The organism is Shewanella sp. MM_2022_3 (assembly GCF_022557375.1).
Lineage (GTDB): Bacteria > Pseudomonadota > Gammaproteobacteria > Enterobacterales > Shewanellaceae > Shewanella > Shewanella xiamenensis.
In genome coordinates this window covers 1-49,978 of record NZ_JAKZGV010000030.1, presented here as the reverse complement: position 1 = coordinate 49,978, position 49,978 = coordinate 1, and the positions used below count along the sequence as shown (strand labels likewise).

Sequence of the window (49,978 nt, the reverse complement as noted above, 5' to 3'; positions counted from 1 at the left end):
TGCAAACTTCTTGAGGCTTTCGAATCAACTGCACAATTTGCATTCGATTCGCACTGTAACCGCGCTCGCTTTCGCTGTCTGCCGTGTCAGTGGATGCGCATTATAGGCAGCGAAACTTTTTGTGCAACCCCTAATTTTAAGATAATTGGCATTTTTGCACTGTTCGTTGGATATTTGACCTGACCTGTCAGTTTTTAACCTTTATAATGCTAAAAACCACTCAATTAGGGACTTTTTTATGTCTGGGCCACTCAGAACTTACCAAGGAATTCATCCACAACTCGGCGATAATGTGTATGTGGACCAAGCTTCAGTACTCGTTGGTGACATTGCTTTAGATACCGACGCGAGTATTTGGCCTATGGTGGCTGCTCGTGGGGATGTCAATCATATTCGAATTGGTAAACGCTCCAATGTACAGGATGGCAGTATATTGCATGTGACTCGTAAGTCAGACTCTCGCCCTGAAGGTCACCCTCTGATTATTGGTGATGATGTGACGATTGGACATAAGGCGATGCTGCATGGCTGCAAGGTGGGCAATCGTGTTTTAGTAGGAATGGGGGCCATTATCCTCGACGGTGCCATATTAGAAGATGATGTGATTTTAGGTGCGGGGTCGTTAGTACCACCAGGTAAAGTGCTGCAGAGCGGCTACTTATATGTCGGCAGCCCTGCGAAACAGGCGCGACCGTTAACCGAAGCGGAATTGAAGTTTTTACCCGAATCCGCAGATAACTATGTGCGCTTGAAAAACGAATACTTGGCAGAACCTAAGCCAGAGTAATGTATCTATTAAATCGAGATGGCAGAATTTAAGCTGCCATCTTGTTTATTTTGGCTTAGCCTAAGTGCACTGCGCCAAATTCATCAAACTCTTCTGCTTCAATTAAGGCTTCTGCCATTTCCTCGGCATCGAATCTAACTGCATCAAATAGCGCTAACATGGCGGCCGCTTCATCGATATTAGGCTGGGGCGAAAAGTCATTTAACTGCGCCAACTTCTGTGCGCTGATATAACACTTAATATTCATTCCCTGCTGCTGGGCAATAAAGCAAATGTGCTTTTGGGTTTCATCCCAATGTTGCAGATCGGGGAATAAAATACTCTGATTCATTTTATCTTCCTCTTGAGCCTCTATTGCGCGTCGGCCTGTAGTTTGTCCCTGAGCAATTTAAGCACTCCTGAGGTATCTGGCTCGACGCCACGCCAGAGCGCAAAACTCTTTGCCGCTTGACCCACAAGCATACCCAGTCCATCAATCACTTGCGCAGCGCCCTGTTGCACAGCCCATTGATTAAATGCCGTTGGTTTTGCGCCATACATCATATCGTAGCAAGCCGTTTTGTTGCCGATGATGGACTGTGGTAGTGGCGGTAGCTCTCCCGCTAGACTCGCCGAGGTCGAGTTAATCACTAAATCGAACTCCCCCGACAACTCTGGCATCGGCATCGACTGGAGTGTATCGCGGTAACGCCCTTGTTGTACTTGGCTAAAAATCTCTACTAAGGCCTGCGCCTTACTTTGAGTGCGGTTAGCGATGACTAGTTGACCTACTTCAGCCTTAAGTAATGGCAAAATACAGCCGCGCGCTGCACCGCCGGCCCCCACCAAGAGCACCCGTTTATGCTGCAAACTACCAAGGTGACTGATAAGGTCAGCCACCAATCCTAAACCGTCGGTGTTATCACCATAAATTGTGCCATCGGCCAACAAACTTAAGGTATTGACCGCCCCCGCCAGTGTCGCTTCGGCACTTAAGCGGTCGCAGAGAGCAAAGGCTTGCTCTTTAAAAGGCACTGTCACATTCGCGCCCTTTCCTCCCGCCTGAAAAAATGCTCGTAAACTCGCCTCAAAACCATCAATGGGCGCCAGAATCGCTTCATAACTCAGGGACTGCTGCGTAAGGGCCGCAAACTGTCCATGGATAAAGGGTGATTTACTGTGACCTATCGGATTGCCAAACACGGCATATCGATCAAGTACTGGCGTAGTTACTGAGGGCATATCTGTCATCTGCGGGATTCTATTGGCTGTGAATGGCATGCAGTCTAGCGCGCTTTTAGGCGGTAGCACAGCCTAGTGGCGAGCCTAAGTTGTTGTACCTAACTTTAGCCTTCGGTTTCACAGTGACATTCAGGCTATAATGCGCGCATCGAAATTGTAGACAGCAATGCAGTTAGACCTATGAACTGGCTTAAAAAGATTTTTAGTAAACACACAAGCGTGTCGGATGACAGGGATCCGAATCAGTCTAATGCCTATGATTTAATTGGTGGCGACAAAGTGATCCGCGCGATTGCCAATAGTTTCTATCAGAAAATGGCAAGCTCAGCAGAAACACAAGCCTTATTCGCGATTCACCGTGCGCCGATTGCAGAGTCGGAACAAAAGCTCTATGAATTCTTAAGTGGCTGGCTCGGAGGCCCGCAGTTGTATCAGCAAAAGTATGGTCATCCCGCATTACGCGCTCGGCATATGCCCTTCGCAGTAGATGAGACAATGCGGGACCAATGGCTATTTTGCATGAAGTTTGCCATTGAAAAACATATAAAAAAGCCAGAGCATCGCGCCGCTATCTATGAGGCGATTTCAACTCTGGCTGATCATATGCGTAATCAATAAAGTGCAATGACGCTACTCATACTGATACCCGTTGCTTATACCCAATCCCGTGGCTTGAGGTAGTTATCGTAAAGATCTGCCTCTGGAGTGCCCGCCTCTGGCGTATAAGCATATTGCCAACGTACCAATGGCGGCATTGACATCAAAATAGACTCTGTGCGACCACCGGTTTGCAGGCCGAACAAGGTGCCTCTGTCGTATACCAGATTGAACTCAACATAACGGCCGCGACGATATAACTGGAACTCACGCTCACGCTCACCATAGGGAGTCTCTTTACGACGCTCAACAATCGGCGCATAAGCAGTTAGGAAGCCGTTGCCCACCGCCTGCATAAAATCGAAACTCTTATCGAAGCCTGCTTGGTTCAAGTCATCAAAGAACAGACCGCCCACGCCGCGGGTTTCATTACGATGTGGCAGGAAGAAATACTCATCACACCACTTCTTATACTTTGGATAAACATCATCACCAAAAGGCTGGCACAGATTTTTAGCACTTTGATGCCACTCACGCACATCTTCCTCAAAAGGATAGTAAGGCGTTAAATCGAAACCACCACCAAACCACCAGACAGGATCCGCGCCGTCTTTATGGGCAATAAAGAAACGCACATTAGCATGGGTGGTTGGAATGTAAGGATTTTTTGGATGAATCACTAAGGAGACACCCATGGCCTCAAAGCTGCGACCCGCCAGTTCAGGGCGATGAGCCGTTGCCGATGCGGGCATCGCAGCCCCTGTCACATGGGAAAAGTTAACTCCGGCTTGCTCAAATACCGCACCTTGGGTTAAGACCCGACTGGTGCCGCCACCGCCTTCAGCGCGCGTCCATGAATCGGCTGCAAAGCTCGCTTGCCCATCCAACTGCTCAAGACCCGCACAAATTCGATGTTGTAGATCGAGTAAAAATGCTTTTACCACTGTCGCATCTGGCACACTCATAGCTTTTATCCTTATTTTTATTAATTAGTTACTGTCCGTTGCGCAAAATCTTGCCACTTCGAGCATCAACAATGGTGGACGGCTGACGCTGTTGGCCTAATTGGCCTAGCACTAAGGCATCTATTTTGCCTTCAAAAGCGTTGAGAATGTCATCATCACTAAGTGCGGGATCTTCGCCGGCTAAGTTGGCACTGGTTGAGACGAGTGGTTTACCCAAGGCTTGGCACAAAGCCCGCACACCTTCATGGGCGGAGACGCGCACAGCGATAGAATCAAATTCACCGGATAAATAACGCGAGACATGCGGTTTAATCGGCATCACAAAGGTAAAAGGCCCTGGCCATTTAGAAAAGGCAAACTCAAGCTGCTCGGCGCTCAACTGTGATTCATCAACATAGTCTAATAACTGGGAAAACTCGCTCGCCACTAAGATAAGGCCCTTCTGCCAAGGACGTTGTTTTACGGCGAGTAATTTTTGAATGGCAGTATCATTATCTGGGTCACAGCCTAAACCATAGACGGCTTCAGTGGGATAAGCGATAACGCCACCGTTTAACACTACGTCTTTAATGTCAGAGGGGTGCAGCTGTAACATCTTAGGATTACCTTATGGATTTAATCGTTTTTCCAAACAAATTTTGGCATCTTGGCTACCCCATCCATGGTTGGACAGGGATTATACCTAAGGCGGTTTAAGCGGCCAAACTTTTAGAGAGATCGATCACACTAAAGCGCTCGTTTGTATTTACAGCTTTTTTGCGGGCATTCTAAACGCATTCCCGCCGCACCTTTACGCTCGACTAAAATCCCAAAGCCACAACTCGGGCAGCTTTCGCAAACGGGTGGATAATTGACGATAAACTTACATTTGGGATACGCGCTACAGGCATAAAAACTCTTACCAAAACGGCTGGTTCGATGCTCAAGTTTACCCGTTTTACATTCAGGACAGGCCACCTCAGGTTTATCGCTCTCCTGATCAGGTCTTTCAATATGAGTACAATTGGGATATTGGGTACAGCCGATAAAAATGCCAAAACGCCCCGATTTAACAGCCAACTCATGGCCGCATGCGGGACATTTAGAACCTTCAATCACTTGGGTTTCAATCGATTCGTGCTGCACTAAAGGACGAGTATATTCACAGGTTGGGTAATTATTACAGCCGATAAAACTCCCATGCTTACTGTGTTTTACCGACAACTCGCTGCCACATTCGGGGCATAACTCGTATTCTTTTTCCAGTGCATGCTCATGGGCACTAAATAGTTGTTCATCGATCTTAGACATAATCATTTACCACTAGTCATTGCGGCTAATCCGCAGATAACTCACCGCACAGGTCTCAACAAACATATGGCATCAAAAAAGGAGGGCTAGCCTCCTTTCTCATTATTTATCACGTCGCAACACTTAAGAATGTAGCCGGCCTTCTTCAGGCTGCTCAAAAATTAAATCTTCCATTTGCTCATAGGCAGACTCATGGCCGGGCGCATTAAACAGCACCATCAGAATAACCCACTTAAGATCTTCGAGGATCAAGGCAGGCTCATCAAGCTCCATGACTCTGTCGATCACCATCTCACGGGTTTCGACATTAAGCACTTTAACTTGCTCTAAAAATAGCAGGAATCCACGGCACTCCACATCCAGCTTTTCCATTTCGTCTTTGGTGTAAATCCGAAACGAATGCTGATCATGATTACACAGGTAAGGCTTATCCCCTTCCTGTAACTCTGCCAGACGCTCCAACCAAGTTAAGGCTTTTAAAATCTCCGACTGATGAAAACCAGCGCGAGTGAGTTCCTTGGTTAACTCGTCTTCATCAACTAATAGTTCGACTTCACTGTGAACATAGTTTTCAAATAGATACATGAGGATATCAAACATGGCTAGCTCCTCTTTACTCTGACGTAACCACCGGGTACTGCAACAACCCAACCTTGCAACTCAAGTTCAAGCATTTGTTCTAACACCAGATCTATCGTTTTCCCACTATGTTCAACTACAGCATCAATTGTTGTAGTTTCATAACCTACACTAGCTAACAGCGATGAAAATGGCAAATCACAAATATCACCTTGCTGTATATGGTGGCTGGAGTAGAGTTCTTCAAGATGAAAGGCTGTCAAACTTGCCAGCTCTTCCACTATATCGGCCGCGCTTTCCACAAGTTTTGCCCCATCACGTAATAAATCGTGACAGCCTTGGTGAAATCCTCCTAGGATGGAGCCAGGCACGGCAAACACCTCACGCCCTTGCTCCATAGCCAACCTTGCGGTGATGAGTGAACCACTTTTGCGACAGGCTTCAACCACCAGCGTCCCTAAAGAAAGACCGCTAATGATGCGATTTCGTTTCGGGAAATTGCCCGCAAAAGGCCCAACATCTGGCCAAAACTCGCTTATTATACAGCCTTGGCGCTGAATATCCTCATAAAGCTGCTTATGTCGGCGCGGATAAGTAATATCAATCCCAGTTCCCAGCACGGCAAGCGTTCTTCCACCATGATCAACACAAGCTTTATGCGCCGCACCATCAATCCCCATCGCCATGCCGCTACAGATACTAAATCCAAGCGCCGACATCTCTCGAGCCAATTGATAAGCCACCTGTAACCCACCAGGAGATGCATTACGGCTGCCCACAACAGCAAGAGATGGAATCGCTAGCGCCTCGACGCAGCCCTTAACAAACAAAACGCAGGGTGGATCAGTTAATTGTTTTAGCAACGGAGGATAAAGCGGATCGGAAAAACAGACTAAATGATGATGTGCCGCCTGTTGTTGCCACTCTAAAGCAGCATCGACTTTTTGATAGTCAATAACCAAGCTGTGGAGCTGATTGTCAGACAAAGGGAGCGAGTGTTTCTCATGCTCGAGCCTTTGCCTGAGGTCGTCCACATCCATGTGCGTTAATAATTGTTGTGTCCGAGCGGGTCCGAGCCCAGATACCGCACTAACAATTAACCAATCAACCAAGTTTTCAGAGATTATTGACCTCTAAAGGCTAAGGAATCTGGGGCGATTAATTTATCATCGACCCGCACAGAACGCTCCGTCGATACAATCAATCCTAAACTTGCTTTATCAAACACTTTGAATACTAATAACTTACCATTGTAAACATCAGGCATTTTGAGTGCCCTGTCAGATGAAAGTGACGCAACCACATTGTCATAGGCTGTCCGCTCCATCGTGGGCACAGGTTGGCCATCGTTATTAATCACGATTTCTTCGCCATCGCGATAAATGGAGAATACCTCGCCAGGCTCAATACCGTCCTGTGTACCTTTATCAAGATAGACAACATTGAGTTTACCGGCTTCGCGCATTTTCGACTCGATTGCCAATATGGTCGCTGGCGTCTTAAGTTCTGCGGGTTTTGGCGTAAAGTAAGCTGACATTAACGCTTCATCCTCCATCGGCAACACCCTAAAGCCCGCTTTGGTTTCACGGAAATTGCTCAGAATTTTTACCTTAGACACTTTGCCAGACTCAATGACTTGGCCTGTGGATGCCAGAATCGCTTCCTGTCCTAGCGCCTCGCCCGTTTCTTTATTAAAGAATTCTCGGCCACGCTCATAGACTCCTAACTTTTGATGCAAAGGTAATTCGCTATTGATATAAATCACATCACCAACAATATGATGGCGCGACGGGCTTTCACCGCCGAGTACCATAGGTTGCATGCCTAGCCAGCTAGCATCAACCACACGGTTTTGAACGAGATAGTTTTGGATTAATGCCAAATCAACCGCAGGAACCGCATTGCTCTTGGCAATTACGCGCCCCTCTGGAGTTTTGCGAATATGGGGTTTTGCTTCACTGGCTCCAATACTCGCACTCGCGCCATTAAGCACTAATCTGGGTTGACCATCGATAAAGACTAAGGTGAGTTGATCACCGGGATAAATTAAATGAGGATTGGCTATTTGAGGGTTAACATCCCATAAACGTGGCCACTTCCACGGATCATTTAGAAAGGTTGCAGAAATATCCCACAGGGTATCGCCCTTCTTTACCACATATGACTCTGGATACCCTGCTTTCAACGTGAGAGTGTCAGCGTAAACCAATGTGCAATGAAAGGTCATTAACGCAAGTAAAATTAGCCGTTTCATGGTGCGGTCCATGTTGTTTAGCTCTTAAATCGAGCTTTTACTGTTATTGATAGGCACTAAAGATTAAAATTAACCCATTAGCCTCAGTCAGTATAACCAACTGATTGAGATTTGACAGACTTGTTAAGAGTTTAAGTATGGCACTATTAAAAGTTTTACGCTTTCCCGATGAAAGATTGCGAACTCAAGCACAACCTATCACAGAGTTTACTGCTGAGTTGCAAACTCAAATCGATAATATGTTCGAAACCATGTACCAAGAAAAAGGGATTGGTTTAGCCGCGACCCAGGTTGATTATCATAAACAACTGATCGTCATGGATTTACAAGACGAGGTTGAACGTCCTAAAGTCTTTATCAATCCCGAGATTATTGCCAGTAGCGGTGATTTCTGTAACGAAGAAGGTTGTCTGTCTGTCCCTGGTATCTATGCCAAGGTTGACCGCGCCGAATTTGTTACCGTTAAAGCACTGGATAGACACGGTAATGAATTCACCGTTGAAGCCGATGACCTATTTGCGATTTGCATTCAGCATGAAATGGATCACCTGAAAGGTAAGTTATTTGTCGACTACCTGTCGCCATTGAAGCGCCAACGGATCAAACAGAAACTTGAAAAAGCGGCCAAACAAGACGCCAAATAAGCATTAGGATCAGATTTGAAACCACTCAATATCATCTTCGCCGGAACACCGGATTTTGCCGCTCGCCATTTACAGGCGCTGATTAACTCACACCACAATGTGATTGCTGTTTACACACAGCCGGATAGACCCGCAGGGCGCGGTAAAAAACTCACCGCCAGCCCAGTGAAAGAGCTAGCGCTCGCCCACAATATTCCAGTTTATCAACCCGGTTCGCTACGCAAAGAACCCGCGCAGCAAGAACTGGCCGCCCTTAATGCCGATATTATGGTGGTGGTTGCCTACGGTTTGATCCTGCCTAAAGTCGTGCTTGATACGCCACGTTTAGGCTGTATCAATGTTCACGGTTCAATTCTGCCTCGTTGGCGCGGTGCGGCGCCGATTCAACGCGCATTGTGGGCAGGTGATAAAGAAACCGGCGTGACGATTATGCAGATGGATATCGGCCTAGATACGGGTGATATGCTGCTAAAAACCTACTTGCCAATTGAAGATGACGATACTTCGGCAAGTCTTTACGAGAAGTTAGCCCAGCAAGGACCCGATGCGCTACTGCAAGCTCTCGAGGCTTTAGCCAACGGCACTTTAGCCGCTGAAAAACAAGATGAAGCCTTAGCTAACTACGCCGAAAAACTCAGTAAAGAAGAAGCGAGGTTAGATTGGACTAAATCCGCGACCCAATTATGGCAAGAAGTCCGCGCCTTCAATCCATGGCCTGTGAGCTACTTTGAGCACCAAGGCAATACTATCAAGGTGTGGCAGACCCAAGTCAGCACCACCAGCAGCAATGCCGCACCCGGCACTATTATCAGCGCCAGTAAAAAAGGCATTGAAGTCGCCACCGGCGATGGTGTGTTAACCCTGCTCAGCATGCAATTACCCGGTAAGAAACCCCTCAGCGTTGCAGATATTCTCAATGCCCGCGGCGAGTGGTTTACCCCAAATACTCGTCTCAATAACGAGGCGCAATAATGATGAACTTGCGAGCACTAACGGCCAAAGCCATCTTCGACGTATTAGAAAAAGGCGTGTCACTTTCAGTTGCCCTGCCAGAACAGCAAAGGCATCTTGCTAGTGGTAAAGATAAAGCCCTGCTCGCCGAGCTCTGCTACGGCGTAATGCGTACTTTGCCACAGATAGAAAAACGCGTTGCCGAATGTTTGGCCAATCCCCTCAAAGGTAAGCAAAGGATCATCCACCAGCTATTGATTGTTGGCTGTTACCAGCTTTACTTCACCCGCATACCAAGCCATGCGGCCATATCCGAAACCGCAGAGGCCTGCCGTCAGTTAAAGTTTGAGGGAATGGTAAAGGTCGTCAATGGCGTGCTGCGTAATATTCAGCGCCAATTAACACCGCTTAGCACAGAGTCGGAGACCTTAAGCTACAACACGCCGGGCTGGTTAATTAAGCGCTTAAAAGCCGCTTATCCTCACAACTGGCAAGAGATAATCCAGCAAAGTCATGAGCGTCCACCCATGTGGCTACGTAACAATCGCCTCTCCCAAAGCCGCGATGAATATCTTGCCGCCCTGAGTGAGCTAGAGATAGAAGCCAGTGCGGGCCTGAGTGATGATGCAATCCTGCTTGCCCATCCCAAGGATGTGGCGACATTACCACGCTTCCACGAAGGTGCAGCATCAGTGCAAGATGGCGCCGCCCAATGGGCCGCGACCCTGCTGGCTCCCCAAGCGAACGAACTGGTCCTTGACGCCTGTGCCGCACCAGGTGGTAAAAGCTGCCATTTACTCGAACTTGAACCTAGCATCAAGCTGGTTGCCGTCGATTTCGATGCCAAACGTCTCGAGCGCGTGCAACAGAACCTTGACCGTTTATCATTAAAAGCGGAAGTTATTCATGGCGATGCGGCCAATATCGACTCATGCTGGCAGGGTGAACAATTTGATCGTATCTTACTCGACGCACCTTGCTCAGCGACGGGCGTTATCCGCCGCCATCCCGATATCAAATGGTTACGCAAAAACCATGACATCGAAGAACTGGCCGAGCTGCAAAGACAAATTCTCGATCACTGCTGGAAGTGGCTCAAGCCCGGTGGCACACTCCTGTATGCAACTTGCTCTATTTTGCCGCAGGAAAATCGAGACCAAATTAGTGCATTTTTAGCCAGAACCGCAGATGCTAAGCTAGACACACTTGCCCAGCAGGCTTCAAGCCAAGATATTGGTTGGCAAATCACGCCGGGACAACACAACATGGATGGGTTTTATTACGCCCGTTTATTGAAAGCGACCCATTAGGAAGTAAGCAAGGCCATGAAAATTATCATATTAGGTGCGGGTCAAGTTGGGGGAACCTTGGCCGAAAATTTGGTGGGTGAAAACAACGATATCACCATCGTCGATAGCGACAAATCCAGATTACGCGCCCTGCAGGATAAATATGACCTTCGCGTCGTGGCGGGCCATGGTGCCCACCCCGATGTACTGAAAGAGGCTGGCGCCGAAGATGCCGACATGCTGATTGCTGTGACGAACAGCGATGAATGCAACATGGTCGCCTGCCAAATGGCCTACAGCCTATTTGGTACACCGACTAAAATCGCCCGTATTCGCTCCGAACCTTATCTAGCGATGCGCGATAAATTATTTATCGACAGTGAGACCAAAAATAGCGATGGGCGTCCTCGCGGCGGTTTTGTAATCGATGAACTTATCGCACCCGAACAGTTAGTGACCGCTTACATTCAACGTTTGGTTGAGTATCCCGGTGCGCTGCAAGTGCTCGAATTTGCCGAAGGGCGCTTAAGTTTAGTTGCGGTTCGCGCCTATTACGGCGGCCCTTTAGTCGGTAATGCCTTGGCCGCACTTCGCGAGCATATGCCAAATATTGATACCCGGGTGGCGGCGATTTTCCGCCAAGGTCGCCCTATCATGCCCCGCGGTACGACTATTATCGAAGCCGATGACGAAGTATTTTTCGTGGCCGACAGTCGCCATATCCGCGCGGTGATGAGTGAGATGCAAAAGCTGGATAACTCCTACCGCAATATCATGATTGCCGGCGGTGGTAACATAGGCTTAGGCCTGGCTAAACGCCTCGAACGCACCCATTCAGTCAAATTGATTGAACACAAGTTCGAACGCGCAGAGTCTCTATCCGAACAACTTGAAAACACCACAGTATTTTGTGGTGACGCCTCAGATCAAGAGCTGCTACTCGAAGAACATATCGACCAAACCGATGTGTTTATTGCCGTCACCAACGATGATGAAGCCAATATCATGTCCGCCCTGCTAGCCAAGCGCATGGGGGCGAAAAAGGTGATGGTGCTGATCCAGCGCGAAGCCTATGTGGATATTGTGCAAGAAGCTAATATCGATATCGCGATTTCACCCCAGCAGGCAACGATTTCAGCCTTACTGACCCATATCCGCCAAGGCGATATCTGTAACGTGTATTCCTTACGTCGAGGCGCCGCCGAAGCCATCGAAGCCATTGCCCACGGTGACTCCAGCACCTCTAAAGTTGTTGGCAAGGCCATTGGCGATATCAAGCTGCCGCCGGGAACCACTATTGGCGCAATTGTGCGGAATGAGGAAGTGTTGATGGCTCATGATAAAACAGTGATTGAGCAAGGGGATCACGTGATTTTGTTTTTGGTAAACAAAAAATTTATCGGCGAAGTCGAGAAGCTGTTCCAACCTAGCGCCTTCTTCTTTTAAGTCATCATCCTATGCTGAACTTTAGACCGTTATTGTTTATTTTAGGGCTGTTTTTATCGATGTTAACAGCCTTTATGTTAGCGCCCTTACTTCTTGCCGCATTCAACGGCGAGGAGACCGTAGGCTCTTTCATGTTATCGGCTTTAGTCACAGGGATTTGCGCCAGCCTGTGTTTGCATAACGGCCAAAGTAAGGCCATTAACCTCAATATTCGAGATATGTTTCTGCTCACCAGCCTAACTTGGCTGATCGTGAGTCTGTTTGCGGCTATGCCTTTTACGCTTTACCACGGTATAGGTTATACGGATGCCTTCTTCGAGACCATGTCCGGTATTACCACCACAGGTTCAACCGTGCTCTCAGGGTTAGATACGATGGATCACAGTATCTTAATCTGGCGCTCGTTATTGCAATGGCTCGGTGGTATTGGCTTTATCGTGATGGCGGTTGCGATTCTGCCCTTCTTAAACGTTGGTGGTATGCGGCTGTTCCGCACTGAGTCATCGGATTGGAGTGACAAGGCAGTTCCTCGTACCCAAAGCATGGCTAAGCATTTATTCTTTATCTATATTTTACTGACTATTATCTGCTGTATTGCCTACCATGTTGCAGGCATGACGTGGTTTCAAGCCATCAACCATGCGATGACCACACTGTCGACGGGAGGCTATTCAACCTCAGATAATTCGATGGCGGCGTTTTCCAATTCTGCCCATTGGGTTGGCGTTGTGTTTATGGCGGCGGGAGGTTTACCCCTGCTGATGTTTGTGCAGATGATCCAACAGCGCGATTTAAGCGTTTGGAATGATGCCCAAGTCAAAGGCTTCTTATTTTTTCTGACCTTTGTTTCTTGCTTTATTGGTGTTTGGTTATGGCAAACCCGCGATATCGCCTTGATTGATGCATTACGCTTATCCAGCTTTAACGTCGTATCTGTTGTGACCACAACGGGCTATGGGTTAACCGACTATGGTACGTGGGGCGCATTTGCTAATATCGCTTTTCTGTTCTTAATGTTTGTCGGTAGCTGTTCTGGCTCGACCTCTGGCGGGATCAAAATCTTCCGCTTTCAAATTGCTGGCGCCATTATGCGCGAGCAGTTAAAGCAGCAATGTCATCCCAATGGGATATTTAGGGAGCGCTATAATAACCGCCTGATTAGTGAGGATATTGTGCGCTCGCTGATCACCTTTGTACTGCTATTTATGTTTGTGATTGTTGGGCTTTCGGTGATTTTGGTGTTGACAGGGCTCGACCCCATGACCAGTTTTACTGGCGCAATTACCGCAGTCACCAACGTTGGCCCAGGACTTGGGCCGATTATTGGCCCAGCGGGTAACTTCTCGACACTGCCCGATCTGGCTAAGTGGGCGCTTGCATTAGGTATGTTGCTAGGACGCTTAGAGATTTTAACTGTGGCCGTACTATTCCATCCCAGTTTTTGGAAATACTAGTCGTATCAGTCATCAACTAAAAATGCGCTCACAGAGCGCATTTTTATTAGGCGGGCTCAGCAACCTTAGCCAAAGTCAGCAAATGGTCGGCATAGACCTTCACATCTTCCCAGTCGGTATAATCGATCACCGCCTTAGGATCCGTTGGCCCTTTGGTGATTTTCATAATCAATTGGATCATTAATCTGTCGTACCAAGGCCACGAAGGGTAATCCACCTTACCAGCAATAATCTTCAAATCGGCGGGAGTCCAAGGTGATAAGGTTATGAATTTTTGCAGGTATTTATTGTTCTCTGGAATACGTTTTTCAGGATTACGCGCCACCACATTGACGCAGAAAAAACTGTTTGGCAACGCACTCAACGCTTGCGAATGTTGTTCAACAAACTGGAATACGCTCTTGTCATAGGTACCATAGAGTACGCAAGCCCCCAAAGCCACCAGTTGATAATCGGGCCAGTTAATCCTTGTTGCAGCCGCACTATTGATGTCGACTAAGTCAACCTCAGCACCACGCAGAGTCAATTGCTGCGCGATTGCATTCGCAATCTTGGCCGTGTGGCCACCACGGGTAAAATAAAGCACCAAAATGCGTGTCATGGGGTATTCCCGTTCCGTTAAAGTGTGGCACCATTGTGGCAATCATCTGTTAAATAAACCCCTGATAGGATCACAAATCAGCGTTGTCTCATATTCTGAAATGCAAAAATTGAGATCTGAATTGCCGAGCAGTATGATTGCGTATAGAAACATGTTCAATTAGAATTATCTAATCAAAAGCGATCAAGTGAGTACCTTATGCAAAATGATATAGATGTAAATGCAATGGTAACTAATGCGGAAAGTGCGGCTAAATGGCTTAAAGCTATAGCGAATCCTTATCGCTTAATGATTCTGTGCCTTTTACTGGATAAAGAGCTGAGCGTGACGGAACTGAATGCGACAGTTCCTTTAAGCCAATCGGCACTATCACAGCATTTAGCAGTATTGCGAGCTGAAGACTTAGTCGATACCCGTAAGAGCTCCCAGATTGTGTATTACAAGCTTAAGAATGAACAAGTCACCCAAGTGATTTCCATTCTACATAGTCGTTACTGCGCGGTATAAATCGTTAAACGACGCCATGCAGTCATAAAGCCCTAGCTGAGACTAGGGCTTTATCATTTTTACAGCTTGCTAAAGTGCGTTCCGAAGGCTTCGACTTTACCCCAATCGGTAAACTCGAAGGTGCCCTTCAGGTCAGTCGGCCCCTTAGTCATCCACATGATAAAGCGGATCATGGTCCGGTCGAATAAACTATATTTAGGATAATCAATCTTGCCTGCAAACACCGCCAATTGCTGTGGTTGCCACAGCGATAATTTAAGGAACTTTTGCATGTAAGGATTGGTTTCTGGCGTGTTCTTTAATGGCTTACGCGCCACCACATTTACAGTGAAAAAACCGTTAATTTTTGCACTTAACACCGCGTGGTTGCGATTTACAAACTGATATAGCTCAGGTCTATGTTTACCATAACGAATACTCGCACCAATCAGCACTTTATCGAAATCGACAAGACTTAAGGCCTCGGCCTGTTCTAAGGTGACTAACGACACCTGCTCACCCGCTTGTTCGGCAAGCGTTTTGATTTTTCGGCAAATTTCCAGTGTTTGGCCATCGATTGTCGAATAGATTATTAATGTCTGCATATCAATCCTTCCAGAAAGTTGGCGTGAACAAAATCAACAAGGTAAAGACTTCGAGGCGACCAAATAACATGGCCACCACCAGCACCCATTTGGCGCCATCACCGATACTGGCATAGTTACTCGCCACTTCCCCAAGCCCTGGGCCAAGGTTATTTAAACAGGCAGCGGTGGCACTAAAGGCCGTAATATCGTCCAGCCCCATGGCCATTAGCGCCAACATACACAGTACGAAAACTAAAGCGTAGGCAGAGAAAAATCCCCATACTGCATCGACGACACGATCTGGTAACGCCTTGGAGCCAATACGAATTGAGAACATCGCCTTAGGGTGAACCAAGCGCTTAAGTTCACGAGAACCTTGCAACAGCAGCAGGATAACTCGGATCACCTTTATCCCGCCCGCAGTTGAACCACCACACCCACCGATAAAGCTTGAGAAGATCAACAGAATCGGCAGGAAAAGCGGCCACATATGGAAACTTTCAGTACCAAAGCCAGCAGTTGTCGCCACCGAAACCGCTTGGAATAAGGCGTGATCTAAGGTTTCTTCTGGCGAGTCATAAATCCCTGAGTGATAAAGGGTTAAGAAGCAAATCGCCGTCAGCACCAACTGAATTGCCACCAGCATCTTGAACTCAGTGTCTCGAAAATAGACTCTAAAATTGATCCCGCGGCGCGAAAATGCCGCAAAGTGCACGCTAAAGTTCACTGCAGAGACTATCAAAAAGAATACGCAAATCAGATTGATTACAGGGCTGTTAAAGTAGCCCATACTGGCATCGTGGGTCGAAAAGCCCCCGATGGCGATGGTCGAAAACGAGTGACACACGGCATCGAATACGCTCATCCCCGCCAGCCAATAGGCGCCAGCACAGGTGATGGTTAGCAGTAGATAGATGTACCATAACGCCTTAGCCGTTTCGGCAATCCTCGGCGTCATCTTACTGTCCTTCACAGGCCCTGGAATCTCGGCGCGATACAGCTGCATGCCCCCAACTCCAAGCACAGGCAGAATCGCCACAGCTAGAACAATGATCCCCATACCGCCGAGCCATTGCAGCATATGTCGATAAAACAGAATGGCCTTAGGTAAGGAGTCCAGTCCGACAATAACGGTGGCTCCTGTGGTAGTTAGTGCGGAGAATGATTCGAAGAAACTATCGGTCCAGCTGAGATCGGGTTGGCTTGAGAAGATAAAGGGTAAGGCACCGATGGAGCCAAGCACTGTCCAGAACAAAACTACGATCAGGAAACCCTCGCGAGTTCGTAATTCCTCTTTGCAGCGACGATTAGGATACCAGAGCCAAAAACCGATAAATAAGCTAACAAAAAATGCCTGAATAAACGCAGTACCACCGCCATCGTTATACCAAATGGCGATTAAGGCTGGCGGCAGCATAGTGATGGAGAACAGGCCGATTAGCAGGCCTATGATTCTTATTATGGTTTTGTATTGCATTCCGCGTGTTCAATTATTCCATTGGCTGCAAAGGTATTTTCAGCATTTTGCATATTTTGGCATAATTTACGCAGGCATCACAGCTCAAACTCTGCTCGCAGGCTACCCTGACTCAACGTTGCCAGTGATTCATTCAATATACCCTGTAGCTGTTTGCCTATTTCAAAATGGATATCAACGGCTTCGGCAAATTGCTTATCGATGATCACCGCTTCTAACTGTTGTAATAAATGTTCGACATCCCTTAATTGAGTGTAATCACAATGCAGTTTGGCTGGATAACGAAATTGCTTCAATCGCGTCGGCAATTGCCCTAAACCTTGGCGTAATCCCGAAGTATAGGCACGCACTAAACCGCCCACACCTAACTTAGTACCGCCATAGAAACGCACCACCACGGCACCGACTTCACCGAGATTCGCGCCTTGTAATACTGCGAGCATTGGACGACCAGCGCTGCCCGCTGGCTCACCATCGTCACTCGAACCGATGGCAATGCTGTCGTTGGGCGCTCCAGCAATAAAGGCATAGCAGTAATGGCTGGCGCCGGGATAATCTCGCTTTATGTCAGTAAGTACTAACTTCAGCTGTTCTAAACTTGTGCAATGAAATAGAAAAGAGATAAAGCGGCTATGCTTTATCTCTTCTTCTATCTGCACATTTTCACTCGGTATCAGATAACTTTCGAGCACTCGCTCTCCCTAAAATCACGCTAAGCCCAGTTCGCGGGTCATATTTTCGTTTCGATCCTGATGCACAATCACATTATCTTCGATACGAATGCCGCCAAAAGGTCGCAGCTCATCAACGGTGCGCCAATTGATCTGCTGACCACGGCTATCTTGTTTTAGCTCATTGAGTAAAGTGTCGATAATGTATAATCCTGGCTCCATCGTAAGCACTTGGTTTGGCGCCAAAATACGGGTGCAACGCAGGAATGGATGGGCTTCAGGCGCCGGAATATGAGTGCCACGTTCATCGAAGGCAAAACCTCCCACATCATGCACTTGCAAGCCTAGCATATGACCGAGTCCATGGGGAAAGAAGGCACTGGTAATGCCTTGGTCGACTAAGCCTTGGGCATCGCCCGTGGCTAACTCAAAATCCAGCAGCATTTGTGCGACTTTACCATGGGTCGCCAAGTGTAAATCGGGATAACGCACACCCGGGCGCATCATATCGATCAGTTCGAGCTGCGCCTTGTTCATGGCAGTGAGCAATTCATCAAAGCGATTCTTCTCAAACGCATAGGTACGAGTGATATCCGACGCATAACCAAAATAACTAGCACCCGCATCGATTAAAAAAGATAAACGTCGCGCCGGATTTTGATGCTCGAGTGCGGTGTAATGCAAAATCGCCGCATTTTGGTTTAAGGCAATGATATTACCGTAGGGCACTTCGTTCTCGCCCTGTCCCACGGCAGATAAATACTGCTGCTGAATTTCAAACTCGCTGGCACCGTTATAGAAGGCATTTTTAGCCGCTAAATGCCCTTGCACCGCAATCTGGTTCGCTCGGCGCATACATTCGAGTTCATATTCGGTTTTAGTGGTACGGTGGAAATGCAGATAGCTCATCACAGAGTCAGGATTGCGACTGGTGAAACCCAGCACCTCAGCCACATCTAAATGCTCACCCAAATAAGCCCAGTTAGCGATATCGGCAGGCAATAGTTCGGCAACCTTATCGGCCTTAGTGAGTAATTTGATCTCAAAATGCTCGGTCCAGAACATCTCCGGCACGTCAGACACCTTATGCCAAAAATCCACAGGGCGATAAAAAATCAGTTGCGGCTTATCGCGACCATTCACCACTAACCAACAGTTAGGGTTATCCAACACAGGTAACCAAGCCTTGAAATGGGGATTGGCTTTAAAAGGATAATTAATGTCGTCCAAAAACATTCGATGTGGCTGACCCGAGTGGATCACTAAACCTGATAATGCTTCACGCGATACAATTTCAGCAACTCGACGATTAAGCTCGGCGATGTGGGCATGATAGTGATGAGCCAAGTGATCCATGTTTCATATCCTGTAATGAACGATAGTTAATAAAAAAACCGCAAATCTGACTAAGCCATATAGGCTCAGTGTTTTCCTCTACTTACGCCCTCATTTCGCACGGGGTAGCAAATTCTCGATTTAAGCCTATGCTTTTAATTCTAAAAATAAAATTACCCAACTAGCCAGCGAGTAATACCGCTAAAGTACAAATTCCCACTACGTACTCTTTCGCGTAATCTGGCACTTCTACACTTTGTGCAGTGTATCACAAAGCTGAAAATTCACTCTAGCCGACAAGAAATTAAACAGTCGTTTAAATTGGGTGTTGTAATTTATCGAATTTCGAAGCACACTGGCACACAACTGGTCAAATGATGGCCGAAGCTGCTGTGAGATAGAGAGTCGTACTAACACCAAAAAATAATGGTGGGTATCACTTTTAAGCCAAAAGGAAGCAAGCAATGATCTACCAAAGTCCTACAATTCAGGTTGAGTTACTCGAGGATAATATTGCCAAGCTGTGCTTTAACGCACCCGGTTCGGTGAACAAATTCGACAGAGAAACACTCGCCTCACTCGATGCCGCATTAGATAGCATTAAACAACAATCAAACATTCAGGCTTTAGTGCTGACCTCAGGTAAAGATACCTTTATCGTGGGTGCCGACATTACTGAATTTTTAGGCTTATTCGCACAGGATGATGCGGTACTGCTCTCTTGGGTTGAACAGGCCAATGCCGTATTCAATAAACTTGAAGATTTACCTTTCCCAACCGCTTCTGCAATTAAAGGTTTTGCCCTAGGCGGCGGTTGTGAAACCATTCTGTCAACGGATTTCCGTATTGCTGACACCACAGCCAAAATCGGTCTACCCGAAACCAAGCTAGGCATCATCCCAGGCTTTGGTGGAACAGTGCGCTTACCACGTGTGATTGGTGCTGACAACGCCCTTGAGTGGATCACCACGGGTAAAGACCAAAGCGGCGAAGATGCATTAAAAGTCGGCGCTGTTGACGCCGTTGTCGCTCCAGAAGCCTTAGAAGCTGCGGCGATTCAAATGCTAAAAGATGCAGTAGCAGAAAAGCTTGATTGGCAAGCGCGTCGCCAACGCAAATTATCGCCACTGACACTGCCTAAACTCGAAGCCATGATGTCTTTCACGACCGCTAAAGGCATGGTTTTCTCTGTCGCAGGCAAACATTACCCAGCACCAATGGCAGCGGTAAACGTAGTTGAACAAGCGTCGACCAAAGGCCGCGCCGAAGCACTACAAATTGAACATCAAGCTTTCATCAAGTTAGCGAAAACCGATGTAGCCAAAGCACTAATCGGTATCTTCCTTAATGATCAATTCGTTAAAGGCAAAGCGAAGAAAGCGGGCAAGCTCGCTAAAGATGTGAAAAGCGCAGCCGTATTAGGTGCAGGCATTATGGGGGGCGGTATCGCTTACCAAAGCGCCAGCAAAGGCACGCCAATCGTCATGAAGGACATCGCTCAACCTGCATTAGATTTAGGTTTAGGCGAAGCCGCTAAACTGTTATCTGCGCAAGTTGCTCGCGGCCGCTCTACCCCAGAAAAAATGGCTAAAGTGCTGAACAACATCACCCCAGCATTAGACTATGCCCCAGTGAAACATGCTGACGTGGTTGTCGAAGCCGTCGTTGAGCATCCCAAAGTTAAGGCACAAGTACTGGCGGAAGTTGAACAATACGTCAGTGAAGATGCGATTATCGCCTCTAACACTTCAACTATTTCAATCAACCTGCTCGCGAAGAGCATGAAGAAGCCAGAGCGCTTCTGTGGTATGCACTTCTTCAACCCTGTGCACAAAATGCCATTAGTTGAAGTTATCCGTGGCGAGCACAGCTCAGAAGAAACCATCGCATCAGTTGTTGCCTACGCCAGCAAAATGGGTAAAACCCCAATCGTTGTTAACGATTGCCCGGGCTTCTTCGTTAACCGCGTTCTCTTCCCTTACTTTGCTGGCTTTAACGGCCTGCTCGCCGAAGGTGGCGACTTTGCCGCTATCGACAAAGTGATGGAAAAACAATTCGGCTGGCCAATGGGCCCTGCTTATCTGCTAGACGTTGTCGGTTTAGACACAGGCCACCACGCCCAAGCAGTAATGGCCGAAGGCTTCCCCGATCGTATGGGCAAATCCGGCAATGACGCGATTGACGTGATGTTCGAAAACAAACGTCTCGGTCAGAAGAATGGCAAAGGCTTCTACGCTTACTCTGTGGATAGCCGCGGTAAGCCAAAGAAAGACGTCGACCCAACCAGCTACGAGCTGCTGAAGGCCGCCTTTGGTGAACAAAAAGCATTCGATGCGGATGAAATCATCGCCCGCACTATGATCCCAATGATTATCGAAACCGTTCGCTGTTTAGAAGAAGGCATTGTGGCATCACCTGCCGAAGCAGATATGGGCTTAGTCTACGGTTTAGGCTTCCCACCATTCCGTGGTGGTGTGTTCCGTTACTTAGATACTATGGGCGTAGCGAACTTTGTCGCCTTAGCTGACAAATACGCTCACTTAGGTGGTTTGTATCAAGTCACTGACGCCATGCGCGCCCTTGCAGCCAACAACGGTAGCTACTACCAAGCCTAATTAGCGGGAAAGGAATTTAATTATGAAACAAGCTGTTATCGTAGATTGCATTCGTACTCCTATGGGCCGTTCTAAGGCTGGGGTGTTCCGTAATGTACGTGCAGAAACACTCTCTGCCGAATTAATGAAAGGTCTATTACTGCGTAACCCGCAATTAGATCCCAATACGATTGAAGACGTTATTTGGGGCTGCGTGCAGCAAACCCTAGAGCAAGGCTTCAACATTGCCCGTAACGCATCATTGCTGGCAGGTATCCCGAAAACGGCTGGCGCCGTGACAGTCAACCGCCTATGTGGTTCTTCAATGGAAGCCATCCACCAAGCCGCACGTGCCATTATGACTGGCATGGGCGACACCTTTATCATCGGCGGTGTTGAGCATATGGGCCACGTGCCGATGAACCACGGTGTGGATTTCCATCCTGGTTTAGCTAATAACGTCGCCAAAGCCTCCGGCATGATGGGCTTAACCGCAGAAATGCTCGGCAAGCTCCACGGCATCACCCGTGAGCAGCAGGATGCCTTTGCAGTGCGTTCACACCAACGCGCTTACGCAGCCACAGTTGAAGGCCGTTTTGCCAAGGAAATCTATGGCATCGAAGGCCATGATGCTAACGGTGCACTGATTAAAGTACTGCACGACGAAGTGATTCGCCCAGAAACGACCATGGAATCGTTAGCAGCACTGCGCCCAGTATTCGACCCTGCAAACGGTACTGTGACTGCGGGTACCTCATCAGCCTTATCCGACGGTGCTTCAGCGATGTTAATTATGGAAGAATCTAAAGCGCGCGCTTTGGGTCTACCAATCCGTGCTCGCATTCGCTCTATGGCGGTTGCAGGTTGTGACGCAGCTATTATGGGTTACGGCCCAGTGCCAGCCACACAAAAAGCACTGGCTCGCGCAGGCATTACCGTTGCTGATTTAGATGTTATTGAACTAAACGAAGCCTTTGCTGCTCAGTCTTTACCTTGTGTGAAAGATTTAGGTTTAGCAGATGTGGTTGATGACAAAATCAACCTCAACGGCGGCGCAATTGCACTAGGTCACCCACTGGGTTGTTCTGGCGCGCGTATTTCAACGACGCTGATCAACCTGATGGAACACAAAGATGCGACCTTAGGTTTAGCCACTATGTGTATCGGTTTAGGCCAAGGTATTGCAACCGTTTTCGAACGCGTTTAATCCTTAACGATTCTCCCTTCAAAGAGCCGGACTCAGTTCCGGCTTTTTTATGCAGCTTTAAAATCATTGTGAAATAATGCCACGCTAAAACGTCGATGATAAAGTTGCTAAGCCAAAAACGCTTAAAGTTAGATTATCTCGATTTTATAGCAGCTATAAAAGTCCCGTATTTTTTTATGATGAAGAGATCCATCCCATTCTCAAGCATTTGAGGAAGATTAGGGATCACGAAATAACATTGTTCCACGTGAAACATCTCACTAATCCCGATTCTCGTCTAAATAAAATGGAGTAAAACCAATTACCCGTTGCATCACAAAATCAGGCCGCCAACTTGGTTTATCAAAACCACTGGAGTAACATTAGCCAATTCTGTTTAACCGTTCAGTCGAGGTCATATGAACGACGTTTTCTCAACCGCACAACACAAACTGGATGCTCTTGGTTTGCGCTGCCCAGAACCAGTAATGATGGTGCGTAAAACGGTAAGACAAATGGCTCAAGGAGAAACACTGCTTATCATCGCGGATGATCCTGCTACTACCCGTGATATTCCCAGTTTTTGTGAGTTTATGGATCACACACTGATCGCCAGTGAAACCAACCAAATACCCTATCAATATTTGATTAAAAAGGGACTCTAAGTCCCAACATCGACATTAGGATAAGGACATCAAACATGCCGAAACTAGTTGCTATCGCCTATAAAACGATTAAACGCGGACCAATGAATGAGGTGCTGTGCGCGAATGTCACCCAGCACAGCGGTATTGAAAAAGATGTATTTGGTCGCCCAGGCAAAAGGCAAGTCACCGTACTCTCGCTCCAGCAGTGGCAAATAGCGTGTCAAAGTATAGGTGCAAATTTACCTTGGACGACTCGCCGCGCCAATCTTTTAGTCGATGGATTAACTTTTAGTCCTGCCGATGTGGGTAAACAGTTGCACATTGGGGATCTCTGCCTCGAAGTCACAGGAGAAACTGATCCCTGTAAAAAGATGGACCAAGCTCATGCCGGCTTAGAGTCAGCACTAACACCTGATTGGCGAGGCGGTGTCACTTGCCGTGTCATCAATGATGCCATGATCCACATCGGCGATCCCGTCACATTAAACTAATCATCACTTCATGGAGAGTAAGCTGCATTACTCTCCCACAGTTTCTCCGCCTCAACTGCTGCCCCTCGGTCATTAATTGAAACAGTATTTCCGTTTTCCTTACAGGGTATTTGTGCGATAACTTAGCGTAGCATTAACAAATATTTATCCAACCTGATAACAATCAAGCCCTAGAATAACGATAACAGGACATAACATGTTGAAACCTAAGCTGACACCGCTTTATATCGCCCTGATGCTTGGCCTTAACTCCCACGCTGTACAGGCAGCAGACGCCCAAAAAACGAGTTGGGACGTCAATGCGCCAGCCAATGCCCCGCTAGAAAAAGTGGCAATAGATGTAACCGAAGGCACTTGGATGAACATCAGTGTCAGTCCAGACGGCAAACATTTAGTATTCGATTTACTCGGTGATATTTATCAAATCCCAGTCACGGGAGGTGAAGCAAAACCATTAGCTCAAGGCATAGCCTGGCAAATGCAGCCCGTTTATAGCCCTGATGGTAAACACATCGCCTTTACCTCTGATGCGGATGGTGGTGACAATATTTGGATTATGGATGTCGATGGCAGCAATCCACGCACCGTCACATCAGAAACTTTTCGCTTACTCAACAGCCCAGCGTGGAGCCCTGATTCGCAATATTTAGTGGGTCGTAAACATTTTACCGCCAGTCGTAGTTTAGGTGCCGGCGAAGTATGGCTCTACCATGTTGCTGGTGGCGAAGGTGTAAAACTCACCGAACGCCCAAATGATGAGAAAGACTTAGGTGAACCTGCCTATTCACCCGATGGCCGCTATATCTATTTCAGTCAAGATGACACTCCAGGAAAAACCTTCCATTACTCCAAAGACTCAGTAAACGGCATCTATAAAATCAAGCGTTACGATACCAAAACAGGTGATATCGAAATTCTGATCGAAGGGACTGGCGGAGCCATTCGCCCAACCCCAAGTCCTGATGGCACCAAACTGGCCTACATCAAGCGTGATGATTTCCAATCATCCTTATATTTGCTTGATTTGAAATCCGGTGAAACCACTAAACTGTTCGGCGATTTAGACCGCGATATGCAAGAGACTTGGGCAATCCATGGTGTTTACCCGACGATGGCATGGACTCCAGACAACAAAGACATCTTCTTCTGGGCTAAAGGCAAAATTAACCGCCTCAACGTTGCTAATAAAACGGTCACCGATATTCCATTTTCCGTAAAAACCCAAATAGACGTTCAGCCTTCAGTACGCTTTAAACAAGATATTGATAAAGATGTATTCGATGTAAAAATGCTGCGAATGGCACAAGTTTCACCGGATGGAAGTAAGGTCGCCTTCGAAGCATTGGGTAAAATCTGGTTGAAGACACTTCCCGATGGCAAGATGTCGCGCTTAACCGAGTTAGATAACGATATCGAAGAACTCTATCCCCAGTGGTCGCGTGATGGCAAAAATATTGTCTTCACAACTTGGAATGACCAAGACCAAGGCACAGTACAAGTGATCAGCGCTAAAGGTGGCAAAGCGAAACAAGTTACCACTGAGCCAGGAAAATACGTCGAGCCCACCTTTTCTCCCGATGGCGAACTTGTGGTGTATCGTAAAACCCAAGGCGGCCATCTCACACCTCGAACTTGGTCGCAGGAACCAGGTCTGTACAAGGCCGATTTAAAAACCAAGCAAAATAAAAAAATCTCCGCAGAAGGCTATCAAGCACAATTCGGAGCCTCAGCCGATCGCATATTTTTTATGAATAGTGGTGAAGATGACACACCGCAGCTTGCCTCTATTAACTTGGATGGGTTTGATAAGCGCGTTCACTACAGCAGTAAGCATGCAACTGAATTTAGAGTCTCACCCGACGGTAAACAGCTTGCCTTTGCCGAGCGCTTTAAAGTTTGGGTGACGCCCTTTGCTAAACATGGTGAAACCGTTGAAATCGGCCCTAACGCCAGCAATCTTCCAGTCACTCAGTTAAGTGTGCGAGCCGGCGAAAGTATCAGTTGGAATAGCAAGAGTAATCAACTCTATTGGACTCTTGGCCCAGAACTGTACCAAGCCGATGTTGATTCGCAGTATCTTAAAAAGAACGCGCAAACTAAGCCAAGCATTATCAATTTAGGCTTTACTGAAAAAGCTGATGTTCCACGTGGAACAGTCGCCTTTGTAGGCGGTAAAGTGATCACCATGGAAAATGACCAAGTCATCGATAAGGGAGTCGTGATCGTCAAAGACAATCATATTGTTGCTGTTGGCGACGCTAACACGGCAATTCCAAAGGATGCACAAGTTATCGATATAAGCGGCAAATCCATTATGCCCGGTTTGTTTGACGCTCACGCCCATGGCGCCCAGGCCGATGATGAAATAGTGCCCCAACAAAACTGGGCGCTCTACTCTGGATTATCCCTAGGCGTGACGACCATCCATGATCCATCGAACGATACCACTGAAATCTTTGCCGCTTCTGAGCAACAAAAAGCTGGTAATATCGTTGGCCCGCGGATTTTCTCCACTGGAACAATTCTCTACGGCGCAAATGCACCCGGATACACCTCGCATATCGACTCACTCGATGATGCAAAATTCCATTTAGAGCGACTCAAAAAAGTTGGTGCCTTTAGCGTTAAGAGCTACAACCAACCGCGTCGCAATCAAAGACAACATGTTATCGCTGCAGCTCGTGAACTCGAAATGATGGTCGTGCCAGAGGGTGGCAGCTTACTGCAACATAACCTGACCATGGTTGCCGATGGCCATACAACCGTAGAACACTCGTTACCCGTGGCAAATATTTATAACGATATTAAACAGTTCTGGGGCCAAACTAAGGTCGGTTACACTCCAACCTTGGTCGTCGCCTACGGCGGTATTTCGGGTGAAAACTATTGGTATGATAAGACCGATGTGTGGGCCCATCCACGTTTGTCTATGTATGTGCCAAGCGATATTTTGCAGGCTCGATCAATGCGTCGCCCCCACGCTCCAGACAGTCACTACAACCACTTCAATGTTGCTAAAGTGGCTAATGAGTTTAATAAATTAGGCATTCATCCAAATATTGGCGCCCACGGTCAACGTGAGGGTTTAGCCGCCCATTGGGAAATGTGGATGTTCGCCCAAGGTGGCATGAGCAATATGGATGTACTCAAAACTGCGACCATCAACCCTGCCACCACCTTCGGCTTAGAGCATCAACTTGGCTCGATTAAGCCAGGTAAGCTTGCAGATTTAATCGTTATTGATGGCGATCCATTAGCGGATATTCGAGTCACAGATAAAGTCACTTATACTATGGTCAATGGTAAGTTGTTTGATGCTGAGTCGATGAACCAACTCAATGGCAGCAAACAACAGCGTAAGCCTTTCTTCTTCCAGAAAATCTAATCTCAGCAAGTAGAAATAACAAAAGGCATGTTCCACGTGGAACATGCCTTTTCTATTTCGCTGCCCATCAAAGCAAACTGAATTAATTATTGATGATCACAACAAGCTTGATAAGAAATACAGTCAACTAGATGATCGTTCACCATTCCCACCGCCTGCATAAAAGCATAACAAATCGTCGGACCAACAAAGTTAAAGCCAAGCTTTTTTAATGCCTTAGACATAGCCTCTGATTCAGGTGTTTGCGCAGGCACCTGCGACATGGAGGTAAATTGATTCACCAATGGCTTGCCACCAACGAAGCTCCATAGAAATTCAGAAAAATCTTTGCCATCCGCAGTGTATGCTAAGTATCCTTTTGCATTACGAATAATCGAATGGATCTTAAGGCGATTACGCACAATTCCTGGGTTAGCCATCAACTCCTCGACTTTAGCGTCGTCAAAAGTTGCAATCACAGCCGGCTCAAAATCCGCAAAGGCTTGTTCGTAGTTTTGCTGCTTCTTTAAGATAGTAATCCAAGATAACCCAGCTTGTTGCCCATCTAAACAGAGCTTGGCAAACAACTCCTTCGAATCATAAACTGGGCGTCCCCACACCTTATCGTGGTACTCGCGATACAAGGGATCATCACTGACCCAATTACAGCGGATTTCTTCCATGGCCTATCTACCTTAACGTTTTAACGAAGAAGGTAAAAAATAACCTACATAAGCAGAGATCTACAAGGTATAATCGAAACCATTTTCTATTCAAGCTGACGGCAGTAGACAAGTAGACATGACGACGAAACACGACGTAAAAACATTTCAGGGTTTCATTCTAACCCTACAGGAATATTGGGCGCAGCAAGGCTGTGCAATCGTTCAACCTCTAGATATGGAAGTCGGTGCGGGTACATTCCACCCACAAACTTTCCTACGCTCTTTAGGGCCTGAGCCAATGAGCAGTGCCTATGTGCAGCCATCGCGCCGCCCTACCGACGGCCGTTACGGTGAAAACCCAAACCGTCTGCAGCACTACTACCAATTCCAAGTCGTGTTAAAACCGTCACCGGATAATATCCAAGAACTCTATTTAGGTTCTCTGCAAGCTCTTGGTATTGATACACAAATCCATGATATCCGTTTTGTGGAAGACAACTGGGAATCACCAACGCTAGGCGCTTGGGGTCTGGGTTGGGAAGTCTGGTTAAACGGCATGGAAGTGACTCAGTTTACTTACTTCCAACAAGTCGGCGGCTTAGAGTGTAGCCCTGTCACAGGTGAAATCACATACGGTTTAGAGCGTCTCGCCATGTATATCCAAGGTGTAGATAGCGTGTACGACCTCGTATGGACCGATGGTCCAATGGGCCTAATCACCTATGGCGATGTGTTCCACCAAAACGAAGTTGAGCAATCGACCTATAACTTTGAGCACGCAGACGTCGACTTTATGTTTGCCCTGTTCGATCAATGCGAAAAAATGTGTCAGCACTTATTGTCGCTTGAAAAACCATTACCTCTGCCAGCCTATGAGCAAGTGATGAAAGCCTCGCACGCCTTCAACCTGCTCGATGCACGCCACGCCATTTCAGTGACTGAACGTCAGCGTTATATCCTGCGCGTTCGTACAATGGCTAAAGCCGTTGCTGAATCCTATTATCAGGCACGCGAAGCGCTTGGCTTCCCAATGTGTAAGTAGAGGTAACACATGAATTTTGAAAACTTACTCATCGAGTTAGGCACTGAAGAACTGCCGCCAAAGGCGCTGCGTAAACTGGCTGAGTCTTTCTTAGCAAACTTTACCGAAGAATTAACCAAAGCCGATTTAGCTTTTAAATCAGCTGTTTGGTACGCTGCGCCCCGTCGTCTCGCCATTAATGTGACAGAACTAGCGCTTGCTCAAGCGGACAAAATCGTTGAAAAACGCGGCCCAGCTGTCAGCTCAGCCTTTGATGCCGAAGGTAAACCAACCAAAGCCGCAGAAGGCTGGGCACGTGGTAACGGTATTACCGTTGACCAAGCTGAGCGTTTGGTGACCGATAAAGGTGAATGGCTGGTTTATAACGCCAAAGTCGAAGGCGTTGAAACCAAGAGCTTAATCGCAGCGATGGCACAACGTGCGCTGGATAAGTTACCCATTCCTAAGCCAATGCGCTGGGGAAGCAGCAAGACACAATTTATTCGTCCTGTTCACACCGCCACTATGCTGTTAGGCAGTGAGTTAATCGAAGGTGAATTGCTCGGCATTAAGTCGGCACGCAATGTTCGTGGTCACCGCTTTATGGGTACAGGCTTCGAGCTTGATCATGCAGACAACTACCTGACACTGCTGAAAGAAAAAGGTAAAGTCATCGCCAACTACGAAAGCCGTAAAGCCTTAATCAAAGCTGATGCAGAAAAAGCGGCCGCTAAGATTGGTGGCACAGCCGATATCGAAGACGACCTGCTGGAAGAAGTCACCTCTTTAGTTGAATGGCCAGTCGTATTAACCGCAAGCTTTGAAGAGAAGTTCTTGAACGTACCTTCAGAGGCCTTGGTTTATACGATGAAGGGCGATCAGAAATACTTCCCAGTATTCGATGATGCCGGTAAGTTACTGCCAAACTTCATCTTTGTCGCCAATATCGAATCAAAAGATCCGGCGCAAATCATTGCTGGTAATGAGAAAGTGGTTCGTCCACGCTTGGCTGATGCTGAGTTTTTCTTTAATACCGATAAGAAGCACACACTAGAATCACGTTTGCCAAGCCTTGAGACTGTGTTGTTCCAACAACAACTCGGTACCTTAAAAGACAAAGTCACTCGTATATCCGCCCTAGCCGCCTTTATTGCCGAGCAAACTGGCGCTAACGCCGTTGATGCCGCCCGCGCTGGTTTATTGTCTAAAACAGACTTAATGACCAATATGGTGATGGAGTTTACCGATACTCAAGGCACTATGGGCATGCATTACGCCCGCCTAGACGGTGAAACTGAAGCTGTAGCCTTGGCCATGGAAGAGCAATACAAGCCCAAATTCTCTGGCGATACGGTTCCAACAGCTGCCGTTTCTTGCGCAGTAGCTTTAGCGGATAAACTCGACACCTTAGTCGGTATCTTCGGTATTGGTCAGGCACCTAAGGGCGCTGCCGACCCATTCGCACTGCGCCGCGCCGCTATCGGTGTGCTACGCATTATCGTTGATAACAAGTTGCCACTGGACTTAGTGACCCTGATAGCTAAGGCTCAGGAACTCCATGGCACTAACTTAAGCAACGCGAATGCAAGCGATGAAGTGCTTGAGTTCCTAATGGCGCGTTTCCGTGCTTGGTACCAAGATAAAGGTATCGAGGTTGACGTGATCCTCGCCGTATTGGCACGTCGCCCAACTCGCCCTGCTGATTTTGATAGCCGTATCAACGCTGTATCTCACTTCAGAAGCTTAGAAGCCTCTAGCGCTCTGGCTGCGGCGAACAAGCGTGTGTCTAACATTCTGGCGAAAGTGGAAGGCGAATTACCCACCGCGATTAACTCAGCTCTGTTAGCCGAAGCCGCAGAACAAGCATTAGCTGCTAAGCTTGCCGAACTGCAACCTCAACTTGCTCCGCTGTTTGCAAATGCTGATTACCAACAGGCATTAACGCTGCTGTCGAGCTTACGTGAAAGTGTTGACCAGTTCTTCGAAGACGTGATGGTTATGGCGGATGACGAAGCATTGAAAAACAACCGTTTAGCACTGCTAAATAACCTACGTGAGCAGTTCTTACATGTTGCGGATATTTCTCTACTCCAGTAAGTCACACGTTAGGTTAGGTAACAATAAAAAACGCGCTGATAGCGCGTTTTTTATTGGCTGCAATTTATTAAAATTGCTGGAGTTTTTCGTGCAATACTTCGAATTGAGCGGGCTCCAGTCCAACCAAGGCTAACAAGTTGCTCAGCATGTCAGCAGGCAATTTACCCGCTTGCTGCAGCATCGAAATCTCACTGATGATATTCGCGCGCCAAACCACTGCGGCAATCCCCTCATGCTGCCGGGTATGTACGTGGGCAAGTTTATCCAGTTCAGCTTCAAAAATACTGGGTAACTGCCAATATCTTGCTAATAACGCACTTAAGGTAAGTGATTTGGCCGTCATCACTTGTCGGAATAACCAAGAATTTGGCTGCTCACCAGGCTCTGCTTGCACAAAAGCATCAAGCAACATTTTGAAGATGGCGAGCTTACCCACATCATGCAGTAATCCTAATAGGAATGCGGTATCCCTATCTTCTTCACTCAGCTCGCTAGTTAAAAAGGCCACCTGCATTGAATGACGCCAAATCTCAGCGCCAAAACGCCGAAAATAAATGGGTTTAATATCTAGCATCTCACGCACTAGGCAGCTAGTCACAAAGCAACGTAACTGTTCACGGCCAAGTTGTACTAAAGCTTGCTGCAAGCTAGTCACTTCCCGCTCACCACGCTTAAAGGCCGGTGAGTTACACAGCTTAAGCACTTCGACGCTCAGTAAGGGATCTTGCTCGATTAACGCCAACAAGTCTTTAGTATCAAACTGTGGATCTGCTAACTTACGGTCTAGCTCCAATACCTTAGAGGGAAGCTTCAGCACCTTTTCGGCTATCACTTGTGGCGATGCTAAGGCTAGCTCTATTTCAGCCATGACACGCCGTTCAAGGTTATTAGCAACGCCACCAGCATCTTTGGTTCTGGCGGGGAATAACAAACTATAAAACAGCGCCGCTAAGTCAATACTCATCGAAGTATCACATTGCTCTTCTACACGTTTTTTAGGTGACGCTGTCGTTAAAGGTTTGCTGAGATCGGTCTGACTAAAGCTTTTAGGTCGCTCAAGTGTTGCTTGCTCACGGATATTAAAAATTTTGTTGAATATGGATTTAATCAAAATATTCCAACCTACGAAAGCTGTGTTTACTGAGCCAGTATTACATTATCCGTCCATTGTAATTGATATGCTAGAGCAGCCACTATCAGTATTATGTGCAGCTTGAGTATATGTTGCCAAACTTAAGATAAGGTTACCAAGTCGAATTGTTTCACGTGAAACCATAGTCCAATTTAGCTTGATAGCGTGAGCAATTTGAATAGCTGAATATGAGCATGCAACAACTCAACGGCTCGGAGAAAAACAAACATAATGTATAGTGCTTAGCACGACTCAAAATTGGAAGGCGCTTATGAAACTCTATATCGGCAATAAAAACTACTCTAGCTGGTCGCTCCGAGCTTGGTTAATGGCTGCGAAATCAGGCGTTAAGTTCGATGAAGTGCTATTACAACTCGATACCGATAGCTTCTACCAGCAACTCCAATCCATTTCGCCAACGCTAAAAGTACCAACACTGGTCGATGGTGACATTACCGTTTGGGATTCACTGTCGATTTGTGAATATATCAATGATTGTTATCTTTCAGGCGCTGCATGGCCACAAGAGCCAAAACAAAAAGCCAAGGCTCGCTCCCTCGCCTGTGAAATGCATTCAGGCTTTCATGCCCTACGAAATGCCCTGCCTATGAATATCCGTACCCGTCGATATGTCGAGCTTAGCCCCGCTGTTCAGCAAGATATTGCACGCATCGACAGCATTTGGTCTCAGCAAATGACTGAGTTTACCCCATCCAAAAATCAGGGCACTTGGTTATTTGGCGAGTGGTCAATCGCCGATATGATGTTTGCACCAGTGGTAATGCGCTTCTTTACCTATGAGATTGAAGTCTCGCAAGCGAGCCGAGCGTATATGGAATTTATTGTGAGCCAGCCAGAAATGCAGGCTTGGATAACTGCCGCAAAAGCGGAGACTGAAATTGTCGAAGCCGATGAGGCGGGTGTTGATAGGTAATTTGTTGCAAAAGAAAAGGGAAAGCTAAGCTTTCCCTTTTTTATCAATCAGTTATATCTGTAAAAAACGATATTAAACGTCTAGATATTAAACGTCTAAGTTAGCTACGTTCAGCGCGTTGGCTTCAATAAACTCACGACGCGGTTCTACTTGATCGCCCATCAAGCAAGTAAACAGCTGATCCGCACCAACGGCATCATCAATGGTCACTTGCAGCATACGGCGTGATTCAGGATCCATTGTGGTTTCCCACAATTGCTCAGGGTTCATCTCACCCAATCCTTTATAACGTTGGATATATAAACCACGTTTAGCTTCAGAAATAGTCCAATCTAGTGCTTCAATGAAGCTCCCAACTTCTTTCACTCGGTCGCCACGTTGCACATAACCACCGACTTCAATCAAGCCTTCTAGGGCTGTACCTAACTTAGCAATACGTTGATAATCCATTGATTGGAAGAAGTCATAGCTAAATAGGTAATGCGTGTCGATACCATGTTTACGAATGGTGATCTTTGGCAGATACACTTTACGCTCAGGATCGAGTACAGGCTCACCAGAATACAGCACGCCGCTATTTTCTAATTCCACCAACTCATGAATAAAGGCGTCTATCCATTCCTTCATCTTAGCTTCATCGGCCAACATCTCATTGCTGATCATTGGGTGGTAAAGCATCCGATTAGTGATATGCGTTGGATAACGTTGCTCTAAACGGGCAACAATCGCCTCTACTTCGCGGTATTGCGTCACTAAACGCTCTAATGGCTCACCCGACATACCTGGCGCACCTTGAGATGGATAAATGCTGGTGCCATCTAACGCTTGAGTGGTCAAATACTGAGTCAGTGCCGCTTCGTCTTTCAGATATTGTTCTTGCTTACCTTTCTTCACTTTGAATAAAGGTGGTTGAGCAATATACACATAACCACGTTCAATCAGTTCAGGCATTTGGCGGAAGAAGAAGGTCAACAGCAAGGTACGAATGTGCGAGCCGTCGACGTCAGCATCCGTCATGATGATGATGTTGTGGTAGCGAGTCTTATCTGGGTTGTATTCATCACGACCAATACCACAGCCAAGTGCGGTGATTAGTGTTGCAACCTCTTGAGAAGACAGCATTTTATCGAAACGGGCTTTCTCAACGTTTAAGATTTTACCTTTCAGTGGCAGAATCGCTTGATTCTTACGATTACGTCCCTGCTTAGCGCTACCGCCAGCAGAGTCCCCTTCCACTATGTAGATTTCTGAAAGACCAGGATCTTTCTCTTGGCAATCCGCCAGCTTACCAGGCAAACCACCTAAATCAAGCGCGCCTTTACGACGGGTCATTTCACGGGCTTTACGCGCCGCTTCACGGGCACGGGCCGCATCAACAATCTTACCAACGATTAACTTAGCATCGGCAGGATTTTCAAGCAGATAGTCGTTTAGCTTTTCACCCATGGTTTGTTCAACCGCGGCTTTCACTTCGCTAGACACTAGCTTGTCTTTGGTTTGCGAGCTGAACTTAGGATCGGGCACTTTAACCGAGATAACAGCCGTTAAACCTTCGCGTGCGTCATCGCCAGTCGCGTTGGTTTTGCCTTTCTTGTTATAACCTTCGTTTTCCATGTAGTTGTTTAGGTTACGTGTCAACGCACTACGGAAACCGGCTAAGTGAGTACCACCGTCACGCTGCGGGATGTTGTTGGTAAAACAGAATATGTTTTCTTGGTAACCATCGTTCCACTGCATCGCCACTTCAACGGTAATGCCGTCGTCACGCTCCTGCATAAAGTGGAATACATCTTTGTTTACCGGCGTTTTATTACGGTTCAAGTAATCAACGAATGCGCTGATACCGCCTTCGTATTTAAAGAATTCGTTTTTATTATCACGCTCGTCGACTAAGCGAATCCCCACACCAGAGTTAAGGAACGATAGTTCTCGCACCCGTTTAGCCAGGATTTCAAAGTGAAACTCAACATCACTGAAAGTTTGCTCACTGGGCCAGAAACGGATTTCGGTACCCGTTTTAGTTGCATCACCAATCTCTTTGATTGGCGCATCAGGTACACCATGGGTGTAAAACTGCTCGTGGACTTTACCATCGCGACGAATAGTTAATTGCAGCTTTTTAGAAAGCGCGTTGACCACCGACACACCCACACCGTGCAGACCACCTGACACTTTATAGGAGTTATCGTCGAACTTACCACCAGCATGCAGAACCGTCATGATAACTTCTGCGGCCGATACACCTTCTTCTTCATGGATAGAGACCGGAATACCACGGCCATCATCCTTAACAGAAACCGAACCATCCACATGGATAGTAATTGTGATATCAGTACAATGGCCCGCTAAGGCTTCATCGATAGAGTTATCGACTACTTCGAACACCATATGATGTAGACCCGTACCGTCGTCGGTGTCACCAATATACATCCCAGGTCTCTTACGTACTGCATCAAGGCCCTTAAGGACCTTAATACTCGAAGAATCGTAACTATTCTCTGACATATTATTCTCTCAATGGTTATTCAATTACCGTTACACGTCCGTGTTCCACATGGAACATCCTACTGGGAGGCGTGTGTAACGAATCGACTATTGCTGCTGGCTCAATGGCGGTCACAAACACTTGTGCACCAGTGTCCACTAGCTGTTTCAGCAATAGCTGCCTATGCTGTGCATCCAACTCGGATGGAAGATCATCCACAAGATAAATACTGTGTTTATCTATTTGTTGTTTGAGCAACTTTCCCTGTGCAATACGCAGTGCACAGACTAATAATTTCAATTGACCACGGGACAGGGCATCCTGCGCCGGCAAAGTGCCTACACGAAGTCTTAAGTCAGCTTTATGGGGACCGCTGACGGTATGACCCGTAGCCAAATCTCTGGGATATTGTGATTCGAGAAGTTGTGCAAAATCCGTTTTGCTATCCCAGCCGCGGGTAAATGAAACCTTAACATTCACCTGCGGTAAAAACTCCTCGATTATACCCTTAAGTAGCTCATTTAACGAGTCTACATAACGGTTTCGTATTTCGGTGACCTGCTCGGTATAACGGACAAACTCCCGATCCCAATATTGGATTTGATCATAGGGAGAATTATTCCTAAGTAGCTGATTTCGTTGCTTAAGAACTCGCCTCACATTCACCCACGCCGCATAAAACTGTGGGTCCGAATGAAAGGCCCCCCAATCAATAAACTGCCTGCGGGATTTTGGACCTTCAAACAATAACGAAAAGCTTTCCGGCGTGATGACTTGTATGGGCAAGGTTTCAGCTAAAGTCGATAGCCGTTTGACCTTTTCGCCGTCAATTTTGACTTCGGTTTCGCCACTGCGAAAACGCCGCAGACCAATTTTACTGTCGCCGCGGGGTAAATTTAAGGTCGCAAACAGGGTTAGTTTGTCTTGGTCGTTATTGATGACTCGCTGGGATAAGTGGCTGCGAAACGAGCGCCCCATCCCGAGAAAGTAAATCGCCTCAAGAATACTGGTTTTGCCACTGCCATTTTGACCATAGATCAGATTAATCCCCTCACTCGGGCTCAGTTGCGCCAATTGAATATTGCGAAAAGAATCAATATTAAGACGGATAAGGCTCATGCGTTACTCATCAAACCGCATCGACGGCTCAGGCCAAGACTCAGGACTGTTATCATACCGCAATTCACATCCATTAGAGTTAATAAGGCAACAAGGGATAAGGTCTGAAGACATATACGCCGCTAAAAAGCGGCGTATGGCACTGCGTAGAAATAGGATGACTATAAGCGCATTGGCATAACCACATACATGGAATCTTCTTCCAAGTGGTTTTCCAATAAAGCACTCGAGTTACCATCGATTAAAGTGATACGCACATCATCGGACTTAAGGTTGTTGAGCACGTCCAATAAGTAACTGACGTTGAAACCAATTTCGAGTGGCTGATTGTTGTAATCCACATCGATGATTTCTTCCGCTTCTTCTTGCTCTGGGTTATTAGCGGTGATTTTCAGTAATCCCGCTTCTAACTGAATGCGTACACCACGAAACTTCTCATTCGATAAAATAGAAGCGCGCGTTAAAGCTTGCTTGAAGTGGTTACGGCTGGCGATAACGATTTTATCACCGCCCTTAGGTAACACGCGGCGATAATCGGGGAAGCGACCATCGACTAATTTGCTGGTAAAGACTGTGGTGCTGGTGGTCGCGCGAATCGCGTTGTCGCCAATGGCAATCGCGATATCTAAATCATCGGCTTCCAACAAACGCGCCATTTCCATCACGCCTTTACGGGGCACGATCACTTGTTTTTCAGGTAATTGTGCATCTATGGTTCTGTGACTTAAGGCTAAGCGGTGACCGTCGGTAGCAATGGCGCGCAGCACATTACCTTCGGTTTCGAGCAATAAACCATTCAGATAGTAACGAACGTCTTGGTTCGCCATCGAAAACTGGGTCGCATCAATCAAAGACTTCAGCACGCCTTGCTTAAGGGTGAATTCGATTTCCGCCTGAAAGGCTTCCACGTTGGGGTATTCTTCTGCGGGCAGGGTTGCCAGCGAAAAACGACTACGGCCAGAGCGTAACAACCACTTGTTATCTTGCTGCTCGACCTTAAGCTCGCTTTGCTCGGGTAAGGATTTAACGATATCTAACAGCTTCTTAGCAGGAACTGTAGTTCGACCTTCTTCGATATCACCATGAATAACCGCCTGACCGACTAACTCAACTTCAAGGTCGGTACCTGTCATTTTGAGTGAGTGACCACTAACTTCTACAAGGAGATTTGCCAAAATAGGCAAGTTATGGCGTCTTTCTACCGCACCACAAACCAATTGAAGCGGCTTTAATAGGGCGTCCCTATCAATTGAAAATTTCATAGTGTCCAAATTCCTTGATTTTAAGAAGATAAGGTTCTAATCAAGTTAGCATAATCTTCTTTAATGTCGTGACTCTCTTCCCGTAGCTGAGCAATCTTACGACAGGCATGTAACACTGTGGTGTGATCTCGACCACCAAAGGCATCACCAATTTCCGGCAAGCTCTGGTTAGTTAATTCTTTGGATAACGCCATGGCCACTTGTCTTGGGCGCGCAACACTGCGCGAACGACGCTTAGACAACATATCAGCCATCTTGATTTTGTAGTATTCAGCTACGGTTTTCTGAATGTTGTCTATAGTGACTAATTTTTCCTGCAGTGCCAAGAGGTCACGTAGTGCTTCACGCACAAAATCAATCGTTATTGGGCGACCGGTAAAATTAGCGTTGGCGATCACGCGGTTTAACGCCCCTTCTAACTCGCGTACGTTTGAACGTAAGCGCTTAGCAATAAAAAAGGCCACTTCATCAGGCAGGTTAATGCCGCTCTCTTGCGCTTTGCGCATCAAAATCGCTACACGAGTTTCAAGTTCGGGTGGCTCGATCGCAACCGTTAAACCCCAGCCAAAGCGAGATTTTAATCTGTCTTCAACCCCGTCAATCTCTTTTGGATAACGATCCGACGTCAGGATGATCTGATGATTACCTTCAAGTAATGCGTTAAAGGTATGGAAAAATTCTTCCTGCGATCGGTCTTTATTGGCAAAAAATTGAATATCGTCGATAAACAGTGCATCGACACTGCGGTAATAGCGTTTGAATTCTTCGATCGCATTGTTTTGCAGCGCTTTGACCATGTCTTGCACAAAACGCTCGGAATGCATATAAACCACTTTAGCATTGGGATTATTTTTAATGATCCCGTTACCGACAGCGTGCAACAAGTGAGTCTTACCTAGACCAGTTCCACCATATAAGAATAGTGGGTTATATGCACCGCCTGGATTTTCAGCTACTTGCAATGCAGCCGCTTTACCAAGTTGGTTTGACTTACCCTCAACGAAGTTATCGAATTGATAAGTTGGATTGATATTGCTGCGATGGTTAGTGTTAGTCACAGGCTCGGTGGTATTAAATGATGTACCAACAGAAGCCTTAGTTTGGGGATTGGGTACGCGCACTGCTGCGACGGGCGCAGGTTCTGGCTTTTTCGCGGACGGACGACTACCGATATCGAAGCGTAGCTTAGGCGCATCATTACCCATTTGCTCAGTAAAAAACTGATTAATGATATTGATGTACTTATCCCTAACCCAATCGAGCACGAAGCGGTTAGGCGCATATAACACCAAAGTATCTCCATCCATTTCGGCTTGTAACGGTCTGATCCACATACTGAACTGCTGAGCAGAAAGCTCATCTTGCAGTCTTCCGATACATTGTTGCCAAAGTGAAACCGCCACTAAGTTATCCCCAAAAGATCATCAAAAAGAGGTGTATTCTATAGCGAGATCTCAAGGATCGCTATCCTTAAAAAATAATTATCCCCAACAAGATCATTCTTTGTCAGCATCCTCGATCATCAAAGATCAAATTCGATCCTTTTATTCAACAAATAGAGAAAATCCCGCTTTATTAAGCGATCCAGATTGATCTATAATGGCGCCCCTTGATCTGTTAACAGATCCTCTTAACTACTAGATGTAGTGTCCATACACAGAGTTATCCACATCTTATAGTGTGTGGGGGGAGTTGATCTAGGGATACGCTGGCAGAAATAACCCACTTGCTGACTTTCGTTGTTGACGGGGACAAGTAAAGTGATTACAATTCGGCCTCTTTTTTACCCTTACCTCTATTCGTGGAGATAAGGATATGTTCACTAATAACAAAGACGGATTGCCATCATGAGTAAACGTACTTTTCAACCTAGCAACCTGAAGCGCAAGCGTTCTCACGGCTTCCGCGCTCGTATGGCTACTGCAGGCGGCCGTAAGGTGCTTGCACGTCGTCGTGCGAAAGGTCGCGCTCGTTTATCTGCTTAATTAAGTGGATAACTAGTTGACTAGCTATACCTTTACGCGGGAGTTACGCTTGCTAACTCCCGCGCAATTTAAATCTGTATTTTCCAATCCCATCAAAGCATCTTCTGCTGAAATAACCTTGCTTGCCATTCCTAATTCGGAACAACATCCGCGTCTGGGTCTTACTGTTGCTAAACGCTACGTAAAACGTGCCAATCAGCGAAATCGCATTAAGCGAGTGATCAGAGATAGTTTTCGCCTCAATCAACACAATATTCCTCATCTTGATATTGTTGTGCTGGTTAGAAATGGGGTGATGGAAATGGAAAATGCCGAACTCAACAAGTTGATAGAAAAGCTATGGCGCAAACTCAGTCGCCGCTACAATGGCTAGCAACCACGTTTATTCGTGGCTATCAAATCTTCATCAGCCCAATCTTGGGACCTCGATGTCGTTTCAATCCCACTTGCTCTCATTACGCCATTGAGGCAATAAAAGTGCACGGAACCGCGAAAGGTTGTTGGTTTGCATTGAAACGCATATTAAAATGTCACCCTTTGCATCCCGGCGGTAGTGATCCCGTCCCCCCTAAAAATGACAGGTGTAATAAATAGGCTATGGAATCTCAACGCAATATATTGCTAATAGGACTACTGTTTGTCAGCTTTTTGCTGTGGCAACAGTGGCAAGCAGACAAAGCTCCAAAACCCGTTGCAACCGAATCGTCTGTAGTGGCGAATGCGACCACTAATCACAGTGCTGATGTTCCAGAAGCGGATACTGGTGTGCCAGCAGCAGTCGCTGCGACGCAAAATCTAATCACGGTTAAAACCGATCAGCTCGATGTGCAAATCAACCCTGTGGGTGGTGATATTGTTTTTGCTGCACTGGTTTCACATAAATTGGAACAGGGTAAAGACCAGCCATTTGTTTTGCTTGAGCAAACCAAAGATTACACTTATATCGCTCAGAGTGGCCTAATTGGCCGTGATGGTATCGATAGCAGTGCTAAAGGTCGCGCCGCATTTGCCGCCAGCAAAACTGAATTTACCTTAGCCGATGGCCAAGACACCTTAGAAGTACCACTGACCTATGTGGCTGATAACGGTGTGACTTACACAAAAGTGTTTGTATTCCATCGTGGCAAGTTTAACGTTGATATCGATTACAAAATCAACAACACCTCAGCTGCTCCATTACAAGTTCAGATGTACGGTCAGATTAAACAGACCATCAAGCCATCTGAAAGCAGCATGATGATGCCAACATACCGTGGCGCGGCATTTTCGACTCAAGATGTACGTTACGAAAAGTACAAGTTTGAAGATATGAGCAAGAGCAACCTCAATCAACCGACTCTCGGTGGTTGGGCGGCGATGCTGCAACATTACTTCGTATCAGCTTGGATCCCACCAGCAACCGATAGCAACACGATTTTCTCGAGTGTAAGTGCTGGCGGTTTAGCTAACATTGGTTTCCGTGGCGCGGTATACGATATTGCACCAGGTGCAACGCAAGAAATTAGCTCACAGTTCTATGTTGGCCCTAAAGATCAAAAAGCGCTATCTGCGTTATCTGATACCTTAAACCTAGTAGTTGATTACGGTTTCCTTTGGTGGTTAGCCGTTCCAATCCACTGGTTATTGATGTTCTATCAATCATTTGTGGGTAACTGGGGTGTGGCAATTATCCTGATCACCTTAACCGTTCGTGGTTTACTGTTCCCGCTTACCAAAGCGCAGTACACCTCAATGGCTAAGATGCGTAACCTACAGCCAAAACTGCAGGAACTAAAAGAGCGTTTCGGCGATGACCGTCAAAAGATGGGTCAAGCCATGATGGAACTGTATAAGAAGGAAAAAGTTAACCCTATGGGTGGCTGTTTACCTATTATTTTACAGATGCCAATCTTTATTGCCCTATACTGGGTATTGCTAGAGAGCTTCGAGCTGCGTCACGCACCATTTATGTTATGGATCCACGACTTATCAGTACAAGATCCATACTACATTCTGCCGCTGCTGATGGGTGTGTCCATGTTTGTGATGCAAAAAATGCAACCCATCGCACCGACAATGGACCCAATGCAAGTGAAGATGATGCAATGGATGCCAGTGATCTTTACCGTATTCTTCCTGTGGTTCCCATCGGGTCTAGTACTGTACTGGTTAGTGGGTAACATTGTTGCCATCATCCAGCAGAAGATTATTTATGCAGGTCTAGAGAAAAAAGGCTTAAAATAAGCCCAAGCGCTAGATCGGAGCTAACAGCTCAGCATATTCAAAAAGGCGGCTTCATTGGCCGCCTTTTCCTTTAGGTAATTTGATCGATATTAATGGGTATTTCCGTGACAACTGACACTATCGTGGCACAAGCCACCGCGCCCGGACGGGGCGGCGTGGGTATCATTCGAATCTCTGGTGATAAGGCAACCGATGTGGCCATGGCCGTATTGGGTCATTTACCTAAACCCCGTTACGCCGATTACTGCGACTTTAAAAATGCCTCAGGCCAAGTGATTGACCAAGGTATAGCACTGTTTTTTAAAGGCCCTAATTCCTTCACGGGTGAAGATGTATTAGAGCTGCAGGGCCACGGTGGTCAAATCGTCCTCGATATGCTGATCAAACGCGTGCTCGAAGTCGAAGGCATTCGCATCGCCAAACCAGGCGAGTTTAGCGAACAGGCATTTATGAACGACAAGCTTGACTTAACCCAAGCCGAAGCTATTGCCGACCTTATCGATGCCACCAGTGAACAAGCGGCTAAAAGCGCGCTGCAATCACTGCAAGGTGAGTTTTCGAAGGAAGTGCATGAGCTGGTGGATCAAGTCACCCATCTGCGTTTATACGTCGAAGCCGCGATTGATTTCCCCGATGAAGAAGTCGACTTTTTAAGTGATGGCAAAATTGCCAATGCACTCTACAAAATCATCGACAAACTCAGCGCCGTACAAGCCAGTGCCAAGCAAGGCTCGATTATCCGCGAAGGCATGAAGGTGGTGATTGCCGGTCGCCCCAATGCCGGAAAATCCAGTCTACTTAATGCGCTCGCCGGTAAAGAGTCGGCCATTGTGACCGAAATAGCTGGCACCACTCGCGATGTGCTGCGCGAACACATTCATTTAGATGGTATGCCACTGCATATTATCGACACCGCAGGTTTACGTGATACCACAGATACGGTTGAACAAATCGGTATCGAACGCGCGTGGAACGAAATCAACAGCGCCGATCGGGTGTTATTTATGGTCGATGGTACTACCACGGATGCCGTCGATCCCCACGATATTTGGCCGGATTTTATCGATCGTCTCCCCCCCAATTTAGGCGTGACTGTTGTCCGCAATAAGGCCGATCTCACCGGTGAAAACCTCGCCATGACCGAAGAAAAAGGTTACAGCGTGTATAGGATCTCGGCCAAAACCGGTCTGGGCGTAGAGGAATTAAAGCAACACCTTAAATCCTTGATGGGTTATCAGAGTAATCTCGAAGGTGGCTTTATCGCCCGTCGTCGTCACCTCGAAGCATTGGATGTTGCAGCGAGCCATCTGCAACTAGGTAAAGAGCAATTAGAGGTTTATCTCGCAGGTGAACTGTTAGCAGAAGAGCTCAGAATGGCGCAACTCGCCCTATCTGAAATCACTGGCCGTTTTACTTCAGACGATCTACTCGGCAAAATTTTTAGCTCATTCTGTATCGGGAAGTAAAATAGTAAAACGCATCAAACCAAATCAAAACAACATTATGATTTTAAAATAATTTTGTTTTATTGGGTGGGAAGTGATTTGAAGGGTTTTGTCTATTCTTGCTCCGTATGTGCTCCGAAGATAAATTTTGGAGCACATTTGTAATATAAGAAAAAAACCTATTAAATAAATATATTAGTAGACAAGAATAAAGCCTAAACTTGCCTAATTGGCCAAAATAGAACGAATACTGTTCCTCCACGACCCGATGGCTGGCAGACCACATGGCCGCCGTGAGCTTCAACAATAGTCTTAACCACGGCAAGACCAAGCCCGCTACCACCACTTTTTCGTGAACGAGAAGGATCGACTCGACGAAATGCTTCGAATACGTAACTGGCGGCAGCATCAGGGATGCCAGGCCCCTCATCTTCCACACTTACATAGCAATTATCATCCGAATGATAGAGCCGCACGGTTAACTCGCCGGGCTCTGCATGCTGGCGAGCATTTTCTAGTAGTGCGATTAGCACCTGACGGATACGGATGGCATCACAGTAAACTTGAAGGCTAGAATCGAGTTCCAACTTAAGTTTGAGTCCTCTGGCATCTAAAGCCGCTGCAAAGGTCTCAATCACAGTACTAAGTTCATCCGCTAAACAAACCTCTACACGATGTAACTCTAAGTGGCCACTGTCGTTAAGGCTCAGCACTCGTAAATCTTCTATCAGGTGATTTAAGCCTTCGACCTGCCGTAACAATCCCTCGAACAACTCACTATTAGGACTAAAAACACCTTCCGCTAAGCCCTGCAATCGACCACGCAAAATGGTGACCGGAGTGCGAAGCTCATGGGCAATAGCCGCATTCCAAAACTCCCGCTCGCGGGTCATACACTCTAATCGCTCAGCCATAGCATTAAAGTCACTGACCAGTTGCGCGGTTTCTCCCATAGTATCTTGATCCATTTTTGCGCGTGCGTTGAGTTTACCTAGAGCGACTTCGCGTAGGCTATATGCCACAGAATTCAACGGATTGAGGATTCGCCGAGACAGACGAACAGCAACAAAAAGCGACATCCCCAATGCGGCGGCGATAGTGCAAACAATCCAGATCATCTCCATCCGAGAAGGCATCCAAGTTTCAGAGATGCTGCCAGGCAAGTAGGTCACCGCAATAGCATAGAAAACATAGGAACCAAATACCGACAGGAAAATAACCCCTAGCGTCATCACAGCTAAGGATTGAATAATTTGTCTGCGTAAGCCCGGTGATTGCTTCATACTTCACCACCAAAGCGATAGCCAACCCCCCAGACGCTGAGCGGTACTCCTTGAATATTAAGGGCTTCAAGTTTTTTACGCAGCTTACTGATATGACTATCAACAGTGCGTTCCTGAGTATCACCTTCGGGCAAGCAATTAATCAGCAGCTCCTCACGGCTAAAAACACGTTTTGGCGCCCGCATCAGACAGGCTAATAGTTTAAATTCCGTGAGAGTCAGATCGAGTATTTGCTGCTGACCGTTCAAGTTCACGCTGGCCTCGTGACTGTCTAAGTCGATTTGGAACTGACCGACGCGCAATATTTGGCTATTGGTAGACGGGTTAATTCGGACACGTCGCAACACAGCCTGAACCCTCGCGACCACCTCAGCAGGATTGAAAGGTTTAACCACATAGTCATCGGCACCGAGGCGTAACCCCATTAACTTATCGATATCTTGGTCAAGCGCGGTGAGCATGATCACTGGCGTATCGCCACGGGAGCGAATTTCATTCAATACCTTCCAGCCATCGAGATTAGGCATCTGTACATCAAGCAACAACAGATCGGGCTTAAATGTATCGTGCATGGCTAATGCTTGAATACCATCCGTAGCGTGTTGAGTTCGCAGCCCACTACGCTGTAAATAGGCAATCAGGATCTCGGCAATCTCGGCTTCATCTTCGGCAATCAGTACAAGTGCCGAAGTCATCTGACTTTTTGTGGCATTGAGATTGGACATGAATAGCTCCAAGGCTGAAATTGAAGAACTTTATCACTCCCTCCACACATTCTCCACAAAGCCTCGAATAATTCGCAATAGCGACCCGTCATAATTCAGTGAGTTCTCAAGCATTGGTCAATGTCATCAGTGAGAACGTAGCAAATAGAGGAGAGTTGGTTATGTTCAGCAAAAAACGGCATTTAAACTTGGTACTCTTGGTAGGAATTGCCGTAATGGGATTGATGGGTTGCTACTCCGCGGAGCAGGAGGAAAATCCCCCCTCTCTAATCCAGGTTTCTGTAATCACGCTGGATAACGAAGCACTATTGGTCACAGAAGATCTACCTGGTCGCGTTGTTGCTGTTCGCAGTGCAGAGATCCGCGCGCAAGTTAGCGGCATAGTTCAACATCGTCTGTTCGAACAAGGCAGCGAGGTAACATCTGGCACAGTGCTATTCCAGATTGATCCTGCACAATTTAAAGCCGATGTTGCTATTGCGGCAGCCGCCTTGCAACGAGCCGAAGCCGTATTGGTTCGTTCTCGCCAGGAAACTGCACGCTTGGCCTCCCTGTTAAAAACCGAAGCGGTTAGCCAACAAATGTTTGATGATGCAATTTCCCTGCGCGATCAAGCCGCAGCAGATGTCGCCCAATCCCAAGCGACACTTACGCGGCACCAGTTAGATTTAGAATTTGCCAGCGTCAAAGCCCCTATCTCAGGGCAAATTGATCAAGCCTTAGTGAGTGAAGGAGCCTTAGTCTCACCGACTGATACCACCCCAATGGCGAGGATCCAACAAATTGACCAAGTGTATGTCGATGTTCGACTGCCAGCATCAATGTTAGACAGCATGCGCCAGCAAGCAAACGAAGCTAACCCAGAGTTAAGCGTAGAGATCCTAAGCAGCAGCGGTGAGTCTCTTGGCATGAAAGGTCATATCTTATTTTCGGGCTCCGAGGTGGATACAGGTACCGGCGATGTACTGCTGCGTGTACTCGTTGATAATCCACAACATCGCCTATTGCCCGGTCTTTTTGTAAAAGCTCGGGTTCCAAAGACTTACTATTCTTCCACTCTGAGAGTGCCACAACAGACAGTCACCCGTAAGGCGGGTCAACCCCAAGTATGGGTACTCAATGCGGAGGGCAAGGTACAGCTAGTAGCAATTAAAGTCGATGAGCTAGTGGCAGGCCGCTACCGCGTGATATCAGGACTATCTGCTGGCCAGCAGATAGTCGTTGAAGGCATCGAACGGCTAAGTCCTGATGCGCAGGTTCATGCTCGGCTTTGGCAACCCACAGCAGAGCAGCAATTAAGTGCCGATGTGCGCTGATTTGGAGACATACCATGCCACAGTTTTTTATTAACCGCCCAGTATTTGCATGGGTGATAGCCCTCTTTATCGTACTGATTGGTATCATCTCGATTCCGCAATTACCTATCTCTCGCTACCCTTCGGTTGCCCCCGTGTCGGTGAGCATTTATGCCGCTTATCCAGGAGCCACGCCACAAACACTTAATGACTCTGTGATAAGCCTTGTCGAGCGTGAACTATCGGGGGTAAAAAACCTACTGTACTTTGAATCATCAGTTGACAGCTCAGGAAGTGCACAAATTACCGCCACCTTCAAACCGGGCACAGATGCGGAACTTGCCCAAGTTGATGTGCAAAATCGCATTAAGGCAGTCGAACCACGCTTACCTCAAGTCGTACGGCAGAGCGGTCTGCAGGTTGAGTCGGCGGCATCGAGCTTTCTGATGATGATTGGCATGACGTCACCTAATGGTCAATTCGACGAAGTCGCGCTAAACGACTATTTGGCGCGAAATGTTGTCGAGGAACTACGCCGAATCGACGGTGTGGGACGAGTGCAATTATTTGGTGCAGAGCAAGCCATGCGTGTCTGGGTTGACCCCAATAAACTCACCGCCTATGGCCTGACAATGAACGACCTTGCTCTGGCGATTGAACAGCAGAACGCACAAATCGCCCCAGGCCGACTCGGTGATGAGCCAGCCTTACCCGGACAACGCCTAACAGTCCCATTGACCGTACAAGGACAACTGACCACACCCGAGGAATTCGCCGCTATTGCCCTACGTTCCAGTGTCGATGGCGCCAAATTGGTGTTGGCTGATGTGGCTAGAGTTGAGCTGGGCGCTCAGTCCTATGGTTTTTCGAACCGTGAGAATGGTGTAACGGCAACCAGTGCCGCGATTCAACTATCCCCAGGCGCCAACGCCGTTCGCACCGCTTCAGCAGTGCGAGAACGCTTAGCCGAACTAGCAACCAGCATGCCCTCAGGCATAAGCTATTCAGTGCCCTTCGACACAGCACCTTTCGTCAAAGTGTCTATCAAAAAAGTAATTTATACCCTGTTTGAAGCTATGGGCTTAGTGTTTCTGGTCATGTTCCTGTTCTTGCAGAAGCTGCGCTACACACTAATTCCAGCCATCGTCGCCCCCATCGCATTGCTCGGCACCTTTGCCGTAATGTTGCTGGCGGGTTTTTCAATAAATTCGCTGACTATGTTTGGCATGGTATTGGCCATTGGCATTATTGTTGACGACGCTATTGTGGTGGTTGAAAACGTGGAACGGCTGATGGCGACCCAAGGGTTATCTCCCAAAGAAGCGACCTCACGGGCGATGAAGGAAATTACTGGTGCGGTAATAGGTATAACCTTAGTGCTAACGGCTGTGTTTATTCCCATGGCCTTTGGTACCGGCTCGGTGGGCGTTATCTATCAACAATTTAGTTTGGCTATGGCGGTGTCGATCTTAATTTCAGCCTTCCTCGCCCTGTCTTTAACCCCAGCTCTATGTTCGACACTATTGCATCCTGTCAGTGCAGATCACCAACACAAAAGCGGATTTTTTGGTGCTTTTAACCGCGCCTTCGAACGCTTGACGACTCGTTACAGTGCACGGTTAGTACACTTGGTAAGGCGTAGCGGGCGAATGATGGCAGCATTTGCAGTGATCTGCGCTGTACTCGTATTAGCGGTTAAGGAATTACCTTCGTCCTTCCTACCCGACGAAGATCAAGGCTACTTCATGACCTCTATTCAATTACCCACTGGCGCAACGAGCGAACGTACACTAGAAGTGGTAAAAAAATATGAAGCACACGTAGCTACTCGCCCAACATTGGATACCAATATGGTAGTACAGGGCTTTAGCTTTGCAGGCTCAGGCCCAAACGCCGCCATGGCTTTCACTATGCTCAAAGATTGGGATAAACGTAATGGTGCCACAGCGGCAGAGGAAGCAGAACTTGCACAACAAGCTATGGCAGATAACGTCGAAGGCACTGTCATGAGCCTGATGCCACCTGCCATCGACGAGCTGGGGACTTCATCAGGCTTCACTCTATACCTGCAAGATAGAGCCAACCGTGGTGAAACGGCGTTACTTGCTGCACAGGCGCAACTGCTCGAGTTAGCGGCTCAAAGCAAGGTGGTTAGCAATGTCTACCCAGATGGTTTACCGCCCGGTGAAAGCATTAACCTAGATATCAATCGACCAAAAGCCGAGGCTATGGGCCTGTCTTTCGCAGCGGTAAGCAGCACGCTTTCGGCGGCAATGGGATCTATGTATGTCAATGATTTTCCGAATAATGGACGTATGCAACAAGTCATTCTGCAAGCGGAAGCATCTGCACGTATGCAGCTAGATGACGTACTAAGCCTGCGGGTACGTAATTCTAGCGGTGGCATGGTACCACTGCGAGAAGTCGTGACACCCAAATGGAGTGAATCGCCACAACAAATGATGCGCTTTCAAGGCTTTCCGGCAGTGCGAATTTCGGGAGGTGCTGCGCCAGGCATTTCCAGCGGAGCCTCCATGGCAGAAATGGAACGCCTAGTGGCACAGTTACCACCAGGCTATGCGATAGCGTGGACAGGGGCATCATTACAGGAGCGCCAATCGGCTGCACAGGCGCCGCTGCTGATGCTGTTATCTGCGCTTGTTGTATTTTTGGTTCTTGCTGCACTGTACGAGAGCTGGTCGATTCCGCTATCGGTAATGCTGGTAGTACCGCTGGGACTCATAGGAGCCGTGGCAGCGGTTATGCTACGAGGCATGCCTAATGACGTGTTTTTCAAGGTGGGGATGATTACCATCATTGGCTTATCGGCGAAAAACGCCATACTTATCGTCGAATTTGCCCGCCAATTACACGCCGAGGGACGCAGTTTGGTCGATGCAGCAGTAACCGCTGCACGGCTGCGGCTGCGTCCAATCTTGATGACTTCGCTAGCCTTCACCCTTGGCGTCCTCCCTTTGATGCTTGCAAGCGGCGCGAGTGCAGAAACTCAACATGCTATCGGCACCGGCGTTTTCGGCGGTATGCTTAGCGGAACCATACTAGCAATATTCTTTGTTCCTATCTTTTTTGTCTTTGTCATCGGCACACAAGAGCGCATTAAGACCAAGCTAGTAAGGCGTAATAATTCCAAAATGGCCAAAGGATAAACACCTATACACGTGTACTGAGTTTAGACTACTACGCTCCCCACGGAATAGTAGTAAGCTAGTCCTAACAACGGCTGGCTTACTACTAGCATGTTGTTGTACGGCCAAATAATAATAAATTATTTAAAAATAAAAGGTTTCAAGCTAATTAATCAAAAGTCTATTTATTACTTCCTACTTTCCCAGATATCCCACTTTTAACATGCTGAAAATCCCCTAGAATG

45 protein-coding genes are annotated in these 49,978 nt (G+C 47.2%); 24 read left to right on the top strand and 21 right to left on the bottom strand.

From position 1 onward, the window contains the following. Nucleotides 1–183: hypothetical protein (locus tag MMG82_RS14670; protein WP_241407021.1), on the top strand; the 183-nt coding region annotated here is incomplete at its 5' end. Between the two features lie 55 nt (nucleotides 184–238). Beyond that, nucleotides 239–787 (top strand): gamma carbonic anhydrase family protein, encoded by a 549-nt coding sequence (locus MMG82_RS14665; protein WP_047535950.1) that lies wholly within the window; start codon nucleotides 239–241, stop codon nucleotides 785–787. Between the two features lie 55 nt (nucleotides 788–842). On the opposite strand, the gene MMG82_RS14660 is transcribed toward MMG82_RS14665, so the two are convergent. Beyond that, nucleotides 843–1,118 (bottom strand): DUF1488 domain-containing protein, encoded by a 276-nt coding sequence (locus MMG82_RS14660; RefSeq protein WP_037413524.1) that lies wholly within the window; start codon nucleotides 1,116–1,118, stop codon nucleotides 843–845. 20 nt (nucleotides 1,119–1,138) lie between these two features. Next, on the bottom strand, nucleotides 1,139–2,017 hold the full coding sequence (gene aroE, locus MMG82_RS14655; RefSeq protein WP_047535947.1) for a shikimate dehydrogenase: 879 nt from the start codon (nucleotides 2,015–2,017) through the stop codon (nucleotides 1,139–1,141). A 171-nt stretch (nucleotides 2,018–2,188) separates the two neighbouring features. On the opposite strand from aroE, the gene MMG82_RS14650 reads away from it, so the two are divergent. Beyond that, nucleotides 2,189–2,626 carry a group II truncated hemoglobin gene (locus MMG82_RS14650; protein ID WP_037413521.1) on the top strand — a complete coding sequence of 146 codons (438 nt, stop codon included), beginning with the start codon at nucleotides 2,189–2,191 and terminating at the stop codon, nucleotides 2,624–2,626. A gap of 35 nt (nucleotides 2,627–2,661) precedes the next feature. On the opposite strand, the gene hemF is transcribed toward MMG82_RS14650, so the two are convergent. From hemF to MMG82_RS14620, 6 genes are all read right to left on the bottom strand, one after another. Next, nucleotides 2,662–3,570 carry an oxygen-dependent coproporphyrinogen oxidase gene (gene hemF, locus MMG82_RS14645; RefSeq protein ID WP_047535944.1) on the bottom strand — a complete coding sequence of 303 codons (909 nt, stop codon included), beginning with the start codon at nucleotides 3,568–3,570 and terminating at the stop codon, nucleotides 2,662–2,664. A 28-nt stretch (nucleotides 3,571–3,598) separates the two neighbouring features. Further along, a complete protein-coding gene (locus MMG82_RS14640) occupies nucleotides 3,599–4,165 on the bottom strand; it encodes an L-threonylcarbamoyladenylate synthase (RefSeq protein ID WP_037413519.1) in 567 nt (188 codons plus the stop codon). Between the two features lie 131 nt (nucleotides 4,166–4,296). After that, nucleotides 4,297–4,860, bottom strand: a complete 564-nt coding sequence (locus MMG82_RS14635) for a topoisomerase DNA-binding C4 zinc finger domain-containing protein (protein ID WP_037429392.1) — start codon at nucleotides 4,858–4,860, stop codon at nucleotides 4,297–4,299. A gap of 123 nt (nucleotides 4,861–4,983) precedes the next feature. After that, nucleotides 4,984–5,460: a DUF494 family protein gene (locus tag MMG82_RS14630; protein WP_011070451.1), complete on the bottom strand. Its 477-nt coding sequence runs from the start codon at nucleotides 5,458–5,460 to the stop codon at nucleotides 4,984–4,986. A gap of 2 nt (nucleotides 5,461–5,462) precedes the next feature. After that, entirely contained in the window at nucleotides 5,463–6,479 is a 1,017-nt protein-coding gene (gene dprA / locus MMG82_RS14625; protein WP_037413518.1) for a DNA-processing protein DprA, read from the bottom strand. An 83-nt stretch (nucleotides 6,480–6,562) separates the two neighbouring features. Continuing rightward, nucleotides 6,563–7,705 carry a LysM domain-containing protein gene (locus MMG82_RS14620; protein WP_047535939.1) on the bottom strand — a complete coding sequence of 381 codons (1,143 nt, stop codon included), beginning with the start codon at nucleotides 7,703–7,705 and terminating at the stop codon, nucleotides 6,563–6,565. 125 nt (nucleotides 7,706–7,830) lie between these two features. Between MMG82_RS14620 and def the strand changes: the two genes are divergently transcribed. The 5 genes from def to MMG82_RS14595 are packed head-to-tail and all read left to right on the top strand — an operon-like array spanning nucleotide 7,831 to nucleotide 13,477. Continuing rightward, nucleotides 7,831–8,337 (top strand): peptide deformylase, encoded by a 507-nt coding sequence (gene def / locus MMG82_RS14615; protein ID WP_047535936.1) that lies wholly within the window; start codon nucleotides 7,831–7,833, stop codon nucleotides 8,335–8,337. Between the two features lie 15 nt (nucleotides 8,338–8,352). Next, nucleotides 8,353–9,309 (top strand): methionyl-tRNA formyltransferase, encoded by a 957-nt coding sequence (fmt, locus tag MMG82_RS14610; RefSeq protein WP_047535933.1) that lies wholly within the window; start codon nucleotides 8,353–8,355, stop codon nucleotides 9,307–9,309. Between the two features lie 2 nt (nucleotides 9,310–9,311). Further along, nucleotides 9,312–10,598, top strand: coding sequence for a 16S rRNA (cytosine(967)-C(5))-methyltransferase RsmB (rsmB, locus tag MMG82_RS14605; RefSeq protein ID WP_047540301.1), 1,287 nt, complete (start codon nucleotides 9,312–9,314; stop codon nucleotides 10,596–10,598). A 15-nt stretch (nucleotides 10,599–10,613) separates the two neighbouring features. After that, nucleotides 10,614–12,023: a Trk system potassium transporter TrkA gene (gene trkA / locus MMG82_RS14600; protein WP_037429374.1), complete on the top strand. Its 1,410-nt coding sequence runs from the start codon at nucleotides 10,614–10,616 to the stop codon at nucleotides 12,021–12,023. An 11-nt stretch (nucleotides 12,024–12,034) separates the two neighbouring features. Continuing rightward, nucleotides 12,035–13,477 carry a TrkH family potassium uptake protein gene (locus tag MMG82_RS14595; RefSeq protein ID WP_037413506.1) on the top strand — a complete coding sequence of 481 codons (1,443 nt, stop codon included), beginning with the start codon at nucleotides 12,035–12,037 and terminating at the stop codon, nucleotides 13,475–13,477. A gap of 46 nt (nucleotides 13,478–13,523) precedes the next feature. Here MMG82_RS14595 and hemG (MMG82_RS14590) read toward each other — a convergent pair whose 3' ends face one another. Then, a complete protein-coding gene (gene hemG, locus MMG82_RS14590) occupies nucleotides 13,524–14,078 on the bottom strand; it encodes a menaquinone-dependent protoporphyrinogen IX dehydrogenase (RefSeq protein WP_037413503.1) in 555 nt (184 codons plus the stop codon). A 198-nt stretch (nucleotides 14,079–14,276) separates the two neighbouring features. Here hemG (MMG82_RS14590) and MMG82_RS14585 point away from each other — a divergent pair, with 198 nt between their 5' ends. Then, entirely contained in the window at nucleotides 14,277–14,585 is a 309-nt protein-coding gene (locus tag MMG82_RS14585) for a metalloregulator ArsR/SmtB family transcription factor (protein ID WP_011715321.1), read from the top strand. A 59-nt stretch (nucleotides 14,586–14,644) separates the two neighbouring features. Here the strand turns inward: MMG82_RS14585 and hemG (MMG82_RS14580) are convergent, their stop codons facing one another. From hemG (MMG82_RS14580) to pepQ, 4 genes are all read right to left on the bottom strand, one after another. Beyond that, nucleotides 14,645–15,169 (bottom strand): menaquinone-dependent protoporphyrinogen IX dehydrogenase, encoded by a 525-nt coding sequence (gene hemG / locus MMG82_RS14580; protein WP_037413499.1) that lies wholly within the window; start codon nucleotides 15,167–15,169, stop codon nucleotides 14,645–14,647. Nucleotide 15,170: 1 nt separating this feature from the next. Next, nucleotides 15,171–16,628: a TrkH family potassium uptake protein gene (locus MMG82_RS14575; RefSeq protein ID WP_037429372.1), complete on the bottom strand. Its 1,458-nt coding sequence runs from the start codon at nucleotides 16,626–16,628 to the stop codon at nucleotides 15,171–15,173. Between the two features lie 77 nt (nucleotides 16,629–16,705). After that, complete coding sequence (locus MMG82_RS14570) at nucleotides 16,706–17,320, bottom strand: YigZ family protein (RefSeq protein WP_241407020.1); 615 nt, start codon at nucleotides 17,318–17,320, stop codon at nucleotides 16,706–16,708. A gap of 15 nt (nucleotides 17,321–17,335) precedes the next feature. Next, nucleotides 17,336–18,655 carry a Xaa-Pro dipeptidase gene (gene pepQ, locus MMG82_RS14565; protein WP_169548720.1) on the bottom strand — a complete coding sequence of 440 codons (1,320 nt, stop codon included), beginning with the start codon at nucleotides 18,653–18,655 and terminating at the stop codon, nucleotides 17,336–17,338. A 443-nt stretch (nucleotides 18,656–19,098) separates the two neighbouring features. Here pepQ and fadB point away from each other — a divergent pair, with 443 nt between their 5' ends. The 5 genes from fadB (at nucleotide 19,099) to MMG82_RS14540 (ending at nucleotide 26,937) form a co-directional block, all read left to right on the top strand. Beyond that, complete coding sequence (fadB, locus tag MMG82_RS14560) at nucleotides 19,099–21,249, top strand: fatty acid oxidation complex subunit alpha FadB (protein WP_144346137.1); 2,151 nt, start codon at nucleotides 19,099–19,101, stop codon at nucleotides 21,247–21,249. Nucleotides 21,250–21,271: 22 nt separating this feature from the next. Continuing rightward, the gene (gene fadA, locus MMG82_RS14555) at nucleotides 21,272–22,435 is read left to right on the top strand and encodes an acetyl-CoA C-acyltransferase FadA (protein ID WP_037429364.1); all 1,164 of its coding nucleotides are present in this window, start codon (nucleotides 21,272–21,274) and stop codon (nucleotides 22,433–22,435) included. 398 nt (nucleotides 22,436–22,833) lie between these two features. Continuing rightward, nucleotides 22,834–23,079 (top strand): sulfurtransferase TusA, encoded by a 246-nt coding sequence (gene tusA / locus MMG82_RS14550; RefSeq protein ID WP_037429363.1) that lies wholly within the window; start codon nucleotides 22,834–22,836, stop codon nucleotides 23,077–23,079. 35 nt (nucleotides 23,080–23,114) lie between these two features. Next, a complete protein-coding gene (locus MMG82_RS14545; protein WP_047538196.1) occupies nucleotides 23,115–23,552 on the top strand; it encodes an MOSC domain-containing protein in 438 nt (145 codons plus the stop codon). A gap of 196 nt (nucleotides 23,553–23,748) precedes the next feature. After that, nucleotides 23,749–26,937, top strand: a complete 3,189-nt coding sequence (locus MMG82_RS14540) for an amidohydrolase family protein (RefSeq protein ID WP_047538194.1) — start codon at nucleotides 23,749–23,751, stop codon at nucleotides 26,935–26,937. Between the two features lie 86 nt (nucleotides 26,938–27,023). Here the strand turns inward: MMG82_RS14540 and MMG82_RS14535 are convergent, their stop codons facing one another. Beyond that, a complete protein-coding gene (locus tag MMG82_RS14535) occupies nucleotides 27,024–27,599 on the bottom strand; it encodes a DNA-3-methyladenine glycosylase I (protein WP_047538192.1) in 576 nt (191 codons plus the stop codon). Nucleotides 27,600–27,717: 118 nt separating this feature from the next. Between MMG82_RS14535 and glyQ the strand changes: the two genes are divergently transcribed. Both glyQ and glyS read left to right on the top strand, forming a co-directional pair. Then, on the top strand, nucleotides 27,718–28,623 hold the full coding sequence (gene glyQ, locus MMG82_RS14530) for a glycine--tRNA ligase subunit alpha (protein ID WP_047538190.1): 906 nt from the start codon (nucleotides 27,718–27,720) through the stop codon (nucleotides 28,621–28,623). Between the two features lie 9 nt (nucleotides 28,624–28,632). Then, entirely contained in the window at nucleotides 28,633–30,699 is a 2,067-nt protein-coding gene (gene glyS, locus MMG82_RS14525; RefSeq protein ID WP_241407019.1) for a glycine--tRNA ligase subunit beta, read from the top strand. 67 nt (nucleotides 30,700–30,766) lie between these two features. On the opposite strand, the gene MMG82_RS14520 is transcribed toward glyS, so the two are convergent. After that, complete coding sequence (locus MMG82_RS14520; protein WP_241407018.1) at nucleotides 30,767–31,810, bottom strand: HDOD domain-containing protein; 1,044 nt, start codon at nucleotides 31,808–31,810, stop codon at nucleotides 30,767–30,769. Nucleotides 31,811–32,102: 292 nt separating this feature from the next. On the opposite strand from MMG82_RS14520, the gene MMG82_RS14515 reads away from it, so the two are divergent. After that, nucleotides 32,103–32,765, top strand: a complete 663-nt coding sequence (locus tag MMG82_RS14515; RefSeq protein ID WP_047538180.1) for a glutathione S-transferase family protein — start codon at nucleotides 32,103–32,105, stop codon at nucleotides 32,763–32,765. 87 nt (nucleotides 32,766–32,852) lie between these two features. On the opposite strand, the gene gyrB is transcribed toward MMG82_RS14515, so the two are convergent. The 4 genes from gyrB to dnaA all read right to left on the bottom strand — a co-directional run bounded on the left by gyrB (nucleotide 32,853) and on the right by dnaA (nucleotide 39,034). Beyond that, entirely contained in the window at nucleotides 32,853–35,270 is a 2,418-nt protein-coding gene (gyrB, locus tag MMG82_RS14510) for a DNA topoisomerase (ATP-hydrolyzing) subunit B (RefSeq protein ID WP_047538178.1), read from the bottom strand. 16 nt (nucleotides 35,271–35,286) lie between these two features. Then, nucleotides 35,287–36,369 carry a DNA replication/repair protein RecF gene (recF, locus tag MMG82_RS14505; RefSeq protein WP_037413470.1) on the bottom strand — a complete coding sequence of 361 codons (1,083 nt, stop codon included), beginning with the start codon at nucleotides 36,367–36,369 and terminating at the stop codon, nucleotides 35,287–35,289. Nucleotides 36,370–36,530: 161 nt separating this feature from the next. Further along, on the bottom strand, nucleotides 36,531–37,631 hold the full coding sequence (dnaN, locus tag MMG82_RS14500) for a DNA polymerase III subunit beta (protein ID WP_011620839.1): 1,101 nt from the start codon (nucleotides 37,629–37,631) through the stop codon (nucleotides 36,531–36,533). Nucleotides 37,632–37,651: 20 nt separating this feature from the next. Further along, a complete protein-coding gene (gene dnaA / locus MMG82_RS14495; protein WP_037413464.1) occupies nucleotides 37,652–39,034 on the bottom strand; it encodes a chromosomal replication initiator protein DnaA in 1,383 nt (460 codons plus the stop codon). Nucleotides 39,035–39,478: 444 nt separating this feature from the next. On the opposite strand from dnaA, the gene rpmH reads away from it, so the two are divergent. The 5 genes from rpmH to mnmE all read left to right on the top strand — a co-directional run bounded on the left by rpmH (nucleotide 39,479) and on the right by mnmE (nucleotide 43,305). Further along, nucleotides 39,479–39,616 carry a 50S ribosomal protein L34 gene (gene rpmH, locus MMG82_RS14490; protein ID WP_011070423.1) on the top strand — a complete coding sequence of 46 codons (138 nt, stop codon included), beginning with the start codon at nucleotides 39,479–39,481 and terminating at the stop codon, nucleotides 39,614–39,616. A gap of 16 nt (nucleotides 39,617–39,632) precedes the next feature. After that, a complete protein-coding gene (gene rnpA, locus MMG82_RS14485; RefSeq protein WP_011070422.1) occupies nucleotides 39,633–39,989 on the top strand; it encodes a ribonuclease P protein component in 357 nt (118 codons plus the stop codon). Beyond that, nucleotides 39,956–40,210, top strand: coding sequence for a membrane protein insertion efficiency factor YidD (gene yidD / locus MMG82_RS14480; protein WP_037413461.1), 255 nt, complete (start codon nucleotides 39,956–39,958; stop codon nucleotides 40,208–40,210). Before rnpA ends, yidD begins: the two co-directional genes overlap by 34 nt. A gap of 3 nt (nucleotides 40,211–40,213) precedes the next feature. Next, on the top strand, nucleotides 40,214–41,839 hold the full coding sequence (gene yidC / locus MMG82_RS14475; protein ID WP_037429332.1) for a membrane protein insertase YidC: 1,626 nt from the start codon (nucleotides 40,214–40,216) through the stop codon (nucleotides 41,837–41,839). 104 nt (nucleotides 41,840–41,943) lie between these two features. Further along, nucleotides 41,944–43,305, top strand: coding sequence for a tRNA uridine-5-carboxymethylaminomethyl(34) synthesis GTPase MnmE (gene mnmE / locus MMG82_RS14470; RefSeq protein WP_241407017.1), 1,362 nt, complete (start codon nucleotides 41,944–41,946; stop codon nucleotides 43,303–43,305). A 194-nt stretch (nucleotides 43,306–43,499) separates the two neighbouring features. Here the strand turns inward: mnmE and MMG82_RS14465 are convergent, their stop codons facing one another. Beyond that, a complete protein-coding gene (locus tag MMG82_RS14465) occupies nucleotides 43,500–44,567 on the bottom strand; it encodes an ATP-binding protein (RefSeq protein ID WP_241407016.1) in 1,068 nt (355 codons plus the stop codon). After that, nucleotides 44,564–45,292 carry a response regulator gene (locus MMG82_RS14460; protein ID WP_241407015.1) on the bottom strand — a complete coding sequence of 243 codons (729 nt, stop codon included), beginning with the start codon at nucleotides 45,290–45,292 and terminating at the stop codon, nucleotides 44,564–44,566. The genes MMG82_RS14465 and MMG82_RS14460 overlap by 4 nt, the downstream gene beginning before the upstream one ends. Before the next feature lie 161 nt (nucleotides 45,293–45,453). On the opposite strand from MMG82_RS14460, the gene MMG82_RS14455 reads away from it, so the two are divergent. Further along, a complete protein-coding gene (locus MMG82_RS14455) occupies nucleotides 45,454–46,608 on the top strand; it encodes an efflux RND transporter periplasmic adaptor subunit (RefSeq protein WP_241407014.1) in 1,155 nt (384 codons plus the stop codon). A 14-nt stretch (nucleotides 46,609–46,622) separates the two neighbouring features. Continuing rightward, nucleotides 46,623–49,754 (top strand): multidrug efflux RND transporter permease subunit, encoded by a 3,132-nt coding sequence (locus tag MMG82_RS14450; RefSeq protein WP_241407013.1) that lies wholly within the window; start codon nucleotides 46,623–46,625, stop codon nucleotides 49,752–49,754. Nucleotides 49,755–49,978: the final 224 nt, after the last annotated feature.

What these genes read in the sequence shown, in the direction of transcription:
- MMG82_RS14660 (WP_037413524.1), bottom strand. Translation starts at nt 1,118, where the DNA reads ATGAATCAGAGTATTTTATTCCCCGATCTGCAACATTGGGATGAAACC.
- MMG82_RS14640 (WP_037413519.1), bottom strand. Translation starts at nt 4,165, where the DNA reads ATGTTACAGCTGCACCCCTCTGACATTAAAGACGTAGTGTTAAACGGT.
- yidD (WP_037413461.1), top strand. Translation starts at nt 39,956, where the DNA reads ATGGCGCAAACTCAGTCGCCGCTACAATGGCTAGCAACCACGTTTATT.
- glyS (WP_241407019.1), top strand. Translation starts at nt 28,633, where the DNA reads ATGAATTTTGAAAACTTACTCATCGAGTTAGGCACTGAAGAACTGCCG.
- MMG82_RS14450 (WP_241407013.1), top strand. Translation starts at nt 46,623, where the DNA reads ATGCCACAGTTTTTTATTAACCGCCCAGTATTTGCATGGGTGATAGCC.
- pepQ (WP_169548720.1), bottom strand. Translation starts at nt 18,655, where the DNA reads ATGGATCACTTGGCTCATCACTATCATGCCCACATCGCCGAGCTTAAT.
- hemG (WP_037413499.1), bottom strand. Translation starts at nt 15,169, where the DNA reads ATGCAGACATTAATAATCTATTCGACAATCGATGGCCAAACACTGGAA.
- dprA (WP_037413518.1), bottom strand. Translation starts at nt 6,479, where the DNA reads ATGGATGTGGACGACCTCAGGCAAAGGCTCGAGCATGAGAAACACTCG.
- glyQ (WP_047538190.1), top strand. Translation starts at nt 27,718, where the DNA reads ATGACGACGAAACACGACGTAAAAACATTTCAGGGTTTCATTCTAACC.
- MMG82_RS14635 (WP_037429392.1), bottom strand. Translation starts at nt 4,860, where the DNA reads ATGTCTAAGATCGATGAACAACTATTTAGTGCCCATGAGCATGCACTG.
- MMG82_RS14540 (WP_047538194.1), top strand. Translation starts at nt 23,749, where the DNA reads ATGTTGAAACCTAAGCTGACACCGCTTTATATCGCCCTGATGCTTGGC.
- MMG82_RS14665 (WP_047535950.1), top strand. Translation starts at nt 239, where the DNA reads ATGTCTGGGCCACTCAGAACTTACCAAGGAATTCATCCACAACTCGGC.
- gyrB (WP_047538178.1), bottom strand. Translation starts at nt 35,270, where the DNA reads ATGTCAGAGAATAGTTACGATTCTTCGAGTATTAAGGTCCTTAAGGGC.
- yidC (WP_037429332.1), top strand. Translation starts at nt 40,214, where the DNA reads ATGGAATCTCAACGCAATATATTGCTAATAGGACTACTGTTTGTCAGC.
- tusA (WP_037429363.1), top strand. Translation starts at nt 22,834, where the DNA reads ATGAACGACGTTTTCTCAACCGCACAACACAAACTGGATGCTCTTGGT.
- trkA (WP_037429374.1), top strand. Translation starts at nt 10,614, where the DNA reads ATGAAAATTATCATATTAGGTGCGGGTCAAGTTGGGGGAACCTTGGCC.
- rpmH (WP_011070423.1), top strand. Translation starts at nt 39,479, where the DNA reads ATGAGTAAACGTACTTTTCAACCTAGCAACCTGAAGCGCAAGCGTTCT.
- MMG82_RS14465 (WP_241407016.1), bottom strand. Translation starts at nt 44,567, where the DNA reads ATGAAGCAATCACCGGGCTTACGCAGACAAATTATTCAATCCTTAGCT.
- dnaN (WP_011620839.1), bottom strand. Translation starts at nt 37,631, where the DNA reads ATGAAATTTTCAATTGATAGGGACGCCCTATTAAAGCCGCTTCAATTG.
- MMG82_RS14575 (WP_037429372.1), bottom strand. Translation starts at nt 16,628, where the DNA reads ATGCAATACAAAACCATAATAAGAATCATAGGCCTGCTAATCGGCCTG.
- MMG82_RS14455 (WP_241407014.1), top strand. Translation starts at nt 45,454, where the DNA reads ATGTTCAGCAAAAAACGGCATTTAAACTTGGTACTCTTGGTAGGAATT.
- recF (WP_037413470.1), bottom strand. Translation starts at nt 36,369, where the DNA reads ATGAGCCTTATCCGTCTTAATATTGATTCTTTTCGCAATATTCAATTG.
- hemF (WP_047535944.1), bottom strand. Translation starts at nt 3,570, where the DNA reads ATGAGTGTGCCAGATGCGACAGTGGTAAAAGCATTTTTACTCGATCTA.
- aroE (WP_047535947.1), bottom strand. Translation starts at nt 2,017, where the DNA reads ATGACAGATATGCCCTCAGTAACTACGCCAGTACTTGATCGATATGCC.
- MMG82_RS14630 (WP_011070451.1), bottom strand. Translation starts at nt 5,460, where the DNA reads ATGTTTGATATCCTCATGTATCTATTTGAAAACTATGTTCACAGTGAA.
- MMG82_RS14535 (WP_047538192.1), bottom strand. Translation starts at nt 27,599, where the DNA reads ATGGAAGAAATCCGCTGTAATTGGGTCAGTGATGATCCCTTGTATCGC.
- MMG82_RS14650 (WP_037413521.1), top strand. Translation starts at nt 2,189, where the DNA reads ATGAACTGGCTTAAAAAGATTTTTAGTAAACACACAAGCGTGTCGGAT.
- hemG (WP_037413503.1), bottom strand. Translation starts at nt 14,078, where the DNA reads ATGACACGCATTTTGGTGCTTTATTTTACCCGTGGTGGCCACACGGCC.
- def (WP_047535936.1), top strand. Translation starts at nt 7,831, where the DNA reads ATGGCACTATTAAAAGTTTTACGCTTTCCCGATGAAAGATTGCGAACT.
- MMG82_RS14595 (WP_037413506.1), top strand. Translation starts at nt 12,035, where the DNA reads ATGCTGAACTTTAGACCGTTATTGTTTATTTTAGGGCTGTTTTTATCG.
- MMG82_RS14515 (WP_047538180.1), top strand. Translation starts at nt 32,103, where the DNA reads ATGAAACTCTATATCGGCAATAAAAACTACTCTAGCTGGTCGCTCCGA.
- fadA (WP_037429364.1), top strand. Translation starts at nt 21,272, where the DNA reads ATGAAACAAGCTGTTATCGTAGATTGCATTCGTACTCCTATGGGCCGT.
- fadB (WP_144346137.1), top strand. Translation starts at nt 19,099, where the DNA reads ATGATCTACCAAAGTCCTACAATTCAGGTTGAGTTACTCGAGGATAAT.
- rsmB (WP_047540301.1), top strand. Translation starts at nt 9,312, where the DNA reads ATGAACTTGCGAGCACTAACGGCCAAAGCCATCTTCGACGTATTAGAA.
- MMG82_RS14460 (WP_241407015.1), bottom strand. Translation starts at nt 45,292, where the DNA reads ATGTCCAATCTCAATGCCACAAAAAGTCAGATGACTTCGGCACTTGTA.
- MMG82_RS14620 (WP_047535939.1), bottom strand. Translation starts at nt 7,705, where the DNA reads ATGGACCGCACCATGAAACGGCTAATTTTACTTGCGTTAATGACCTTT.
- MMG82_RS14585 (WP_011715321.1), top strand. Translation starts at nt 14,277, where the DNA reads ATGCAAAATGATATAGATGTAAATGCAATGGTAACTAATGCGGAAAGT.
- MMG82_RS14545 (WP_047538196.1), top strand. Translation starts at nt 23,115, where the DNA reads ATGCCGAAACTAGTTGCTATCGCCTATAAAACGATTAAACGCGGACCA.